The organism is Mycobacterium sp. NGS61 (assembly GCF_059812325.1).
On the sequence record NZ_JCALCL010000002.1, the window covers coordinates 115344 to 172377 of the forward strand.

Below are 57034 nucleotides of genomic sequence, written 5' to 3' on the forward strand. Positions count from 1 at the left end.
CCAACAACGAGGCGCAGGCCCTCGACCGGGCCGGGCTGCCGTCGTCGGCCGAAGACAAGGGCGGCCAGGCCGCGGCGGCAGCGCTGAGCACCGCACTGACCCTGCGCGACCTGCGCGCCCGATCGTGACGACGAAATCCGCCGCGGATGACTGGGACCTGGTCTGCCGCCCACGCCTGACACCGTTGTTTGCCTACGGGGCGGCGTTCATCCTGCTGGCGGCGCATATCGCCGGTGGACTGCTGCTCAAGATCGGGTCCAGCGGAGTGGTCTTCCAGACTGCCGACCAGATCGCGATGGCACTGTTGGGCGCGGTCCTGGCGGGTGCCGTGCTGTTGTTCGCACGGCCCCGGCTGCGCGTCGGCGCGGCCGGGTTGTCGGTACGAAATATGTTGGGTGACAAGTTGATTCCGTGGTCCGATGTGGTCGACGTGTCGTTTCCGGTCGGTGGCCGCTGGGCTCACGTCGACCTGCCCGACGACGAATACATCCCGGTGATGGCGATCCAGGCCGTGGACAGGGAACGCGCGGTCGCGGCGATGGATTCGGTGCGATCGCTCATGGCCCGCTATCGGCCGGACCTGCACGCGCGCTGATGGCGCGACCGAGGTGGCGTGGCCGCCGTGTCCACCGAAACCCGCCCGACCACTAACCTGGTTTGGTGCCAGATCCCGCCACCTACCGTCCGGCTCCCGGGTCTATCCCGGTCGAGCCGGGGGTGTACCGATTCCGGGATCCGCACGGGCGCGTCATCTACGTCGGCAAGGCCAAGAGCCTGCGCAGCCGGCTGACGTCGTATTTCCAGGACATCTCCGCCCTGCACCCGCGCACCCGGCAGATGGTGACCACCGCCGCCAAGGTCGAGTGGACGGTGGTGAACACCGAGGTCGAGGCGCTGCAGCTGGAATACAACTGGATCAAGGAGTTCGATCCGCGCTTCAACGTCCGCTACCGCGACGACAAGTCCTACCCGGTGCTGGCCGTCACCCTCAACGAAGAGTTCCCGCGGTTGATGGTGTACCGGGGGCCCCGGCGCAAGGGGGTGCGCTATTTCGGACCGTATTCGCATGCCTGGGCCATCCGCGAGACGCTGGACCTGCTCACCCGGGTCTTCCCGGCGCGGACCTGCTCGGGCGGAGTCTTCAAGCGACACAGCCAGATCGACCGGCCCTGCCTGCTCGGCTACATCGACAAATGTTCGGCGCCCTGCGTCGGCCGGGTGAGTGCCCAGCAGCACCGTCAGATCGTGCTCGATTTCTGCGACTTCCTGTCCGGCAAGACCGACCGCTACGCGCGCGAGCTGGAGCAGCAGATGCACGCCGCGTCCGAACAGCTGGATTTCGAACGGGCCGCGCGGCTGCGCGACGACCTCGGTGCGCTCAAGCGTGCGATGGAGAAGCAGGCCGTGGTACTCGGCGACGGCACCGACGCCGACGTGATGGCATTCGCCGACGACGACCTCGAGGCCGCGGTGCAGGTCTTCCACGTGCGCGGCGGGCGGGTCCGCGGCCAGCGCGGCTGGGTCGTGGAGAAATCCGCGGAAGCCGGGGATTCCGGCGCCGAGCAGCTGGTCGAGCAGTTCGTCACGCAGTTCTACGGCGATCAGGCCGAACTGGGTCTGGAAACCAGCCAAGCGGCCGACGAATCCGTCAACCCGGTGCCCCGCGAAGTGCTGGTGCCCTGCCTGCCGGCCAACCACGACGAGCTGGTCGCCTGGCTGTCCGGTCTGCGTGGTGCGAAGGTCGCACTGCGGGTGCCCCGGCGTGGTGACAAACGCGCGCTCGCCGACACCGTGGAACGCAACGCCAAAGATGCTCTACAGCAACACAAGCTGAAACGCGCCGGCGACTTCAACGCCAGATCCGCTGCGCTGCAGAACATTCAGGAGTCACTCGGGTTGGCGGACGCCCCGCTGCGCATCGAGTGCGTCGACATCAGCCACGTGCAGGGCACCGACGTCGTCGGCTCGCTGGTGGTCTTCGAGGACGGTCTGCCGCGCAAATCGGACTACCGGCACTTCGGGATTCGCGAGGCCGCGGGCGAGGGGCGGTCGGATGACGTCGCCTCCATCGCCGAGGTGACCCGGCGCCGGTTCCTGCGTCATCTCAGCGACCAGAGCGATCCGAATCTGCTTTCCCCGGAAGGTAAATCGCGCCGATTCGCCTACCCGCCCAACCTCTACGTCGTGGACGGCGGCGCGCCCCAGGTCAACGCGGCCAGTGCCGTGCTCGAGGAGCTCGGCATCACCGACGTCGCGGTGATCGGTCTGGCCAAACGGCTGGAAGAGATCTGGGTGCCGGCCGAACCGGACCCGATCATCATGCCGCGCAACAGCGAGGGACTGTATCTGCTGCAGCGGGTGCGCGACGAAGCGCACCGGTTCGCCATCGCCTACCATCGCAGCAAAAGATCCAAACGGATGACGGCGTCGGCGCTGGATTCCGTGCCCGGACTGGGTGAGCACCGACGCAAGGCGCTGGTCACCCACTTCGGATCGATAGCCCGCCTCAAGGAGGCCACCGTCGAGCAGATCACGGCCGTCCCCGGCATCGGAGTAGCCACGGCCACCGCCGTGCTGGACGCGCTGCGGCCCGAGTCGACGGGAGTCACCGAATGACCGGCAACGAGGTCCCCGCCGGCATCGACGTCGTGCTGGTGACCGGGCTCTCGGGCGCGGGACGGGGCACCGCCGCCAAGGTGCTCGAGGATCTCGGCTGGTATGTGGCCGACAACCTGCCGCCGCAGCTGATCACCCGCATGGTGGATTTCGGGTTGGCCGCCGGCTCGCGGATCACCCAGCTCGCGGTGGTGATGGACGTGCGGTCCCGCGGCTTCACCGGTGACCTGGACGAGGTGCGCAACGAGTTGGCCACCCGCGACATCACCCCGCGTGTGGTGTTCATGGAGGCTTCCGACGACATGCTGGTGCGCCGCTATGAGAACAATCGCCGCAGCCACCCGCTGCAGGGCGAGCAGACCCTGGCCGAAGGTATTGCCGCCGAACGCCGGATGCTGGCTTCGGTTCGGGCCACGGCGGACCTGATCATCGACACCTCGACGTTGTCGGTGCGCGGGCTGCGGGAGACCATCGAGCGCGCGTTCGGCAGCACCGCCGCCGCAACCACCAGCGTCACCGTGGAATCGTTCGGCTTCAAATACGGCCTGCCGATGGACGCCGACATGGTGATGGACGTTCGTTTCCTGCCGAACCCGCACTGGGTCGACGAGCTGCGTCCGCTCACCGGCCAGCACAGCGCGGTGCGCGACTACGTCCTGAGTCAGCCCGGCGCGGTGGATTTTCTGCAGACCTACCACCGGTTGCTGGCCCTGGTGGTCGACGGGTACCGGCGGGAAGGCAAGCGCTACATGACCGTCGCGGTCGGCTGCACCGGCGGTAAGCACCGCAGCGTCGCGATCGCAGAGACGTTGATGGAACTGCTGGGGTCGGATCCGCTGCTCACGGTGCGGGCGTTGCACCGGGATCTGGGCCGCGAATGAATTCCTCGGTGAGCCAGAGCATCGTCGCGATGGGCGGCGGGCACGGCCTGCATGCGACGCTGTCGGCCGCGCGCCGGCTGACGCCGTACGTCACCGCCATCGTGACCGTCGCCGACGACGGCGGCTCGTCGGGCCGGCTGCGCGGGGAACTCGACGTGGTGCCCCCCGGTGACCTGCGAATGGCGTTGGCGGCCTTGGCATCTGACAGTCCGCACGGGCGGCTCTGGGCGACCGTCATGCAGCACCGGTTCGGTGGCACGGGAGCGCTGGCCGGGCATCCGATCGGCAACCTGTTGCTGGCGGGCCTGTCTGAGGTGCTGGCCGATCCGGTCGCGGCACTCGACGAGGTAGGGCACATCCTGGGTGTCAAGGGGCGGGTGCTGCCGATGTGCCCGATCGCCCTGCAGATCGAGGCCGACGTGTCCGGGCTGGAGTCCGATCCGCGCATGTTCCGGTTGATCCGGGGGCAGGTCGCCGTCGCCACCACGCCGGGCACGGTGCGCCGGGTACGGTTGCTGCCCGCCGACCCGCCGGCCACCCGGCAGGCCGTCGACGCGATCATGGCCGCCGACCAGGTGGTGCTGGGGCCGGGCTCGTGGTTCACCAGTGTGATCCCGCATGTGCTGGTGCCCGGTCTGCGCACTGCGTTGCGGGCCACCACCGCGCGCAAGGCGCTGGTGCTCAATCTGGTGGCCGAGCCGGGGGAGACGGCCGGCTTCTCGGTGGAACGCCACCTTCATGTGTTGGTCCAGCACGCGCCGGACTTCACGGTGGACGACATCATCATCGACACCGACCGGGTGCCGAGCGATCGCGAACGCGACCAACTGCGCCGCACCGCAACGCTGCTGCAGGCGGAGGTCCACTTCGCCGACGTGGCCCGACCTGGTACACCTTTACATGACCCGGGCAAGCTGGCGGCGGTCCTGGACGGGGTGCGGCAACGTGGCAGTGCTCGTCCTGGGGGCTTAGGGGAGCCCGCGGTGACGGCTACCGAAGAGATACCGATCGACGGTGGCCGTCGGGAACGAACCAAGGGGTGACGACGCGTGGCGATGACGACCGAAGTCAAGGACGAACTGAGCCGTCTGGTGGTCAAGTCGGTCAGTGCGCGCCGCGCGGAGGTCACCTCGCTGCTCAGGTTTGCCGGCGGGTTGCAGATCGTGTCCGGGCGGGTGGTCGTCGAAGCCGAGGTGGATCTGAGCAGCATCGCGCGCCGGCTGCGCAAGGACATCTTCGACCTGTACGGCTACAACGCGGTGGTGCACGTGTTGTCGGCCAGTGGAATTCGCAAGAACACCCGCTATGTGCTGCGGGTCGCCAGTGACGGCGAGGCGCTGGCCCGCCAGACCGGCCTGCTCGACATGCGCGGGCGTCCGGTGCGCGGCCTGCCGGCGCAGGTCGTCGGCGGCAGCGTCGGCGACGCCGAAGCCGCTTGGCGGGGAGCTTTTTTGGCGCACGGCTCGCTGACCGAGCCGGGCCGGTCCTCGGCGCTGGAGGTCAGCTGCCCGGGCCCGGAGGCGGCGCTCGCGCTCGTCGGTGCGGCGCGCCGACTCGGGGTCAGCGCCAAGGCGCGCGAGGTGCGTGGCGCCGACCGGGTGGTGGTGCGCGACGGCGAGGCGATCGGCGCGCTGCTGACCCGGATGGGCGCCCAGGACAGCCGGCAGGTCTGGGAGGAGCGCAGGATGCGCCGCGAGGTCCGGGCCACGGCCAACCGGCTGGCCAACTTCGACGACGCGAACCTGCGCCGGTCGGCGCGCGCGGCGGTGGCTGCGGCGGCGCGGGTGGAACGGGCCCTGGAGATTCTCGCCGACACCGTGCCCGAACATCTGGCCACGGCGGGCCGGCTGCGGGTCGAGCACCGCCAGGCCTCGCTGGAGGAGTTGGGTCGGCTCGCCGACCCGCCGATGACCAAAGATGCTGTGGCAGGCCGTATTCGGCGGTTGCTGTCGATGGCCGATCGTAAGGCGAAGGTGGACGGCATTCCCGACACCGAGTCGGCGGTGACCCCCGATCTGCTGGAGGACGCGTAACACCGGGCTGTGAGATTCTCCGGGTTGCTGGCTTCGCTGGGTGGACGGACGCTACGGTCGGGGAATGCAACGGCTCTCTAGTGTTGATGCGGCGTTCTGGTCCGCGGAAACCGCAGGCTGGCACATGCACGTCGGTGCGCTGGCAATCTGCGACCCCACCGACGCGCCCGACTACAGCTTCCAGCGGCTGCGCGAACTGCTGATCGAGCGGTTGCCGGAGATTCCGCAGCTGCGCTGGAAGGTGACCGGCGCTCCGCTGGGCCTGGACCGCCCGTGGTTCGTCGAGGACGACGAACTCGATATCGATTTCCACGTGCGACGCATCGGCGTTCCCGCCCCCGGCGGGCGCAAAGAGGTCGACGAACTCGTCGGCCGGCTGATGTCCTACAAGCTGGACCGCTCGCGTCCGCTGTGGGAACTGTGGGTCATCGAGGGCGTCAAGGGTGGCCGCATCGCGACCCTGACCAAGATGCATCACGCCATCGTTGACGGGGTTTCCGGCGCCGGGCTCGGCGAGATCCTGCTGGACGTCACCCCCGAGCCGCGCCCCCCGCAGAAGGAAACAGTCGGTTTCGTCGGCTTCCAGATCCCCGGGCTGGAGCGGCGCGCGATCGGTGCGCTGATCAACGTGGCCGTCAAGACACCGTTTCGCATCACCAGACTGCTGGAACAGACGGTCCGCCAACAGATCGCGGCGCTCGGTGTCGCCGGCAAGCCGCCCCGCTATTTCGAGGCACCCAAGACCCGGTTCAATGCCCCCGTGTCGCCGCACCGGCGCATCACCGGCGCGCGCGTGGAGTTGAAGCGGGCCAAGGCCGTCAAGGATGCGTTCGGGGTCAAGCTCAACGATGTGGTGCTCGCGCTGGTCGCGGGGGCGGCGCGCGAGTACCTGCTCAAGCGCGACGAGTTGCCGTACAAGCCGCTGATCGCCCAGATCCCGGTGTCCACCCGCACCGACGAGTCCAAATCCAACATCGGCAACCAGATCAGTTCGATGACGGCGTCGCTGGCCACCGACATCGACGACCCGGGCGAGCGGCTGCTGGCGATCCACGAAAGTACCCGCAACGCAAAGGAAATGGCCAAAGCTCTGTCCGCGCACCAGATCATGGGGCTCACCGAGACCACGCCGCCCGGGCTGCTGCAGTTGGCCGCCCGCGCCTACACGGTCAGCGGGTTGTCGCGCAACTTCGCGCCGATCAACATGGTCGTCTCCAACGTCCCCGGCCCGTCGGTCCCGCTGTACATGGCCGGCGCCAAGTTGGAGTCGCTGGTTCCGCTCGGCCCACCGGTGATGGACGTGGCGCTCAACATCACCTGCTTCTCCTACGACCAGTGCCTCGACTTCGGTTTCGTGACCACACCGGAGGTCGCCAACGACATCGACGACATGGCCCGAGCCATCGAGCCGGCGCTCAAGGAGTTGGAGCGCGCCGCCGAAGCGCTGTAGTGCGCTATGTGCTCGGCGGGTTCGTCACGTAGACCCAGGACAGGAACCGGGCCACCGCGTCGGCCGACTTGTGTGCCCGCGGCGAGCCGAAGATGTCGAAAGCGTGCTGCGCGTTCGGTAATTCGGCGTAGGCGACCGGCGACTTCGACACCGCGCGCAGTTCGTCGACGAACTCGCGGGCCTCTTCCACCGGGATCAGCGAATCATCCTCGCCGTGCAGCACGAAGAACGGTGGCGCGTCGGGTCCCACGTAGCTGACCGGGGAGGCGTCGACGTAGATATCGCGGTGCGTGCTGAACTTCTTCTTGACCACCATTCGGGCCAGGATCTCGACGAATTCCGCGCGCCCCGGCGCCTCGGTGGAGAACCAGTCGTAGCGACCGTAGAACGGCACGGCGGCCACCACCGAGGTGTCGGCGTCTTCGAAACCCGGCTGGAACTTGGGGTCGTTGGGTGTCAGCGCAGCCAGCGCCGAGAGGTGACCGCCGGCCGAACCACCGCTGATCGCAACGAAATTCGGGTCCCCACCGTAGGCTGCGATGTTCTCCTTCACCCAGGCCAGCGCGCGTTTGACGTCGACGATGTGGTCCGGCCAGGTGTGCACCGGGGATACGCGGTAACCCATCGACACACACACCCAGCCGCGCGAAACCAGATGCGCCATCAGCGGATACGCCTGCGGACGGCGCATCCCGATCATCCAGGCGCCGCCCGGCACCTGCAGCAGCACCGGCGCTTTGCCGTCCCGGTCCAGATCGCGCCGACGCCAGATGTCGGCCCGGTTGGCGCGACCGTGCGGACCGTAGGACACGATGTTCTCTTTGTCGACGAAACGCCGGCGTGCCATCGTGGTGCGCAGCGGCGGGTTGCGCCGACCGGATTGCGTGGGCTGGGTGGGCAATTCCTGCAATTCTTCGGTGTAGTCGGGGCCGAGTTGATCGGTCAGCGCCGACTCCAGCACCGGGCCGGGGGTGACCAGGCCGCGGTAGCCGATTACCCCGAGCATCGCCCACGCCGCGCCGGTCAGCGCCAGCGCCACCTTGCCCTTGGGGCCGGCGAAGTCACCGCGCCGCCCGCGGCGCACCGCGTCCAGCACGGACACCCCCGCATACAGCGCCGGCACCTCGGAGGTGGGCCAGCCGAACCAGAACACCGTCGGGGCTGCCCACGAGTTGCGGGTGATCGGCCGTAATCCGTTGGCGGCGTTGACGAATTCCACCGCGGCACGGGTCAGCGGCCGCGGCCGGCGCAGCTGCCTGAGCAGTGGGCGCAGGTTCATGAGTCGCTCACCCGGGCCTTGAGTTCGTTGCGCAGGATCTTGCCGGTGCTGCCGCGCGGCAATTCATCGAGGACCGTGATCGCACGAGGCACCTTGTAATTGGCCAGGTTGTCCCGGACATGCTGTTTGAGGGTCTCGTCGGTGGCACGGGCGCCGGGTGTCAGGACCACGAAAGCCGCCAATCGCTGGCCGTACTGTTCGTCGTCCACGCCGATCACCGACGCTTCGGCGACTTCGGGATGGGATGCCAGCGTCTTCTCCACTTCGATCGGATAGATGTTCTCCCCGCCGGAGACGATCATCTCGTCGTCGCGGCCCACCACGAACAGCCGGCCGTTCTCGTCGAGGTAGCCGACGTCACCCGACGACATGTAGCCGGCGTGGAAATCCTTCTGCTTCGACCCCTCGGTGTAACCGTCGAACTGAGTGTCGTTGTGCACGTAGATGGTCCCGGTCTCACCGGTGGGCAATTCGTGAAAGTCCTTGTCCAGGATGCGGATCGAGGTACCACCCGCCGGCTTGCCCGCGGTGTCGGGGGCCGCGCGCAGGTCCTCGGGCGTCGCGGTGGCGATCATGCCGGCCTCAGTGGCGTTGTAGTTGTTGTAGATCACGTCGCCGAACTGGTCCATGAACGAGATCACGACGTCGGGACGCATCCGTGAACCCGAGGCCGCGGCGAACCGCAGCGATTTCCCGCTGTAGCGGTTGCGCACCTCGTCGGGCAGGTCCATGATCCGGTCGAACATCACCGGTACCACCGCCAGGCCGGTCGCCTGGTAGCGGTCGATCAGGTCCAGCGTCGCTTCCGGGTCGAATTTGCGCCGGGTGACGATGGTGCAGGCCATCGATGCGGCGAAAATCAGCTGCGAGAAACCCCAGGCGTGGAACATGGGCGCGACGATCACGATCGTTTCCTCGGCCCGCCACGGGGTGCGGTCCAGGATCGCCTTGAGCGTACCTATTCCGGCGTTGCCGCCAGACTGCTTGGCGCCCTTGGGTGTTCCGGTGGTACCGGAGGTGAGCAGGATGATGTTGCCCTTGGCCGCACCGCGCTGCGGCCGCTGGCCGGCGTGCGCGGTGATCAGTTCCTCGACCTTGTGCCGGCCCGGCTCAGCGGAGTCGGTCCAGGCCAGGATTCGGGTGGCATCGGGCCGGTCGGCCAGCGCGCGCTCGACGGTGTCGGTGAACTCCTCGTCGTAGATCACCGTGTCGACGTTCTCGCGGTTCACCACCTCGGCCAGGGCCGGACCGGCGAATGATGTGTTGAGCAACAGGATATCGGCACCGATCCGGTTGGCGCCCACCACCGCTTCGATGAAGCCGCGATGGTTGCGGCACATCACGCCGACCACTTTCGGCGCGCCGGAAGGCAACTGCTGCAGGGCAGCACCCAGGGCGTTGATCCGCTCGTCGAGCTCACGCCAGGTCAGCGTGCCCAGCTCGTCGATCAGGGCGGGACGGTCCGGGCAGCGCTGCGGTGCTCCGGCGAAACCTGTTGTCATGCCCATGCCTTCGCGGCGCATGGCCGCGATCATTTTCACGTAGCGGTCCGGGCGCAGCGGCGCGATCAAGCCGGCACGCCGCATGGTGCGGATGACTCCGAGAATGTCTTCGACGCGAGATGCCATGGCTCAGCCCAGGATCGGGAAGCGGCGCTTGGCGGCGAGTTCGTTCAGGCCGGCCTGCATCACCGAGCGGACGTGTTTGTCGACGGCATCGACGTCGGGGTCGGCACCGAATTCCGCGACGATGTCGATCGGTGCGAGCACCTGGGTGACGATCTTGGAAGGCAGCGGCAGATTCGGCGGAATCGGACTGGTCAGCCCGAACGGGAACCCGATGGACAGCGGCAGGATGTCGCTGCGCAGCAACCGTTTCAGGCCCAGCCGCTGTGCCAGCCAGGTGCCGCGGGTCAGGTAGAGCTGGGTTTCCTGGCCACCGATGGAGACCATGGGCACGATGGGTACGCCGGCTTCGATCGCGGTGCTGACGTAGCCTTTTCGGCCGTTGAAGTCGATGACGTTCTCCGCGGCCGTCGGCCGGTAGGCGTCGTAGTCGCCGCCGGGGAACACCACCACCACGCCGCCGGAGCGCAGGGCTTTGGCGGCGTTCTCCCGGTTGGCCCGGATGTAGCCGGTCTTTCGGAAGAAGTCCGCGGTCGGCCCCATGAACAAGATGTCGTGGCTCAGGGTCAGCACCGGCCGGTCATAGCCGAACTTGTCGTAGAAGTCGACGCTGAAGATCGGCACGTCCATGGGGAACTGACCACCCGAGTGGTTGGCGACCACCAGCGCGCCGCCCGGCGGGAACCCGTCCAGTCCGTGCACCTCGCTACGGAAGTACGTCTTCAACATCGGGCGCAGCACCGAGATCATCCGCTGGGTCATGCCGGGGTCGAATTTGCCGATGTCGTCTTCGCTCACTGAGGCTCCTTTGCCGACGAGTTCCTTGATCGTAGCGAGCAGCCTCGACCGTCGATCCGAACCCTCGACGCACTGCGGCGGGTGCCTACATATGCTGCAACGCGACAGAGCTCACCCGAAGGGACTCCCGATGGCCATCCTCGACAGCTTCCGACTCGACGACCGCGTCGCGATCGTCACCGGCGCGTCCAGTGGCCTGGGCGTCGGGTTCGCCGCCGCCCTGGCACAAGCGGGAGCCGACGTGGTGCTCGGCGCGCGGCGCGAGGAACGCATGGCCCGCACCCGGGAACTGGTGGAGGCGGCGGGCCGCCGGGCCGTCGCCGTGCGCACCGACGTGACCGACCCCGGCGATTGCCAGCACCTGGTCCGGGCGGCGGTGGAAAGTTTCGGGCGGGTCGACATCCTGGTCAACAACGCCGGCGTCGGAACCGCCGTCCCGGCGCTGCGCGAGACACCCGAGCAGTTCCGGTCGGTCATCGACCTGAACCTGAACGGTTGCTACTGGATGGCGCAGGCGTGTGCGCAGGTCATGCAACCCGGCAGTTCGATCGTGAACATCAGCAGCGTGTTGGGGCTCACCACCGGGGGCCTGCCGCAGGCCGCCTATGCGGCGTCGAAGGCCGGCGTCATCGGTCTGACGCGCGATCTCGCCCAGCAGTGGACCGGGCGCAGGGGCATTCGGGTCAACGCGCTGGCACCGGGGTTCTTCGAGTCGGAGATGACCGACGAATTGCCGGCCGGCTATCTGGAGAGCACCGTGGTCCCGCGTACCCTGGCCGGCCGCATCGGCCGGGTCGAAGAGCTCAGTGCTGCACTGATTTTCCTCGCCAGCGACGCCAGTAGCTATATCACCGGTGTCACGCTGCCGGTCGAAGGCGGCATGCTCGCCACCTGAGGGTGTTGCGGGACGGCTTCGCTCTGCGGAAGGATCCCAGAGGTGGCCCAGCCCGAAGCCGAGGCCCGCGGTCAGCTTGCGGTGATCGCCCGGCAGATGAGTGCCATTCGCGATGAATTCATCACCGAGGTGTTCGCGGCGATGAAGAAGGACATTCAGGGCCTCAACTACGACAGCCGGATGCTGTCGTTGTGGCGGAGCAGCCTCACCGAGCACGTGGTGGCGGGCATTCACTATCTGGAGCGGGATCCACCGGAACCGTTCCTGGAGGCCCCGGCCGCGGGATTGGCCTACGCACGGGCGGCGGCTCAGCGAGACATCCCGTTGTCGGCGCTGGTTCGGGCCCATCGGATCGGACATGCGCGATTCCTGCAGCAGGCAATGCCGTTCGTGTCGCTGTTGTCCGCCGCACAGCGGGTGCCGGCGATGATCGAGCTGGTGAGCCGCTGTTCGCGCTTTGTCGACGTGATCGGCGACCAGCTGATCATGGCCTACGAACAGGAACACGACCGCTGGGTCAGCCGGCGCAGCGGCCTGCAACAACAGTGGGTCACCGACCTGCTCGCCGGGGCGCCGATCGACGTCCAACGTGCCGAAACGGTGCTGGGCTATCAGCTGGACGGGCCGCACGTCGCCGCGGTGTTGTGGGCGGACGACACCACCTCCGCGCGTGACGTCGCGGCGCTGTTCGAGAAGACAGCGGCGCTGCTGGCGGGGGAGCTGCGGGCGGTGGGGCGGTCGCTGATGGTCCCGACCGACGAGCGCGAAGCGCGGCTGTGGTTTTCGCCGTCGGCCGGCCGGGACGCGACGGTCGTGGATCCGCAGCGGGTGCGCGCGGCCTGCACCTCGGCCGGATTGGACGCACGATTGGCGTTCGGCCGGGTCGAACAGGGGCTGGACGGCTTTCGTGCCTCGTTGAAACAGGCCGAACGCGCCAAGGCGGTAGCCCTTGCCGGTGGCGACCACCCCCGCCACCGGGTGGTGTTCTATGCCGATGTCGCGCCGGTTGCGCTGATGGCCGGCGACCCCGAGGAGCTGCGGCGGTTCGTCGCCGACACGCTGGGCGACCTCGATGTGCACGACGAGCGCAATCGCTGGCTGCGGGAGACGCTGCGGCAGTTCCTGGCCCGCAACCGCAGTTATGTCGCCACTGCCGAAGCAATGATGCTGCACCGCAACACTATTCAATATCGGGTGGTGCAGGCGATGGAACGTTGCGGGCAGAACTTCGACGATCCCGACGCGGTGTTCAAGGTACAGCTGGCGCTGGAGGTCCGCCGGTGGATGGGTCCGGTCGTGCCGCGCGCGGTCACGCCTACGGCCTGACGGTGTTCGTGCGCAGCGCACAAAGCCGGCGGTGAGCTTCGGCGCCGCGGCACATGGTATCGGCAAATTAGGAACGTTATCGTTCACCTATGGACGTCACCGCACTGCCCGGCATGCCGCTGTCACGGGCGGTCCCCGATCGCGGTGTCCGCCCCCGCCAACACCGGATGGGCAACGAGAAGCGTTATCCGAGAAGTAAATTCATGCAACCGAAACCGCCGACCGGTGCCGGTGTTCCCCGCTACGCCGCGAAGCCGTGGCCGGGGACCGCCGCCAGGCCGAATACTTCATGGCGCTGCTCAAGCTGAACCTGCAGCGCGTCGACCACCGGATCGAGAAGTGCCGGGCCGCGATCGCCTTTTCGCAGGCCGCCGGTGACATCGAGAACGTGATCGGCTTCCGCGACCTGCTGCGACTCGAGCAGCAGGAACGTCAGGCTGTCGAGGTGATGATCGCGAACCTGCGCCGTCGTTTCGCGCCGCCGGGGACCGAAAAGTCCTTCTGATCGGCCCGCGGGTGGCGCTCCGCTGCCAGGGCCCGGCCCGATACATTTGGTCTCGCTGGAGTCAGCAGCGGGAACGGGGGCCGTCATGGGGTTCATGTCACCAGACCTACCGGATGTCGATCGCGACACCTGGTCGAGTTTGCCGCGGGCCACGCGCCTGCAGGTCGTGACCCGGCACTGGGCGGAGAACGGCTTCGGCACACCGTACGCGGTGTACCTGATCTATCTGCTGAAAATCGCGCTCTACCTCGCCGCTCCCGCCGCAATCATCTCGTTGACCCCCGGCCTGGGTTCCCTCGGCGACATTTCGACCTGGTGGACGCAGCCGATCGTCTATCAGAAGCTGATCGTCTTCACGCTGCTGTTCGAAGTGCTCGGTTTGGGGTGCGGGTCGGGTCCGCTGACCGGTCGCTTCACCCCGCCGATCGGCGGGGTCCTGTACTGGTTGCGCCCCAAGACAATTCGGCTGCCGCCCTGGGGGGACAAGGTCCCCTTCACCCGGGGTGATTCTCGCAGCATCGTCGACGTCGCGCTCTACGCGGTGGTGTTGCTCAGCTGCGGGTGGGCGCTGTTGGCGCCCGGGGGCGGTCCGGTCACCTCCGCCGGCGACGTCGGCCTGCTCGATCCACTGCTGGTGGTCCCGATCATCGTGGCTCTGGCGCTGCTGGGCTTGCGTGACAAGACGGTGTTCCTGGCGGCCCGCGGCGAACACTATTGGCTCAAACTCTTCGTGTTCTTCTTCCCGTTCGCCGATCAGGTCGCGGCCTACAAGCTCATCATGTTGCTGCTGTGGTGGGGCGCGGCCACCTCCAAGCTCAATCATCACTTCCCCTATGTGGTTTCGGTGATGACGAGCAACAACGCGTTGCTGCGCAGCGCGTTGTTCACCCCGCTCAAACGCAAGATGTACCGCGACCACCTCGACGATCTGCGGCCCACCCTGATACCGAAGCTGATGGCCCACGTCGGGGGCACCACCGCGGAGTTCGTGGTGCCCACCATTCTGGTGTTCGTCGCCGGCGATCAGCCGTGGCGGTGGTTCCTGATCGGATTCATGGTCATCTTCCACCTCAACATCCTGTCCAACCTCCCGATGGGAGTTCCGTTGGAGTGGAACGTCTTTTTCATCTTTTCGCTGTTCTATCTGTTCGGGCACTACGGTTCGATCCGCGCGATCGACCTGCGGTCGCCGCTGCTGTTGGCCCTGGTGTTGGCGGCGGCCGCGGTCGCCGTCGCGGGAAACCTCTTCCCGGCGAAGATTTCGTTCCTGCCCGGCATGCGCTACTACGCGGGAAACTGGGCCACCAGCGTGTGGTGCTTCCGTTCCGGCGCCGAGGACAAGATCGAAACCGATGTGGTGAAAAGCTCTGCGCTGGTGATCAATCAGCTGGCCAAGCTGTACGACCCGGCTACCGCGGAGATCATGGCCGACAAGACCGCCGCGTTTCGTGCGATGCACACCCACGGCCGCGCGCTGAACGGATTGCTGCCCCGCGCCATCGAAGACGAAGCCGACTACAAGATCCGCGAGGGTGAGATCGTGGCCGGACCGCTGGTCGGGTGGAACTTCGGCGAAGGGCACCTGCACAACGAGCAACTGCTCGAGGCGGTGCAGCGCAGGTGCAACTTCGCCGAGGGTGATGTTCGGGTCATTGTCCTCGAAGGCCAGCCGATCCAGCATCAGAAGCAGTGGTACCGCATCTTCGACGCCAAAACCGGCCTCATCGAAGCCGGTTATGTCGACGTCGCGGAAATGCTGACCCGTCAGCCCTGGCCGGAGCCGGGCGACCACTTCCCGGTCCACGTGACCACCGCAGCCGGCGCATGACGACCGCGGTCGTCGTCGGCGCCGGGCCCAACGGATTGGCCGCCGCCATCCACCTCGCCCGCCAGGGCCTCGATGTGCACGTGCTGGAGGCCGACGACACCATCGGCGGGGGAGTCCGCTCGGGTGAGTTGACGGTGCCCGGCGTCATTCACGACCACTGCTCGGCGTTTCACCCGCTCGGCGTCGGATCACCGTTCTGGAAGGAGATCGGACTCGACAGCTACGGCCTGTCGTGGAAATGGCCGGAGATCGATTGCGCGCATCCCCTCGACGACGGCACCGCCGGCTTGTTGTATCAGTCGATCAGCAAGACCGCCAAAGGACTTGGGGCCGATCGCCGACGATGGCAGGCGGCGGTCGGCGGGCTGGCGAAGGGGTTCGACGACCTGGCCGAGGATCTGCTGCGACCGGTGCTGGCCCTTCCGCACCATCCGCTGCGGCTGGCGCTGTTCGGTCCGCGCGCGGTGCTGCCGGCCGCCGCGGTAGCGAGCTGGTTCCGCACCGACCAGGCCCGCGCCCTGTACGGCGGCGCGGCCGCCCATGCCTATACCCGGTTGGATCGGCCGCTGACCGCGTCGCTGGGGTTGATGATCCTGGCCAGTGGCCACCGATACGGGTGGCCGGTCGCCGAAGGCGGGTCCGGGTCGATCACCCGTGCGCTGGGTGCGGCGCTGCAGGCGCACGGTGGGCGCATCACCACCGGCGTCACCGTCACCAGCCGCCGCGACATCCCGACTGCCGACCTCGTCATGCTCAACCTGAGCCCCGCCCAGGTGCTCGAGCTCTACGGCGATGCGATGCCGACGCGGATCAGGCGGTCCTATCGGCGGTTCCGCGCGGGTTCGTCTGCGTTCAAGGTCGACTTCGCGATCGAGGGTGACATCCCCTGGACCAATCCCGACTGTGGGCGGGCGGGCACCGTGCACCTGGGTGGCAGTTTTGCGGAGATCGCTGACACCGAATTGCAACGGGCGCAAGGGAAGATGGCGCAGCGGCCGTTTGTGCTACTCGGGCAGCAGTACCTGGCCGACCCGTCCCGTTCAGCCGGCAACATCAACCCGATCTACGCCTACGCCCATGTCCCGTTCGGCTATACCGGCGACGCGACCGCCGCCATCGTCGACCAGATCGAACGGTTCGCACCCGGTTTCCGCGATCGCATCATCTCGACCGTTTCCACCAGCACCAGCGAGCTGCAGGCCCGCAACCCCAGCCTGATCGGCGGTGACATCATCGGTGGCGCGAACGACCGGTTGCAGATCCTGTTCCGGCCGCGGATCGCGGTGGATCCCTATGCGATCGGCGTGCCGGGTGTCTACCTGTGCTCGCAGTCCGCCCCGCCCGGCGCCGGGATACACGGGCTGTGTGGGTATCACGCCGCCGAAGCCGGGTTGCGCTGGCTGCGGCGCGGTTAGTTCGGCGGCCGGGTTGATGCTGCTATTGGTGTCAAGCGGCTTTGAGCCAGTTTCTGTATTGGTCGGCGAGGGTGTCGTCGCGTTGTAGACCCCGTTCGATGCGGGAGATGACGGTGGGCCAGACGCCGAAGTGGTTGGCCGCCGCAGTGACGGTGATGTTCTCGGGGCGCCGATACCAGCATCGCCTTGAGCTGATTGATCACCGCGGTGCGATGTTTGACCGCCGAGCGGCGGGCGATGTGCAGAGCTCGCAACCCACTGGTCGCATCGTCCTTCGGGATGGCGAGCCCGTCGCCGGCCAGCGCAGTGCGGGCGGCGCTGTAGGCATCTAGTGGACCAGACTTGCCTCTGAGCCGCCCGGGTGGACTTGACCGCGCGGGTGACCTCCACGACGTCAATACCGGCCGCACCCGGATCACTGGCCCGACCCCCCACCACACCACCACCGGATGTCCCACCCTGCCAAGGACCCCTCGGCGAACGCGCCGACTGGTGGTGGTACACACCCTTCCAACCTAAAGACGTGCCAGCTGGACGACTTTTCAGCAAGTCACGGAATAAGGTGTTGAGCGTTGTGAATAACGCCTGCCGGCAATGCATTATTTGGCAGGCGCACGGCAATATTCTGCGCGCTATTCAGCGCATGGAACATTGATATTCAGGTCACCCGAAATAGCGGATCACTGAAACGGTCCAGCCGTCTGGTTCACCCGGTCGGACCGGGTGCAAATGGCTGACCCGGTACTGGCCCACCGGTGGGAGCCGGACGCGACGGGTCGCCTTTCCCGGTCCGGGACATGTCGGTGATCGGCGCGGCCGGCAGCCCGGCACCTTCTGGCCCGAGCGCGATCAGCGGAGTACCCGCTGCGATGACCGGTGCTCCGACCGGAACCGGTGCGCCGATCGGGACGGGTGCGCCGATCGGGACGGGTGCGCCGATGGGCACGGGTGCGCCGATGGGCACGGGTGCGCCGATGGGCACGGGTGCGCCGATGGGCACGGGGGCTCCGATGGGTACGGGGGCTCCCACCGGGATGGGCGCCGCGACCGGGATCGGTGCGCCGATCGGCACCGGCCCAGGTACCACCACCGGGACACCGGCCATGTCAGTGACTGCCGCGCTGGCCGGGCCGCACATCGCTGGTGCTGCGGGTCCCCCGGCGGTCCCCGGCCCGCCCGGTGTCGACCCGCCCCCAGCACCCGCGCCGCCCGCGCCGCCGCCGCCGTACGCACAGCACGCAGGTGCGGCGCCGGCAGGTGCTGGTGCACCCTCGGGGCCGCCGGCAGCGCCTCCCGCACCGGTGGGGGCTGGCGCACCCGCGCCGCCCGCTCCGCCGTATGCACAGCATGCCGATAGGGCAGCCGCCCCCGCGGGTGCTCCCGCACCGTCGGCCATCCCCGACATGCCCTGAATGCACGCGTGGCCGCCACCGGTGATCAGCGGGACGGCAGCCGCGGCCGGACTCAGCGATACCGCGGCACCCAGCAACCCGGCACCGGCGACAAATGCCTTGAAGTTGAATCGATCAAAGATCGTCATCAACGTCAACTCCTTTAATCACGCTCATAAGTTTCTGTGGACGCAAGCAGGCCGCACGGCCAACCCGAGTCCTTCTTGTACACCGGCGCAATTGTTGGGTGCTGTTGTGTGGCGCATGACGCGCCGCACCGCGTCGTTTCCAAATGGTGACGTTCGCTAGGACTTACCTACTGAATGGAGACTGGTCCGTTATTTATCGGTAGGGATTCGCCCGGTCCGCCCCGGTGAGCGGCATCACAACAACGCGCCGCCGGCGGCCGGCACTCTTACCAGCCACAGCGATGCCGTCCGCACTGCTCTAGGCTGACGACGAGCGCTTATCAGCGGACACGAACCAAGACGAGGAGAGACACGTGACGGTCCGAGTAGGCATCAATGGGTTCGGTCGCATCGGACGCAACTTCTACCGCGCCCTGTTGACCCAGCGCGACCTTGGCAAGGCCGACATCGAGGTGGTGGCTGTCAACGATCTCACCGACAACGCCACGCTGGCTCACCTGCTGAAGTTCGACTCGATCCTGGGCCGCCTGCCCGCCGACGTCAGCCTCGACGGCGACGACACCATCGTCGTCGGCAAGGACGAGATCAAAGCCCTCGCGATCAAGGAAGGCCCGTCCGCGCTGCCCTGGGGAGACCTGGGTGTCGACGTCGTGGTCGAGTCCACCGGCATCTTCACCAACGCCGCCAAAGCCAAGGGCCACCTCGACGCCGGGGCCAAGAAGGTGATCATCTCCGCGCCGGCCACCGACGAGGACATCACCATCGTGTTGGGCGTCAACGACGACAAATACGACGGCAGCCAGAACATCATCTCCAACGCCTCCTGCACCACCAACTGCCTCGGGCCGCTGGCCAAGGTGCTCAACGACGAGTTCGGCATCGTCAAGGGCCTGATGACCACCATCCACGCCTACACCCAGGACCAGAACCTGCAAGACGGCCCGCACAAGGACCTGCGCCGGGCGCGGGCTGCCGCGCTCAACATCGTGCCCACGTCCACCGGCGCCGCCAAAGCCATCGGCCTGGTGCTCCCCGAACTCAAGGGCAAGCTCGACGGGTATGCCCTGCGGGTTCCGATCCCGACCGGATCGGTCACCGACCTCACCGCAGAGCTGAAGAAGTCGGCCACCGCCGACGAGATCAACGCTGCGTTCAAGGCCGCCGCCGACGGGCCGCTCAAAGGCATCCTGAAGTACTACGACGTGCCGATCGTGTCGTCCGACATCGTCACCGACCCGCACAGCTCGATCTATGACTCGGGCCTGGCGAAGGTCATCGACAATCAGGCCAAGGTGGTGTCCTGGTACGACAACGAATGGGGCTACTCCAACCGCCTCGTCGACCTGGTCGAACTCGTCGGCAAGTCGCTCTAACCATGAGCGTCCCGACACTCGAAGACCTTCTCGCCGAAGGTGTTTCGGGCCGCGGTGTGCTGGTCCGCTCCGACCTGAACGTCCCGCTCGACGATGACGGCACCATCACCGATCCCGGCCGGATCACCGCGTCGGTGCCGACGTTGAAGGCGCTACTCGACGCCGGCGCCAAAGTGGTGGTCACCGCTCATCTGGGGCGCCCGAAGGACGGACCCGACCCGAAGTACTCGCTGGCGCCGGTCGCCGAAGCGTTGGGCGAGCAACTGGGCCGGCACGTGCAGTTGGCCGGGGATGTCGTCGGCAGTGACGCACTGGCCCGGGCCGAGGGTCTCACCGACGGTGACATCCTGCTGCTGGAGAACATCCGTTTCGACAAGCGCGAGACCAGCAAGGACGATGACGAACGCCGCGCGCTGGCCAAGCAGCTCGCCGAACTGGTCTCGCCGGGAGGCGCTTTCGTCTCGGACGGCTTCGGAGTGGTGCACCGCAAGCAAGCCTCGGTGTACGACGTCGCCACGCTGCTGCCGCACTACGCGGGCAAACTGGTCGCCGACGAGATCGAGGTGCTCGAACAGTTGACCAGTTCCACAGAGCGGCCCTACGCGGTGGTGCTGGGCGGATCGAAGGTCTCGGACAAGCTCGGTGTCATCGAGTCGCTGGCGACCAAAGCCGACAGCATCGTCATCGGTGGCGGCATGTGCTTCACATTCCTTGCCGCACAAGGATATTCGGTGGGTAAGTCGCTGCTCGAAGAAGAGATGGTGGACACCTGCAAGAACCTGTTGGAGACCTACCACGACGTCCTGCGCCTGCCCGTCGACATCGTGGCGACCGAGAAGTTCGATGCCGACTCGCCGCCGCAGACCGTGGCGGCCGACGAGATTCCCGACGACCTGATCGGCCTGGACATCGGACCCGGTTCGGTGAAGAGGTTCACCACGCTGCTCTCCAATGCCAAGACCGTGTTCTGGAACGGTCCGATGGGCGTATTCGAGTTTCCCGCCTATGCCGAGGGCACCCGCGGGGTCGCCGAGGCCATCGTCACCGCGACCAAGAAAGGCGGTTTCAGCGTGGTCGGCGGGGGTGACTCCGCAGCGGCGGTGCGGGCGTTGAAGATTCCGGAGGACGCCTTCTCGCACATCTCCACCGGCGGCGGCGCGTCGCTGGAATACCTGGAAGGCAAGTCGCTTCCGGGCATCGAAGTGCTGACAAGTGAGCAACCAGGAGCAGACTCGTGAGCCGCAAGCCGCTGATCGCCGGCAACTGGAAGATGAACCTCAACCACTTCGAGGCGATCGCGCTGGTTCAGAAGATCGCATTCGCGTTGCCGGACAAGTACTTCGACAAGGTCGACGTAACCGTCATCCCACCGTTCACCGACCTGCGCAGCGTGCAGACCCTGGTCGACGGCGACAAGTTGCGGCTCACCTACGGTGCCCAGGACCTGTCGCAACACGACTCCGGCGCCTACACCGGGGAGATCAGCGGAGCCTTTCTGGCCAAGCTGGGTTGCAGCTTTGTCGTCGTCGGACACTCCGAGCGGCGCACCTACCACGACGAGGACGACGCACTGGTGGCCGCCAAGGCCGCTGCCGCGCTGAAGCACGAGCTCACCCCGATCGTCTGCATCGGCGAGCACCTCGAGGTTCGTGAGGCCGGAAATCACGTGTCGCACAACGTCGAACAGCTGCGCGGCTCGCTGGCCGGGTTGTCTGCCGAACAGATCGAAAAGGTCGTCATCGCCTACGAACCGGTGTGGGCGATCGGCACCGGGCGGGTCGCCAGTTCCGCCGATGCGCAAGAGGTGTGCGCGGCGATTCGCGTGGAGCTCGGCGAGCTGGCGTCTAAACAGATCGCCGAATCGGTGCGGGTGCTCTACGGCGGGTCGGTGAACGCCAAGAACGTCGGCGACCTGGTCGCGCAGCAGGACATCGACGGGGGACTGGTCGGCGGCGCGTCGCTGGACGGGGAACAGTTCGCCACGCTCGCAGCGATCGCCGCCGGGGGGCCATTGCCGTAGCTCGCCGGGGGTCCGCTGCCGTAGATCGGCACGTGCGGTGTGCCCGAAAAGTCGCGCCTGCGTGGGCAAGTCGCTATGAGGCGGGCACCGGGATCGCTATCCTTGGACGGTGACGGCTGGGGCTATTGTGGCCAAGCCGACGTATTTTCCGGCCCGGACGATCGCGTACGATCGCCACAATTGCCGCTCCATCGAGTCGAACACATGCGCCGCAATCGATTTGGCAAGCTGCAACTGCTCGGCGGACAACGGCGCCGGCGCGCTGATGTGGACACGATCGGCGGCCGGGGCGATCGGCGGGTCGTGCCGACCGGCCAGATAGTCCAGCCGGCCCCCGGTTTCGGCCTCCGCGGCCAGGGCGAGCGGCTTCGTCTGGGCGAAGAATTCTTCGCCGGTGGATTCCAGGGCCACCAACATCCACCACCGCAGCACCGGATCATCGTGCCGCAGTGCGATTTTGGCGAACTCGATCATGTTCTCCCGATGCAGATCCATGTCGGCATCGAAGAAGAGCCACTCCAGCGCCCGGCTACCGCTATGGTCCAGCACGTCGTCGAGGCCGAGCGCATCCCAGTCGGACAGGAATAACCCGCTGTGTTCGGAGAGCCGCGAGGCCCATGTGTTGACCGCTTCCTGTTCGGGGGTCGCCGGTTCGGGAAATGTCACGGCGTACTTGGTCAGGTCGCGGTAACCGAGGATGTCCATCACCCACATCGGGATGAACTGACGAAGTTTGTCCGCAGCGCTTCGATCGTCGCTGCGCAGCCATTCGTAGAAGGGGTGCGCGCGCAACCTGTCCTTGCGCTCCTCGAGATAGCGCAGCATCTCGCTGTCGTGATCGTCGTTCGGGTCGACCACCAGGGCGGGGGCCGTCCAATCGTCGCGCGCCACACTCTGCAGTGGCGGACGGCGCGGGACGGTGCCGGACTCCAGATAGGTGTTGGCGTAGTGCAGAAATCCGTCGAAGATGCGATCGAAAATGCCGAACATCCGCTGGCAGGCCTCGGCTGCGCGCTCGCGACGCGCCGGGTCGAGCTCGACGGTCTCGAATACGCCTTCGGTGTTGCCGACGTGACCGGATTCCAGGTCAAGGTGGTAGGGGCCGAAATAGCTGTATTCGAGCCCGGTCTGGCTGGATAGCCTGGCCGCGACGCGGGCGGTATTGCTGAGCATGACGTGGCCGGTGGCTTCACCGGCCTCCGAGTGACCGAACCGGATGAACGCGTCGTCACCGTCGTCGACAACAAGCCGGATGAAATCAATTCCGCTGCGGCGGAACGGTTCCTGGTCCGGGGACAGGAACAACCACCACAGGGTGTCACTGGTGCGCCAGCCCAGTCGGGCATCGAGATCGAGCTTGCGCCAGTCGTCCAGGAACATCTTGGAGTGCTTCTCGTCTTCGAGCGTGCCGAGATTGATCACCCATTCGTACTCGGTGTGTGGTTCGGGGAACCGCAATACCCAGCGGTTCATGTCGCGAAATTGCATGATGAACAGGGCGCCGGCCGGTCCGATGGCAAGCTGATCCTGCGCCGGCACTCTGTCGCTGGACAACCACGCGAAAAAGGGGTGCCGACGCACCGCCTCTTGTCGCGCATCCCGCAGTTGCATCACGTGTTTCATTGCAAGGCCATCCATTACTGATCGCGAAGGCGTTCTGGGTCCACGAGCCTTTCCGAAGTCGCGCTAATTATACGCTCGCCCAACACCCGTCAGCGTTCGCAACCCGATTCGGTCGACGGTCCCGGGGAATTACCTGCGCCCCGTGCGCCCTTTTTCGGTCCTTCCGTGCGAGAGTTAGCTGTCGCTGCTAACAGCTGTTGAATAGTAGTAGGTTGCGATCGGGATTTGTCCCGCCGCGGGGTCGGGTCGCGGTAGGGGTCGAGAGCCGAGCTTGGTCGTGATGGGGAGGGAGGGTCGCGACGACATGAGCGGAATGCGCGACGTGAGCGGCGTGCCGGCGGAGGCCGCTCAGGAGGCAACGGACGAGGACGGCGTGATTGCGTCGATGCTCGCCGGCGGCGCGAGTGGGCGGGACGCGGAATTGTTGCGCGCGGTATTCGCGCAGTCGGGCATCGGTGTCGGTCTTTCCGATATGTCCGGCAAGATCCTGGTGGTCAATGCCGCGTTCGCGCGCATGTTCGGCTACGAGGTCGAAGAATTCATCAAACTGCACATCACCGATCTCAACCACCCCGACGACACGTCGGAGGTGTGGGAGCAGTACGGCGCGCTGATGCGAGGTGACGTCGACCGGGTCAGTTTGGAGAAACCGCACCTGCACCGCGACGGACGCACCATCTGGAACAGTGTCAACGTCTCGCTGATCCGAGATGCGAATGGCGTACCCATTCACACCCTCGCGTTGTTCGAGGACGTGACCGATCGGCACGAGCTGGAACAGCAATTGCGTCATCAAGCCCTCTACGACCCGCTGACCGGACTGCCGAATCGGACGCAGTTCTTCGAGCGTCTCGACGCGGCATTCGAAGATCCGCAGTCGCGCGTCGGCATTTGCTACATCGACCTCGACTGCTTCAAAGACGTCAACGACACGCTCGGCCACGACATCGGTGACAAGGTCCTCGTCCGGGTGGCCGACCGGTTGGCGTTGTGCCTGCAGCGGCCCGACCAGATGGTCGCCCGGTTGGGTGGCGATGAGTTCGTCTTCTTCGTCCCGCAACCGGGCGGCGCCAACGAAGTCACCGACCTCGCCGACTCGGTGCTGCGTGTCCTCGAGTCGCCCTTCGACATCGACGGGCATTCGATCAGCATCTCGGCCAGCGTAGGCGTGATGGAACAAGAAGTCGCCGAGATGTCCCAGGTCGACCTGATGAAAGGGGCCGACATCACGTTGGCCCGCGCTAAGCAAGCCGGCCGCAACCGGTGGGCCCTCTACGATCGCGACCACGACAACACCCCGATCTCGAAGGCGCTGGAACGAGGCGAGTTCTTCGTCCTCTACCAGCCGATCGTGCGGCTCGCCGACAACTGCATCATCGGTGCCGAGGCGTTACTCCGCTGGGCGCACCCCACGCTGGGCACCCTGCTTCCAGAGCGCTTCATCAGCCTGGCCGAGCGCAACGGGATGATCGTTCCGCTCACCACTTTCGTGATCGAGCAGGCTTTCCGTGACCTGCAGGATTGGCGCCTGAACGCGACGGCCGACCCGCCGCCGTTCGTCGGCGTGAACGTCTCCGTCCGCAACATCTGCGACTCCGGTTTCATCTCGGTCATCAAGAACGGGTTGGCCGGGTCGGGTCTGCCGCCGCACTCGCTGCACCTGGAGCTCACTGAGAACGCGATCCTGGGCAAGGACGAGACGTCGATCACCAGGCTGCAGCAGCTGTCGGCGATGGGCGTCGCGATCGCGATCGACGATTTCGGCACCGGCTTCTCCAGCCTGGCCTACCTGCGCAATCTGCCGGTCGACATAGTCAAACTCGCGGGCGAGTTCATCAAGAATCTCGGGGGCAATATCCAGGGCCGGCTGGCCGACGAGCAGATCACCCGAGCAATGATCGATCTGGCCCATACTCTGGGCCTCAGCGTCACTGCCGAGCAGGTCGAGACCGCCAGTCAGGCGGCACGGCTGCGCGCCTTCGGCTGCGACGCAGCGCAGGGCTGGCATTTCGCGAAGCCGATGTCTGCCGCCGAACTGTTCAAGCAGTAGCCGTCTACCCGAGCGTCACTTGTATTTGATCAACAACGCCATACCGACGATGGACACCAGCCAGATACCGGTGATGAACAGCGTCAACCGGTCCAGGTTCTTCTCGACCACCGTGGACCCGGACAAGCTGGACTGCACACCCCCGCCGAACAGTGTCGACAGGCCGCCGCCCTTGGCGCGGTGCAGCAGCACCAGCAACACCACGAGCACGCTGGTGACCACCAGAGTGATCTGCAGGGCCAATTCCATACCGGGGAGCCTACCTAACCTGACCCGAAGACCCGGGACCGGCAGTCGCAAGGCTCAGTTCGGCGGACCGGCCGCCAGGGTGACGGGCACGGTGCGGGTGATCCGCTCTCGGTCGAGGTAAGTCACCATCACCACGTCATCGGGACGGTGCCGGTCGAGCACATCGGTGAGCACGGTCCCGTCCGGGACCCGCGTGCCGTCGATCGCGGTGATGACGTCGCCGCCCGCCAGCCCCGCCGCCTCGGCAGGCGAGCCGCGCAGGACACCCTGCACCGGGACACCTCCGGAGCCGCCGTCGTTGCTGACGCCGACGCCCAGGATGGCCGTCGGACCGACGTGCACCGAACCGCTCGGGGTGCCGGATCGGATGGCGTCCGCGATGGTCAACGCCCGATTCAGCGGGATGGCGAAGCCTCCGGTACTGACCATTCGGTAGGTCTCCGAAGCGGCGGTGACGATCCCGACGACGCGGCCGCTGTTGTCGACCAGCGGCCCACCCGAATTCCCGGGACGAACGTTGGCGCCGAACGCGATCAGATCGGACAGCTGCTCGGTGCTGCCGGTGCTCTGGTCGGTGGCGACAATGCTCTGGCCCAGCGCTTGGACAGCGCCGCCCGCGGGCGACAGTCCGCCGCCCTCGGGGAATCCGACGGCGGTCACCGGGTCGCCCACGCGCACACTCGCCGAGTCGGCGGTAGGGGCGACGGGTAAGTCCGCCGCGCCGCGGAGTTGCAGGACGGCGATGTCGCTCTTGCGGTCGTACCCGAGCACGTCAGCAGGGTAGGCCTGGCCGTTGCCGATATCGGTGACAGTGATGTCGGTGGCGCCGCGGATGACATGGTTGTTGGTCAGCACGATGCCGTCCGGACTCAGCACGATGCCCGTGCCGGTTCCCGTCGCACGTTCGAACGGGATGGCGGTGTCGATGCGCACCACACCTGGCTCCACCCGGGTGGTGTCGACGACCAGGCTCGGTGCCGTCTTCACCCCGTCGAGCAGTCCCGCCGATGCCTCCGGCGCGCCGACACCGAATCCGGCGAGGAACAGGACGAAGGCAAAGACCAGGAGGTGGCGGCGAATCCGCGACCCCGGCGACGCAGGCACGTGACAGCCATTCGGGAAAAACATGTGGAGTCCTTCGATAGGGGCTAGCGCAGTCAGGGGGCCGGTCAACTCAAGCCGTCCGCGACCGACGGCCGGGATGGCCTTCTTTACCCGGGCCCCGACTGCCTAAACGCTGCCAAATGGCCGTCAAGCCGGTCGGCACCGATACTGGGACGATGGTCGAGGCCTCTGACACCGCCCTGGAACCCATCGGCGACGTGCACCGCACGAAGGTGGGTCGCGACGCGACCGAGCCGATGCGCGCCGACATCAGGCTGCTGGGCGCCATCCTCGGCGACACCGTGCGCGAGCAGAACGGCGACGAGGTGTTCGATCTGGTAGAGCGGGCGCGGGTGGAATCCTTCCGGGTCCGGCGTTCGGAGATCGACCGCGCCGAGGTCTCGCGCATGTTCGACGGCATCGACATCCATCAGGCCATCCCGGTCATCCGCGCGTTCACCCATTTCGCACTGCTGGCCAACGTGGCCGAAGACATCCATCGCGAACGCCGGCGCAACGTCCACGTCGAGGCGGGCGAACCCCCGCAGGACAGCAGCCTGGCCGCCACCTACGCCAAGCTCGACGACGCTGACCTGGATTCGGCGACGGTGGCGCAGGCCCTGCAAGGCGCGCTGGTGGCCCCGGTGATCACCGCCCATCCCACCGAGACGCGGCGGCGCACGGTCTTCGTCACCCAGCACCGCATCACCGAGTTGATGAGGCTGCACTCCGAGGGGCACACCGAGACCGACAGCGGACGCAGCGTCGAACTCGAGTTGCGCCGCCAGATCCTCACCTTGTGGCAGACCGCGATCATCCGGTTGTCCCGGCTGCAGATCAGCGACGAGATCGCGGTCGGGCTGCGCTACTACGCGTCCGCCTTCTTCGAGGTGCTACCCAAGGTCAACGCCGAAGTGCGGGACGCGCTGCGGGCCCGCTGGCCCGACGCCGACCTGCTGTCGGGTCCGATCCTGCAGCCGGGCTCCTGGATCGGCGGCGACCGGGACGGCAACCCGAACGTGACCGCCGACGTGGTCCGGCTGGCCACCGGCAGCGCTGCCTACACCGCGCTGGCGCACTACCTCGCCGAACTCGACCACCTCGAGCAGGAGCTGTCGATGTCCTCGCGGCTGCTCGCGGTGACTCCCGAACTGGCCGAGCTGGCCCAGGGATGCCAGGACAAAGCGCGCGACGACGAGCCGTACCGCCGCGCGTTGCGAGTGATCCGGTCCCGGTTGACCGCGACCGCGACCGCGATCCTGGATCAGGAGCCGCTGCATCTGTTGGACCTGGGTCTGCCGGCCTACGCCACACCGGGGGAGTTGCGCGCGGACCTGGACACCATCGACGCGTCGTTGCGCACGCACGGCAGCGCGCTGCTGGCCGACGACCGCCTTGCGCTGCTGCGAGAAAGCGTGCACGTCTTCGGTTTTCACCTGAGCGGTCTGGATCTGCGCCAGAACTCCGACGTGCACGAGGAGGTGGTCGCCGAACTGCTGGCCTGGGCCGGTGTGCACCCGGACTACGCCTCGCTGCCCGAAGACGAGCGGGTCGAACTGCTGGTGGCCGAGTTGAGCACCCGCCGGCCACTGGTCGGCGACCGGGCCAGGTTGTCCGCGCTGGCGCGCAAGGAACTCGACATCGTCGGCGCCGCCACCCACGCGGTCCAAACCTACGGTCCCGCAGCGGTTCCCAACTACGTCATCTCGATGTGCCAGTCGGTGTCCGACATCCTGGAACCGGCCCTGCTGATGAAAGAGGTGGGCCTGCTCGACGCCTCCGGCGACGAATCCTACTGTCCGGTGGGGATATCGCCGCTGTTCGAAACGATCGACGACTTGCACAACGGCGCGGCCATTCTGCAGGCGATGCTGGAGCTTCCGCTGTACCGCGGCATGGTCGCCGCACGCGGTGACATGCAGGAAGTGATGCTGGGTTACTCCGACTCGAACAAGGACGGCGGATATCTGGCCGCCAACTGGGCGGTCTACCGCGCCGAGCTGGCCCTGGTGGACGCAGCCCGCAAAGGCGGAATCCGGTTGCGGCTGTTCCACGGTCGCGGCGGCACGGTGGGCCGCGGCGGCGGCCCGAGCTATCAGGCGATCCTGGCGCAGCCGCCCGGGGCGGTGAACGGTTCGCTGCGGCTGACCGAGCAGGGCGAGGTGATCGCGGCGAAGTACGCCGAACCGCAGATGGCCCGGCGCAACCTGGAGAGCCTGCTGGCCGCGACGCTGGAGTCCACGCTGCTCGACGTCGAAGGTCTCGGCGACGACGCGGAACCGGCCTACCGGGTGCTCGACGAGATCGCCGCCCTGGCCCAGCGGGCATACGCCGAATTGGTCCATCACACAGACGGTTTCGTGGAGTACTTCAAAGCCTCCACGCCGGTCAGTGAGATCGGGTCGCTCAACATCGGCAGCCGGCCGAGTTCACGCAAGCCGACGGAGTCCATCGCGGACCTGCGCGCCATCCCCTGGGTGCTGGCCTGGAGCCAGTCCCGGGTGATGTTGCCCGGCTGGTACGGCACCGGTGCGGCCTTCGAGCAGTGGATCGCCGCGGGCCCGGACAGCGAAGCGGACCGGCTTGCGGTGCTGCACGACTTGTATGAGCGGTGGCCGTTCTTCCGCAGCGTGCTGTCCAACATGGCGCAGGTGCTGGCCAAGAGCGATCTGGGCCTGGCGGCCCGCTACGCCGAGCTGGTCGACGACGAGGCCCTGCGCAACCGCGTTTTCGACAAGATCGTCGACGAACACAAGCGCACCATCACGATGTACAAACGCATCACCGGTGAGGAAGATCTGCTGGCCGACAACCCGTCGCTGGCGCGTTCGGTGTTCAACCGGTTCCCCTACCTCGAACCGCTGAACCACCTGCAGGTCGAACTGTTGCGCCGCTACCGCTCCGGGGAGGACGACGAACTGGTGCAGCGCGGCATTCTGCTCACGATGAACGGGCTGGCCAGCGCGTTACGCAACAGCGGATAACGGGCATCCCCGGTACCGAGGGGGTTCCATGTTCGAGAACGCACGGTCGGTCAGCGGGGTGCAGGTCGCGCAGAACGAGGTGTTCGAAAAGTTCGCGCGCGCCGGGTTCGTCGTCTCCGGCCTGCTGCATCTGATCGTCGGCTACCTGGCCATCCGGATCGCACTCGGCGACGGCGGTACCGCGGACCAGTCCGGGGCGCTCGCTACCCTGGCGGACCAGCCCGGCGGTCCGGCCGCGCTGTGGGTCGCCACCGGCCTGCTGTTGACGCTGGGCCTGTGGCGATTGATCGAGACGTTTCTCGGACGTGCGGTCGACCGCGAGTCGTCGGACTCGTCGCCGGGATTGCTGGACCGGGCCAAGGCTTTCGGGGTGGCGGCGGTGTATCTCGGATTCGCCTATTCCGCATGGGGTTTCGCGCGCGGTGCGGGCCGGGCCTCGAGCGAACAGAGCTCGACCATGAGTGCACGCCTGATGCAGTCCACGGCGGGCACCATCGCGCTGGTCGCCGCCGGGGTGGCGGTGGTCGCAATCGGGGGGTACCACATCTACAAAGGGGCGGCGCGCAAGTTCGTCGACGACCTCAACGGCACGTCGGGCAAGGTGGTCCGCCACCTCGGGGTGGCGGGCTACGTCGGCAAGGGTGTGGTGCTCGCGGCCGCGGGCCTGCTGGTGGTCGTAGCCGCGTGGCGCTCCGAGCCGAGCCGGGCCACCGGTCTCGACGGCGCCCTGCGCACGTTGGGGGCGCAACCCTTCGGTTCAGCCCTGCTGATCGCCGCCGGCCTCGGGATCATCACCTACGGTCTGTTCAGTTTCGTGCTGGCCCGATCGACCAAGATGTGAGGGCTGCGCACCGCTGTCGAAGATGTCGTCGAGCAGCGGGCCCGGAGCTGCCGCCGGGTCGACGAACCATTCGTAACTGAACACCGCGCCGAATACCTGCGGGGGCAACCGCATCAACACCCCGTACAGCCGGGCGGCCAGTCCGTCACCGAGCTGGGAACGGTGCGCGGCGAAGGCATCTCGCTTCTGCCGCGCGAACCGTCGCACATTGACCCGGTGGGTGATGGTGACCCGCGGCGCATAGGAGCTGTCGATGATCTCCGGCTCGTACGGCGCCGGCAGCCGCAACAGTCGGCACAGGTCGCTGACACGGCGCAGCAGTTCCCGGGGCATCGTCACCTCGAGTAGCCGTGGCGTACCGGCCAATTCAGCGGCGCGCTTGCCCACGTGGTGCACCTGCACATGGTCGCGGTGACCGTAGCCGCCGTTGGGCTGATAGCTGATCAGCAGCTGGGCGTCTTCGGCGCGCAGGATGTCGGCCAGCCGCGCCGCCGCCTCCTCGACGTCGGCGCGGCCGAACCGCACCCGCCCCGGCGGGTCCGGATAGAAGTCCGACCCGTACCCACTGTCGGCATAACCCAGGCATTCCACCCGGTGGACGCCCAGAGTCCTTGCACTCGAACGCAATTCGTCCAAGCGAGTGTCGTCGGCGTCGGAGCCCATCCGCCCGTCGGTGGCGCTGACCACGACCACGCGGTGTCCGGCGGCCGCGGCCTTGGCCAGGGTGCCGCCGGTCAGGATGACCTCGTCATCCGGATGTGCGTGAAACGCCACGACGGTGGACGCGGCGCTGGCGCGGGCGCCGTCCGGGCGGGTCACACGCTTCTGTTGCGGAGCTTGTCCAGCACGCCGCGCATCATGTGCTCGGTCACGTTGATCGGCGCCATCATCGTCTCGCCCCAGCTGACGATGTTGTCCATCCGCTCCAGAATGGCTTCCACCGGCTGCAGTACGCCGAGCAGCCGCTTGGCGAGGTCATCGAGGCTGGACAGGGTGCGGTCCAGATGGTTCAAAGCGTCTTCCATCCGTTCGACCGTGGCATTGAGCGCCTTCAACGACTTGTTCAGCTCCACCAGGGAAGTGCTCAAGCCGTCCAGCACATCCTCGACCTGCTCCACCGTCTTGTCGGCGTTCAGGGCCGCCTGGGTCAGCGTCTTCACTCTTTGCCGAGCCGGCTTCGGTCGGGTGCCGCTTGTGTCTGCCATGGAGGTCATTATTACTCCCGCAGGCGAAGCCACCTACCCCCGGGAAAGCTTGCTGGCCGCACCTTCGTCCAGGAACCACACCGTGGCCTCGCGGCCGACAGCACCGGCAGCCGGCAACGACACCGGCTCGGCGCCGTTGACCGCGGCGGCCACCGCGTCGGCCTTGCCTTCGCCGGACACCAGCAGCCAGACTTCCCGCGAACGCTGGATCGCGGGCAGTGTCAAGGTGATTCGCAGCGGCGGCGGCTTCGGGCAGTCCTCGACCGCGACCACGATGCGGCTGGTTTCGCGCACCGCCGGGGTGTCCGGGAACAGCGAGTTGACGTGGCCTTCCGGACCCATGCCCAGGAGGTGCACGTCGAAGCTGGGCGATGTGTCACCCGCTGCGGCGTTGGCGGCCAGCACCTGCTCGTAGGCGAGCGCGGCGGCGTCGATGTCGGAGCCGAACTCGCCGTCGTCGGCGGCCATCGGATGCACCTGGCTGGCCGGAATGTCGACGTGGTCGAGCAGCGCCTCGCGCGCCTGCTTCTCATTGCGCTCGTCGTCGTCTTCGGCGACGTAGCGTTCGTCGCCCCAGAAGATGTGCACTTTCGACCAGTCGATCTGATCCGCCCGGGTCGCCAGGTAGCGCAGCAACCCGATGCCATTGCCGCCGCCGGTCAACACGATCAGCGCCTGACCGCGCGCCTCGATCGAGTCCCGGACGGCACCGATCAGTCGCTGGCCGGCCGCCTCGGCCAGGGCGTCGCCGTCGGCGAACGTCTGGATCTCGGTGCTCATGCGTACTGCACTTTCTTGATCCCTTCCAGTGCGGACAGGTAGATCTCGTCAGCGTCGAGCCGGCGCAGATCTTCGGCCAGGCATTCACCGGTCACCCTGCGCGGCAACGGAACCCGGGCGTCGGGCTTCGCGGTGCGGCTCAGCGTGGCGGTGGTGCCGTCCTGGGGCCGACTCAGCGTGATGGTCTCGCTCGCGCGCACCAGCTCCACCTTCAGGTCGCCGACTTCGCGGCGTACCGGTCCGTCGATCCGGCTGGCCAGCCACCCGGCCAGCACGTCCAACGCGGGCTCGGTCCGCAACCCGGAGATCAGCGCCGATTCGATCGGCTCGTGGGGTGGCAGATCGACGGCCGAGGTCAGCAGCGCGCGCCAATAGGTGATGCGGCTCCAGGCCAGGTCGGTGTCGCCGGCGGTGTACCCGGCCAGCCTGCTCTTGATCGCCGACAGCGGGTCTTCGCCGTTGGTGGCGTCGGTGATGCGGCGAATTGCCAACTTGCCCAACGGATCCTGTGCCGGCACCTCGGGAGCGATGTCCGGCCACCAGGCCACCACCGGGATGTCGGGCAGCAGGAAGGGCACCACGACGCTGTCGGCATGCCCGGACAGCGCGCCGGACAGGCGCAGAATCAGCACCTCGCCGGCGCCGGCGTCGCGCCCGACCCGGATCTCGGCGTCCAGCTTGGGCTTGTCCGCGTACGGGTCGCCGCGCATCGCCACGATGATGCGGCTGGGGTGTTCGTGGCTGGCGTCGTTGGCGGCCTGGACCGACTCTTCCAGCACGGCGTCGCTGTCCGGTGCGATGATCAGCGTCAGCACCCGGCCCATCGTCACGATGCCGGCCTCTTCGCGCAGTTCGTCGAGTTTCTTGTTGACCGCGGTGGTGGTGGTTTCCGGTACTTCGACGATCATCCGCGCCGCCCCTCCTCGCCGGCGATCATGGCCGCCGCCATTCCCGGCCGGTGCGGCGCAGCATCTCGAACGCCGACTCCGGACCCCAGGTGCCGGCCGCATAGGGCTCCGGCTTGCCGTGCGCCGCCCAGTTGTCGAGCACGGGATCGAGTATCTGCCAGGCCAATTCGACCTCTTCGTTGCCCGGGAACAGCGACGGCTCACCGAGCAGCACGTCGAGGATCAGCCGCTCGTAGGCCTCCGGCGATTCCTCGGCGAACGCCGAGCCGTAGGAGAAGTCCATGTTGACGTCCCGGACCTCCATCGCGGTGTCGGGAACTTTGGAGCCGAACCGCAACGTGATGCCCTCGTCCGGCTGCACCCGGATCACCATGGCGTTGGCGCCGAGTTCATCGGTCATGGTGGCGTCGAACGGCAGATGCGGGGCGCGCTTGAACACCAGCGCGATCTCGGTGACCCTGCGGCCCAACCGTTTTCCGGTCCGCAGATAGAACGGCACGCCCGCCCAGCGACGAGTGTCGACCTCCAGGGTGATGGCCGCGAATGTCTCGGTGGTGGAATCCGTCGCGAAGCCCTCCTCCTCGAGCAAGCCGACCACCCGTTCCCCGCCCTGCCACCCGGCCGTGTACTGGCCGCGGCTGGTGGTCTCGTCCAGCGGCTCGGCGAGCCTGATCGCGGAGAGGACCTTGATCTTCTCCGACTCTAACGACTTCGGGGTGAAGCTGACCGGCTCTTCCATCGCGGTCAGCGCCAGCAGTTGCATCAGATGATTCTGGATCACATCCCGGGCCGCGCCGATGCCGTCGTAATAGCCTGCGCGACCGCCCAATCCGATGTCCTCGGCCATGGTGATCTGCACGTGGTCGACGTAGTGGGAATTCCAGATCGGGTCGAACAGCTGATTGGCGAACCGCAGCGCCATGATGTTCTGCACTGTCTCTTTGCCCAGGTAGTGGTCGATGCGGAAGACCGCGTCCTCGGGAAAGACCGCGTTGACGGATTTGTTGAGTTCCTCAGCGCTGTGCAGGTCGTGGCCGAAGGGCTTCTCGATCACCACCCGGCTCCACCGGTCGTCCTGCGGGCGGGCCAGTCCGGACTTGTGCAGCTGGTCGCACACCACTGGAAACGACTTCGGCGGAATCGCCAGGTAGAACGCGTGATTGCCGCCGGTGCCCCGTTCGGCATCGAGCTTCTCCAGCGTCTCGGCGAGCCGACCGAATGCGTCGTCGTCGTCGAAAGAGCCTGGCACGAAACGAAATCCCTCGGCCAGCCGGTCCCAGTTCTCCTGGCGGAACGGAGTTCGGCAGTGCTCCTTGACGGCCTGGTACACCACGTCACCGAAGTCCTGTGAGCTCCAGTCCCGGCGCGCGAACCCCACCAGGGAGAAGGTCGGCGGCAGCAGACCGCGGTTGGCCAGGTCGTAGATCGCCGGCATCACCTTCTTGCGGGCCAGATCGCCGGTGACACCGAAAATCACCATGCCGCACGGGCCGGCGATGCGGGGGAGTCGTTTGTCGCGCTTGTCGCGCAGCGGGTTCTGCCAGGACTCCTGACTCATTTGTCGGCGGAGTCGAGCTGCGCCTGAGTTTCCTCGAGCAGTTCCTTCCAGGAGTCCTCGAACTTCTCCACGCCTTCTTTCTCCAGCGCGATGAACACGTCGTCTAGATCGATGCCGATGGAGTCGAGCTTGTCGAACACCTGCTGGGCCTCCGCGGCGGTGCCGGTGACCGTGTCGCCGCTGATCTGACCGTGGTCGGCGACGGCGTTCAGCGTCTTCTCCGGCATGGTGTTCACCGTGTTGGGGGCCACCAGTTCGGTGACGTACAGGGTGTCGGAATAGTCCTCGTTCTTGACCCCGGTGGACGCCCACAGCGGCCGCTGCGCCCGGGCTCCGTCGGCCTTGAGCGCCTCGAAACGCTCACCGCCCTCGAAGACCTCTTGGTACGCGGCATAAGCCAGGCGGGCATTGGCGACCGCGGCCTGCCCGAGCAGCGCTCGCGCGTCCTCGGAGTCGATCTTCTCCAGCCGCTTGTCGACCTCGGTGTCCACCCGGGACACGAAAAACGAAGCCACCGAGTGGATCTTGGACAAATCGTGGCCGGCCTCTTTGGCCTTCTCCAGCCCCTCCAGGTAGGCGTCCATCACCGCGCGGTAGCGCTCGACGGAGAAGATCAACGTGACGTTGACCGAAATGCCTTCTGCCAGAGTCGAAGTGATGGCAGGGATGCCCTTTTCAGTGGCCGGGATCTTGATGAACAGGTTGGGCCGGTCCACGATCTTCCACAGCTCGATCGCCTGCTGCGCGGTCTTGTCCGCGTCGTGCGCCAGCCGCGGGTCCACCTCGATCGACACCCGGCCATCCACGCCGTCGGAGGATTCCCACTGCGGCCGCAACACATCACACGCGTCGCGCACGTCATCGGTGGTCACCGTACGAATGGTGGCGTCCACGTCGGCGCCACGCTCGGCCAGCTCAGCGATCTGGTCGTCGTAGGTGTCGCTGTCGGCCAACGCCTTCTGGAAGATGGACGGGTTGGTGGTGACTCCCACGACACTCTTGGTGTCAATCAGCTCCTGCAGATTGCCGGACCGGATTCGGTCGCGGGACAAGTCGTCCAGCCATACCGATACCCCCGCCTCGCTCAGTGCAGCCAGATTCGGGTTCTGGGTCATCTTGAATCACCTTTTCTCAGTTATCGAGTGCTTCTTCCGCCGCGTCGGCGACGGCTTCCGCGGTGAAGCCGTACTCCTTGAACAGCGTCTTGTAGTCGGCGGATTCGCCGTAGTGCTCGATGGACACGATCTTGCCGGTATCGCCGACGAGCTTGTGCCAGGACTGGGCGACACCGGCTTCGACGGCCACCCGCGCCGACACCGACGGCGGCAGCACCTTGTCGCGGTAGTCGGCCGGCTGCGACTCGAACCACTCCACGCACGGCATCGAAATCACCCGCGCGATAATGTCCTTGTCCGCCAACAACTTCTGCGCCTCGACGGCGAGCTGGACCTCGGAGCCGGTGGCAATCAGCACCACGTCGGGCTCGTCGCCGCCGTCGTCGCCGAGGATGTAGCCGCCGCGCGCCACCCCGTCGGCGTCGGTGCCGGCCAGGATGGGAACGTTCTGGCGGGTCAGGATCAGCCCCACCGGGCCGCTGCCATTGCCCCGGGCCAACACGGTGCGCCACGCGTACGCGGTCTCGTTGGCGTCGGCCGGTCGCACCACCGACAGGTTCGGTATCGCGCGCAGCGCCGAGAGGTGCTCGATCGGCTGGTGCGTCGGACCGTCCTCGCCGAGTCCGACCGAGTCGTGCGTCCACACGTAGATGGTGTCGATGTCCATCAGCGACGCCAACCGCACCGCCGGACGCATGTAGTCGGAGAACTGCAGGAACGTGCCGCCGTACGCGCGGGTGGGTCCGTGCAGCACGATGCCGGACAGGATCGCGCCCATCGCGTGCTCGCGCACACCGAAGTGCAGGGTGCGGCCGTACCAGTCGGCCTGGTAGTCCTTGGTGGAGATCGACGGCGGACCGAAGGATTTGGCGCCGTCGATGGTGGTGTTGTTGCTGCCCGCCAGGTCGGCCGATCCGCCCCACAGCTCCGGCAGCTTCGGTCCCACCGCATCCAGCACCTTGTTGGAGGCTTTGCGGGTGGCGATCTCGTCCTCGCCCGGCTCCCAGCTCGGCAGGTCGGCGTCCCAGCCGTCGGGCAACTCCTGCGCGGTCAGGCGGTCCAGCAACGCCTTGCGCTCGGGTTCGCGCTCGGCCCACGCGTCGAAGTCGGTCTGCCACTTCTCGTGAGCAGCCTTACCGCGCTCGACCAGCTTGCGGGTGTGCGCGATCACGTCGTCGCGCACCTCGAACGTCTTGTCGGGGTCGAACCCGAGGATCTTCTTGGTCTCGGCCACCTCGTCGTCGCCCAGGGCCGCGCCGTGCGCCTTGCCGGTGTTCATCAGGTTGGGCGCGGGGAAGCCGATGATGGTGCGCAACGAGATGAACGACGGCCGGCCGGTCTCGGCCTTGGCGTTGGCGATCGCTTCTTCGATGCCGACGACGTTCTCGCCGCCCTCGACTTCTTGCACATGCCATCCGTAGGCGCGGTAGCGCGCCGCGGTGTCCTCGCACAGGGCGATGTTGGTGTCGTCCTCGATCGAGATCTGGTTGCGGTCGTAGAACACGATGAGGTTGCCCAGTTGCTGCACCGCGGCCAGCGACGACGCCTCGGACGTCACGCCCTCCTCGATGTCGCCGTCGGAGGCGATCACGTAGATGTGGTGGTCGAACGGGCTGCTGCCCGGTTCGGCGTCGGGGTCGAACAGACCGCGCTCATAGCGCGCCGCCATCGCCATCCCGACCGCCGAGGCCAATCCCTGGCCCAACGGGCCGGTGGTGATCTCGACGCCCTCAGTGTGCCGGAACTCCGGGTGCCCGGGGGTCTTGGAGCCGAAGGTGCGCAGCGATTCGATGTCGGAGAGCTCCAGACCGAACCCGCCCAGGTAGAGCTGCAGGTACAACGTCAGGCTGCTGTGCCCGGCCGACAGCACGAACCGGTCGCGGCCCAGCCAGTGGACATCGCTGGGATCGTGGCGCATGGCCCGCTGGAACAGCGTGTAGGCCAGCGGGGCCAGGCTCATGGCGGTTCCGGGATGGCCGTTGCCGACCTTCTGCACGGCGTCGGCGGCCAGAACCCGGATGGTGTCGACCGCAGCCGAATCGATCTCGGTCCAGTCGTCGGGGTGGTGCGCTTGAGTGAGCTCGGAGATCTCTTCGGCAGTGGTCACTAATTCAGTCCTCAGTCCAGTCCACAGTCGGGGGTCATAAAACTGATCAATTTCACCCTAGTGCCGGTTGGCGGCCGGTAGCAGGTCCAGAATGGGGTGTACCCAATGAAGCCGGTGTGAAAATATTTCGTTGGGGTTCAGCACCGCGAAACCGCCGAATCGACCCCTGCGGGTCCGCGGGCGCGCTCGCGCCGTCTACCATCGTGCGTAGTAGAAGCTGCGCGCGGCTGCGATTTCACCGAGGAGTTAATGCGTGAGCGTTCGCGGGCGCCCAGATATCGTGGCGCCGGGCCGGACCGAAGGCCTGTTGCAGGGCCGGGTCGTCGGCAAGGTGCTGGCCTATGTGGCGTTGACCAAGCCACGGGTGATCGAGCTGCTGTTGGTCACCGCGATTCCGGCGATGCTGCTGGCGCACCGTGGCGCCGTCGAGCCGTTGCTCATCCTGAACACGCTGCTGGGCGGCATCATGGCGGCGGGCGGCGCCAACACGCTGAACTGCGTGGCCGACGCCGACATCGACAAGGTGATGAAGCGGACCGCGCGCCGGCCGCTGGCCAGGGCGGCGGTGCCCAGGCGTAACGCGCTGATCTTCGGCCTGGTGCTCAGCGCGGGCTCGTTCGGCTGGCTGTGGTGGACCACCAACCTGCTCTCCGGCCTGCTGGCCGTGGCCACCATCGCGTTCTACGTGTTCGTCTACACATTGCTGCTCAAGCGGCGCACCTCGCAGAACGTGGTGTGGGGCGGGGCGGCCGGTTGCATGCCGGTGATGATCGGCTGGTCGGCGGTCACCGGCACCATCGGGTGGCCGGCGCTGGCAATGTTCGCGGTGATCTTCTTCTGGACGCCGCCGCACACTTGGGCGCTGGCGATGCGGTACAAAGAAGACTACAAAGTGGCCGGCGTGCCGATGCTGCCCGCGGTGGCGACCGAGCGTCAGGTCACCAAGCAGATCCTGATCTACACCTGGCTGACGGTGCTGTCGACGCTGGCGCTCGCGCTGGCCGCCGGGTGGCTGTATGCGGCGGTCGCGGTGGTGGCCGGGGTCTGGTTCCTGGCGATGGCCCACCAGCTGTACGCAGGCGTGCGCGCCGGCGAGGAGATCAAGCCGCTGCGGCTGTTTCTGCAGTCCAACAATTACTTGGCGCTGGTGTTCTGCGCGCTGGCCATCGACTCGGTGATCGCGCTGCCGACGTTGTTCTGACCCTCGACTCTCTGCGCCGAGCGTCCCGAAATGTACGTCGACACGCCGTGCGGCACCGGCATTTTGAGGACGCTGGACCTAGGGCAGCAGCACGATCGAGCCGGACGTCTTCCGCCCCTGCAGATCGATGTGCGCACGCGCGGCGTCGGCCAGCGGATAGCTGTGGCCGACCTCGACCCGCACCGCCCCGCTCTCGATCACCTCGAACAATGCGGCTGCGCGCGAACTGAATTCGGGTCCAGTGCGGATGAAGTGGGCCAGTGAGGGCCGGGTCAGGTACACCGAACCGGCGTGGTTGAGCCGCTGCGGGTCCACGGGCGCGACGGGTCCGCTGGCAGCGCCGAACAGGGCCAGCGTGCCGCGCACCGAGAGGCTGGCCAGGCTCGCGTCGAAGGTGGTCGCCCCCACGCCGTCGTACACCGCAGCCACCCCCGCACCGTCGGTGAGCGCGCGGATTCGCTGACCGAACTGACCGGCGTCGTCGGGGTAGGGGAGCACCTCGGCGGCCCCGGCCTGCCGCGACAGCGCCTCTTTCTCCGGCGTCGACACCGTCGTGATCACCCGCGCTCCCAGTGCGGTGGCCCACTGCGTCAGGATCAGGCCCACCCCACCGGCGCCGGCGTGGATCAGGATGCTCTCGCCGCTCTGCACCGCATACACCGACTTGAGCAGATACTGCGCGGTCAGGCCTTTCAGCAGTGCCGACGCGGCGACCTCGGAGCTGACTGCGTCGGGCACCTTGGCGGTCAAATATGCTGGGGCAGTGCAGAATTCGGCGTACCCGCCGTTGGCTGACGGGCTCACCACCCGGTCGCCGACGGCAATGTCGTCGCCCGCTTCGGGGCCGGCCGCGACCACCGTTCCGCACACCTCGGAGCCCAGCACGAAGGGCAGCGGGCGCGGGTACTGGCCGGAACGGAAGTAGGTGTCGATGTAGTTGACGCCGATGGCCTCCGCCTTGATCAGCAGCTCGCCGGGGCCGGGCTCGGGCTGGGCCACCTCGGTGTAGTTCAGGACCTCGGGACCGCCGGTTTCGCTGACTTCGATCGCACGCATGGGGGATATCATGCCCGGGCATGAAACTAGCCCGACCGGACGTCTTCCATCCGCGCATCGTGCTGGCGGGCAGTCCTCAGCGTCCCGCCGGCGACGGCGACGACGCGGGGCTGGTGGCCGCGCTGCGACACCGGGGTCTGCAGGCCCGATGGTTGTCCTGGGACGACCCGGAGGTCGCCGCGGCACACCTGGTGATCCTGCGGGCCACCCACGATTACGCCACCCGGCTCGACGAGTTCCTGACCTGGGCGCACGGTGCGCAGCAGGTGCTCAACCCGCCCGCCGTCGTCGCCTGGAACGCCGATCGGCGCTACCTGGACGATCTGGCGGCTCGGGGGGTGCCGACGATGCCGGGCTCGACGTGCGCGCCCGGCGAGCGGGCCCGGTTGCCGCGCGAGGGCCACATCTTCGTCGGACCCGTCGTCGGCACCGGGACGCGGCGATTCAGCGTTCCGGCAGCGGCCCGCACTGAAGTCGACGAGCAACACCGCGCCGGCCGGACCGTGTTCGTCCAGGCGGGCTCTGGCCCGGAAACGGTGCTGGTATTTCTCGGTGGCAGGCCGTCGCACGCGTTCGTCCCGCGGGGCGACACCCTGCATCAGGGGGAGGTGGACTTCGAACTCTGGGACGTCGGCGCCGCCGCGCTGGCCGCCGCACCGGGGGAGCTGCTGTATGCACGGGTTCATCTGGTCGGTCACCGGGTGCTCGAACTGCAGCTGATCGACCCGGCGCTGGGCTGGCTGCGCCTGGACACCCAGACCCGTGAGCAGGCTCAGCGGCAGTTCGCGCTGGCCGTGGAGTCAGCCTGCGAAGGTCTCGGGCTCGGCCCGTTCTCGCATCGACGCCCATAACGCCGCGGTAGCCGCGGTGCACGCCGCCGCGCCGGCCACGTGGAGGGCGACCAACACCGCGGGGACCCCGGTGTAGAACTGGGCGGTGCCGACGGCGGCCTGGGCGGTCACCAGCGCGAGCAGGACGCCGAGCCGCCGCAGGGTGTCCCGGCAAGAGTGCACCGCCACCAGCCCGAAGCACAGGCCCACCAGCAGCGCGAAATAGGACACCAGCAGCGACGAGTGGGCGTGCACCAGGGTGGTGACCTCGACCTTGAGCCGCGGGACCGTGCGGCTGGGGCTCTTGTCGCCGGCATGCGGGCCGGCCGCGGTCACCAGCGTGCCGGTCACCAGAACCGCGGCCAGATTCAGAGCGCTGAGCACGGTGAGCAGGCGCAGCGGCCGGGGCACCCGAACCCGGACCACACCGTCATCCGGCTCGCCGACCTTGACGTAGAGCAGCACCGACAGCCACACCATCGTCATCGACGCCAGCAAGTGGATCGCGACGGTCCACCACAGCAACCCGGTGCGTACGGTGATGCCGCCGATGACCGCCTGCACCACGGTCGAGGCCGGCATCAGCCACGCGTAGACCAGCACCTCGCGGCGGCGTCGCGCCCGGGTGACCGCCAGTACGGCCAGCGCGGCGGTGACGACGACCGCGAAGGTGATCATCCGGTTGCCGAACTCGACGGCCTGGTGGATGCGCGGCACTTCGGCGTGGGCGACGGGGGTGAAGCTGCCCGGAAAGCACTGCGGCCAGGTCGGGCAGCCCAGGCCCGAGGCGGTGACGCGGACGATCGCGCCGGTGACCGCGATGCCGCCCTGGGTGAGGATGACGGCGGCGGCGATCCAGCGTTGGATGCGCAGGCTGGGGTCGGGGAGCCGGTCCACCAGCCGCATCAACGCCCCTCCGACCGTCACCGAACGATCGTATCGACGACTACGTCGTGTAGTAGAGCAGCCCCCGGCCGTTGACACTGCGCTGAGGGCGCGCGCTACTCGAACTTTCCCGCCCCGGGCGCAGAGCCAACGCCCCCGGACGGCTCAGACGAAGCGGAACCACCGCCGCGCCGCCAGCGCCGCCACCGCACCCCACACGGTCAGCACGGCGATCCCGAACCAGTCCACCCGCAAGCTCATGGCCTGCGACAGCGCCTCGGTCAGCGCTCCCGACGGCGTCACCCGCGCCGCCCACTTGATCGCCGTCGGGACCAGGTCCGTCTCGAGTGTCAGGGCACCGAAACCGGCGAAGACGAACCACAACAGGTTGGCCAGCGCCAACACGATCTCGGCGCGCAGCGTCCCGCCGAGCAGCAGACCCAGCGCGGCGAACGCCCAGGTGCCCAGCCCGATCACCACCGCGCCCAGGGCCAGCGCAGCCGGCGCCGGCCGCCAGCCGACCGCAATTCCGATGCCGCCCAAGATGATTGACTGCAGGAACACAGTGAACATCACAGCCAGTGACTTGCCGACGATGATGCCCCAGACCGGCAGCGGGGTGGCCCCCAGCCGCTTCAGGGCGCCGTAGCGGCGGTCGAAGGCCACCGCGATCGCCTGGCCGGTGAACGCGGTGGAGATCACGGCCAGCGCCATGATGGCGGGGGTGAACACCGCGGCACGCGGCTCGCGGAACGACCCGAACGGCAGCAGGCTCAAGCCCACCAGCAGCGTGATCGGGATGAACATGGTCAGCAGCAACTGCTCGCCATTGCGCAGCAGCAGCTTGGCTTCCAGACCGAATTGCGCGGCCAGCATCCGGGATACCGCGCTGGGGCGCGGGTCCGGGGTGAAGGTTCCTGCCGGAAAGCTCATGACCGCAACTTTCTGCCGGTCAGGTCGAGGAACACGTCTTCGAGGCTGCGTTGTTCGACCCGCATGTCGGTGGCCAGCACGTCGATCTGAGCGCACCACGCCGTGATGGTGGCCAGCACCTGCGGACCGACCGGTCCCTCGACCAGGTACTCGCCCGGGGACAACTCGCTGGCCTGGTAGTCCTCCGGCAGCGCCGAGCTCAACAGCGACAGGTCAAGGCGCGGCGGCGCGCTGAACCGCAGCTGGTCTTTGGCGCCGCTGCGCATCAGCTCGGCAGGCGTGCCGGACGCGACCATCGTCCCGTGGTCGATGATCACCAGCCGGTCGGCGAGCTCTTCGGCCTCTTTGAGCTGGTGCGTGGTCAACACCACAGTGACGCCGTCGCGGCGCAGCGCGTCGATCAGTTCCCACACCAGCAGCCGCGCGTGGGCGTCCATCCCGGCGGTGGGCTCGTCGAGGAAGACCAGTTCGGGACGGCCGACCAGGGCGCAGGCCAGCGCGAGCCGCTGCTGCTGGCCGCCGGAGAGCCGCTTGTAGGTGGTGCGGGCCGCTTCGGTCAGGCCCAGGATGTCCAGCAGCCACGTCGGGTCCAGCGGGTCGGCGGCATAGGAGGCCACCAGATCCAGCATTTCCCCGGCGCGCGCCGCCGGGTAGCCGCCGCCGCCCTGCAACATCACGCCGATCCGGGGCCGCAGGCGCGCGTTGTCGGCGATCGGGTCCAATCCGAGGACCTCGATGCTGCCGGCGTCCGGTCGCACGAAGCCCTCGCACATCTCGACGGTGGTGGTCTTACCGGCGCCGTTGGGACCCAGCAGGGCGAAGACTTCGGCGGCATGCACGTCCAGATCGAGGCCGGACACGGCCTGGACGGACCCGTACTGTTTGCGCACCCCGCGCAGCCGCACCACGCATTCGCGGTCGAGGGGGACTGAGCTCACGTGGAATCAGCGTAGGCGTCGGGAGTGGTGGCCGTCGCCGAGGGCTGGATCTCGGTCGCCGGCTCGGCAGGTGCCGGTTCCGGGTTCTCCTCGTCCAGGGGTCGCCACGGCAGCCGGTGATAGGTCAGCGAAATGAGCACCACCACGATGAACGCGCTGGCCAGCGTGGCGTCGACGATCTGGAACAGGGCGAACCGGTCCCCGTTGGCGGTGGGACCGAAGATGCCCACGATCAACGTGATCACGATAGCCGCGGCGCGGAATCCGGTGCGGGTCGCCCATGCGGCCAGCGGAATGATGGCCCAGAGCAGGTACCAGGGTTGCACCACCGGGAACAGCAGCACGGTCAGCCCCAGCGCCACGCCCAGTCCGCCGATCGGGTGTAGCCGGCCGCGGAAGACGGCCAGCAACAGCCAGCAGACCATCACCATGATGATCAGCACGCCGATGGCACGGGTCAGCGACAGTATCGCGGTGGTGTGATCGCCCAGGCCCAGCAGAATGCCCACCTGCCCGGTCCCCAGCGCCAGCAGCGTGGGCGGTGACATCCAGCTGCGCACCACGTTGGCGGTGCCCAGGGTGTAGATCCAGCCGAAACCCAGCCCGCTGGCCGATCCGACGATGCCCATCACCGTCAACGCCAACCCCGCCATGCCGAGGCCGGAGAGCAGCAACGCCTTGATGCTGCCGCCGCAACGGTAGGCCAGCGCGCCGGTGACGAAGCCCAGCGCCAGCAGCGAGGGCAGTTTCACCTGTGACGACAGCACGATCAGGACCGATCCGAACACCAGCATCCCCAGCGGGCGCCAGTCCGGGCCGATCCGCCACGAATGCGGCAGCAGGCGGTCCGAGCCGGTCGAGTCCAGGCCCCGCAACGCGAATTCAGCGCCGGTGAGCATCAGTCCCAGCATCAGCGCCTCGTTGTGGATGCCGGCCACCAGATGCATGAACAGCAGCGGGTTCGCCGCGCCCAGCCAGAGCGCGCTGACTTCGGCCACCCCGCACCGCCGGGCCAGCCGCGGCGTGGCCCACACGATCAGGGCCACCCCCAGCAGCACCACCAGCCGGTGGAACAACACCGCGGCGACGATGTTCTCGCCCGTGATCGAGGAGATGCCGCGCCCGATCCACAGGAACAGCGGACCGTAGGGCGCCGGGGTCTCGCGCCACAGGCTGGGCACCGACAGGGTGAACACGTGGCCCAGGCCTAGGCCGGACGCCGGACCCACCCGGTAGGGGTCCAGGCCGTCCAGCGAGATCTGGCTCTGGGCCAGATACGAGTAGACGTCTTTGCTGTACATCGGGGGAGCGATCAGCAGCGGCAGCATCCACAGCACCAGGGTGCGGTCCAGGTCGCCGCGCGACATCCGCCGCTTGCCCGACGCGAACCGGCCCAGCATCAGCCAGGCCAGTGCCATCATCACCGCGCCGGTGGTGGTCATCGTCAGCGCGACGGTCTGGATGCGCGACGGCAGGTTGAGCAACCGGACGCCGAAGGTCGGGTCCTGCACGACGGGCCGGGCGCCGTCGCCCAGGGCGCCGATCGCCATCAGCACGGTGCCGGTGGCGCCGAAGAGCCGGGTGCGCTTGAGTGCCGCGAATTCGGTGGCGTTGAGTGGCTTTCCCACCGTCTGCTCGTCGCCGTGCAGGGCGGCGATCGACGAGCTCAAGGTGCGGTGGCGGGCTGCCATCTGAGCAGCGTAACGGCAGCTGCTGTTGCTCTCGTCACGTAAGGGCACCCTTGCTGGACCGCCGGCGGGAATTGCGACACACTGGTGTTGTGAAAATCCAATCCGAGCTGGGCGCCGCTGTGTCTGCGGCCGCCCCTGCCGGGGTGCCCGCGGTCAGCGCTGCCGGGTCGGAGGGTCACACCAGGCGCGCGATCGTGCGACTGCTGCTGGAATCCGGGTCCATCACCGCCACCGAGATCAGCGAGCGACTGGGCTTGTCGGCCGCCGGAGTGCGCCGCCACCTCGACGCGCTCATCGACGCCGGCGAGGCCGAGTCCGTGGCCGCCGCGTCCTGGCAGCAGGTGGGTCGGGGGCGGCCGGCCAAGCGTTACCGCCTGACCGCAGCGGGACGCGCCAAGCTCGACCATTCCTATGACGACCTGGCTTCCGCGGCGATTCGGCAGCTCCGCGAAATCGGCGGCGACGCTGCGGTGCAGAAGTTCGCGCGCCGCCGTATCGACGCGCTGTTGTCCGATGTGGCGCCGGCCGACGGCGCCGACGATTCCGCTGTCGAAGCTGCCGCGTCGCGCATTGCGCAGGCGCTGACGCAGGCCGGTTACGTCGCCACCACCACCCGGGTGGGTGGGCCGGTGCAGGGTGTGCAAATCTGCCAGCATCACTGCCCGGTGTCCCACGTGGCCGAGGAATTCCCGGAGTTGTGCGAAGCCGAGCAGCAGGCGATGTCTGAGGTGCTCGGCACCCACGTGCAGTTGTTGGCGACGATCGTCAACGGTGACTGTGCCTGCACCACCCACGTGCCACTCAAACTGGCGCCCAGCCCGCGCCCGACCACCAGCAATGAAGGAGCGTCCTGATGACCCTCGAAGCAGCTAGAGAGCCGCTGACCCAGGAGCAGACGATCGACTCGCTGGGCCGCTACGGCTACGGCTGGGCCGACTCCGACGTCGCCGGCGCCAGTGCGCAGCGCGGCTTGTCCGAGGCGGTGGTGCGCGACATCTCTGCCAAGAAAAGCGAGCCGGAGTGGATGCTGGACATCCGACTGAAGGCGCTGGGAATCTTCGACAAGAAGCCGATGCCGAACTGGGGATCCAACCTTGAAGGCATTGACTTCGACAACATCAAGTACTTTGTGCGCTCCAGCGAGAAGCAGGCCGCGACCTGGGATGATCTGCCCGCCGACATCAAGAACACCTACGACAAGCTGGGCATCCCGGAGGCCGAGAAGCAGCGGCTGGTCTCCGGTGTCGCCGCCCAGTACGAGTCAGAAGTTGTTTACCACTCCATTCGCGAGGACCTCGAAAAGCAGGGCGTCATCTTCCTGGACACCGACACCGCGTTGCGAGAGCACCCGGAGATCTTCAAGAAGTACTTCGGCACGGTGATTCCCGCCGGGGACAACAAGTTCTCCGCGCTGAACACCGCGGTGTGGTCGGGCGGCAGCTTCATCTACGTGCCGCCGGGCGTGCACGTCGACATCCCGCTGCAGGCCTACTTCCGGATCAACACCGAGAACATGGGCCAGTTCGAGCGGACGCTGATCATCGTCGACGAGAACGCTTATGTGCACTACATCGAGGGCTGCACCGCGCCGATCTACAAGTCGGACTCGCTGCACTCCGCGGTGGTGGAAATCATCGTAAAGCCCGGTGGCCGTTGCCGTTACACCACCATCCAGAACTGGTCGAACAACGTCTACAACCTGGTCACCAAGCGCGCCCGCGCCGAAGCCGGCGCCACCATGGAATGGGTCGACGGCAACATCGGATCCAAGGTCACCATGAAGTACCCGGCGGTCTGGATGACCGGTGAGCACGCCAAGGGTGAGGTGCTCTCGATCGCGTTCGCCGGCGAGGACCAGCACCAGGACACCGGCGCCAAGATGCTGCACCTGGCGCCCAACACGTCGAGCAACATCGTGTCCAAGTCGGTGGCCCGCGGCGGCGGTCGTACCTCCTACCGCGGTCTGGTTCAGGTCAACAAGGGTGCGCACGGGTCGCGCTCGTCGGTGAAATGCGATGCGCTGCTGGTGGATACGATCAGCCGCAGCGACACCTACCCCTACGTCGACATCCGTGAAGACGACGTCACGATGGGCCATGAGGCCACCGTCTCCAAGGTCAGCGAGAACCAGCTGTTCTACCTGATGAGCCGCGGCATGACCGAGGACGAGGCGATGGCGATGGTGGTGCGCGGGTTCGTCGAGCCGATCGCCAAGGAACTGCCGATGGAGTACGCGCTGGAGCTCAACCGGCTGATCGAGCTGCAGATGGAGGGTGCGGTCGGATGACGGCCGGCACCGCAGCAGCTGCCCTGAACAAGGGGGAGCTGTTCTCCTCCTTTGATGTCGACGCCTTCGAGGTGCCGCACGGTCGCGACGAGTTGTGGCGGTTCACCCCGCTCAAGCGGCTGCGCGGCCTGCACGACGGCTCCGCGCAAGCCACCGGCAGCGCGCAACTTGCCGTCACCGAACACGACGGCGTGACCACCGAGAAAGTGCGCCGCGGCGACGAACGCCTCGGTCAGGGCGGTGTCCCCGCTGACCGGGTTGCGGCGCAGGCGTTTTCGTCGTTTAACTCCGCCACGCTGGTCACCGTCGGCCGTGACCGACAGATCGCCGAACCGATCAACATCACCGTCGCGGGTCCCGGTGCGGGCGCCACCGCCTATGGGCACCTGCAAATCCGTGTCGAGGAACTCGGCGAGGCCGTCGTCGTCATCGATCACCGGGGCAGCGGAACCTACGCCGACAACGTGGAATTCGTCGTCGCGGACGCCGCCCGGCTCACCGTCATCTGGATCGCCGACTGGGCCGACGACGTGGTGCACCTCAGCGCCCACCACGGCAGGCTCGGCAAGGACGCGGTGCTCAAACACGCCACCGTCACGCTGGGCGGTGAGGTGGTGCGGATGTCGGCCACTGTGCGTTTCGCCGCTCCCGGTGGCGACGCGGACCTGTTGGGTCTGTACTTCGCCGACGACGGTCAGCACCTCGAGTCGCGGCTGCTGGTCGACCACGCTCAGCCCGACTGCAAGTCCAACGTGCTGTACAAGGGTGCGCTGCAAGGAGATCCGTCGTCCAAGCGACCCGACGCGCGCACCGTCTGGATCGGCGACGTGCTGATCCGCGCCGAGGCCACCGGCACCAACACCTTCGAGATGAACCGCAACCTGGTGCTCACCGACGGCGCCCGCGCGGACTCGGTACCCAACCTGGAGATCGAGACCGGTGAGATCGCTGGGGCCGGACACGCCAGCGCCACTGGACGTTTCGACGACGAGCAACTGTTCTACCTGCGCTCCCGCGGCATCCCCGAGGAGCAGGCCCGCCGGTTGGTGATCCGCGGATTCTTCGGTGAGATCATCGCCAAGATCGCGGTGCCCGAGCTACGGGAACGCCTCACCGCAGCCATCGAACACGAACTGGAAATCACGGAGAAGAACACAGCCTCATGACCACTCTGGAGATCAAAGACCTGCACGTCAGCGTCGAAAACAAAGATGCCGCGGCTGGGGAGCGCGAGATCCCCATCCTCAAGGGCGTCGATCTGACCGTGCAGTCCGGTGAGACACATGCGCTGATGGGCCCCAACGGCTCCGGTAAGTCGACGCTGTCCTACGCCATCGCCGGCCACCCCAAATACCTTGTCACGTCCGGATCCATCACCCTGGACGGCGCGGACGTGCTGGCGATGAGCGTCGACGAACGTGCGCGGGCCGGGCTGTTCCTGGCGATGCAGTACCCGGTCGAGGTGCCCGGTGTCTCGGTGTCGAACTTCCTGCGTACGGCCGCCACCGCCATCCGCGGCGAGGCGCCCAAGCTGCGGCACTGGGTCAAAGAGGTCAAAACCGCGATGGCCGCCCTGGAGGTTGACCCGGCCTTCGCCGAGCGCAGCGTCAACGAGGGTTTCTCCGGCGGCGAGAAGAAGCGCCACGAGATCCTGCAGCTCGAGCTGCTCAAGCCCAAGATCGCCATCCTGGACGAGACCGACTCCGGCCTGGACGTCGACGCGCTGCGGGTGGTGAGCGACGGCGTGAACCGCTACGCGCAGGCCGAGCACGGCGGCGTCCTGCTGATCACGCACTACACCCGCATCCTGCGCTACATCCGGCCGGAATATGTGCACGTGTTCGTCGGCGGTCGCATCGCGGAATCGGGCGGGCCGGAGCTGGCCGACGAACTCGAGCAGAACGGTTACGAGCGCTTTCAGCAAGCAGCACCCACCGGGGCCTAACATGCTGGACCTGACGGCCATCCGCGCCGATTTCCCCATCCTCAAGCGCATCATGCGCGGCGGAAATCAGTTGGCGTACCTGGATTCCGGCGCTACCTCGCAGCGGCCGTTGCAAGTCCTCGACGCCGAGCGCGAGTTTCTGCTGACCGCCAACGGCGGCGTGCACCGGGGTGCGCATCAGTTGATGGAAGAGGCCACCGACGCCTACGAGCAGGGTCGGGCCGACATTGCGGGCTTCGTCGGTGCCGACCCCGACGAACTGGTGTTCACCAAGAACGCCACCGAATCGCTCAACCTGGTGTCATATGTGCTGGGGGACAGCCGGTTCGAGCGTGCGGTAGGGCCGGGCGACGTGATCGTCACCACCGAACTCGAACACCACGCCAACCTGATCCCCTGGCAGGAGTTGGCCCGCCGGACCGGAGCCACGCTCAAGTGGTACGGCGTGACCAACGACGGCCGCATCGACCTGGACTCGTTGCAGCTCGACGAACGCGTCAAAGTCGTTGCCTTCAGCCATCATTCCAACGTCACCGGTGCCTTGGCGCCGGTCGCCGAACTGGTCGCCCGCGCCGGCGCGGTGGGCGCGCTGACCGTCCTGGACGCCTGCCAGTCGGTACCGCACCAGCCGGTCGACTTCCACGCGGACGGCGTCGACTTCGCCGCCTTCTCCGGACATAAGATGCTGGGGCCCAACGGAATCGGCGTGCTGTACGGCCGGCGTGAACTGCTGGCCGCCATGCCCCCGTTCCTCACCGGCGGTTCGATGATCGAGTCGGTCACCATGACGGCCTCCAGCTACGCGCCCGCCCCGCAGCGCTTCGAGGCGGGCACACCGATGACCTCACAGGTGGTCGGCTTGGCCGCGGCCGCACGCTATCTCCAGGCCATCGGGATGGACGCTGTCGAGTCCCACGAACGCGAACTGGTTGCCCAGGCCATCGACGGCCTGTCCCGCATCGACGGCGTCCGCATCGTCGGTCCGACATCCATGCAGGACCGCGGGTCGCCGGTCTCGTTCGTCGTCGACGGCGTGCACGCCCACGACGTGGGTCAGGTGCTTGACGACGACGGTGTGGCGGTCCGGGTCGGACACCACTGCGCGCTGCCGTTGCACCGCAGGTTCGGTCTGGCCGCCACCGCCCGCGCATCGTTCGCCGTGTACAACACCGCCGAGGAGGTCGACCGGCTGGTAGCGGGCGTGCGACGGTCCGTGGATTTCTTTGGGAGAGACTGACTTTGCGTCTCGAGCAGATGTACCAGGACGTGATCCTGGACCACTACAAGCATCCGCACCACCGCGGACTGCGCGAACCGTTCGGCGCCGAGGTGTTCCACGTCAACCCGGTGTGCGGCGACGAGGTGACGCTGCGGGTGGCGCTGTCCGAGGACGGCGAGACCGTCGCCGACATCTCCTATGACGGGCAGGGCTGTTCGATCAGCCAGGCGGCGACCTCGGTGCTGACCGATCAGGTGATCGGGCAGAGCGTGCCGCAGGCGCTGCAGACCGTCGACGCGTTCAGCGCGATGGTGTCGTCGCGGGGCAATGTGCAGGGCGATGAGGATGTGCTGGGCGACGGAGTAGCGTTTGCAGGGGTGGCCAAGTATCCGGCGCGGGTCAAATGCGCGTTGCTCGGCTGGATGGCGTTCAAAGATGCGCTCGCGCAGGCCCACGCAGCTTTCGAGGAGGTCGACAGATGAGCGAAACCGCACTGCCCGGTAGCGAGAACAGCGCACCCGACGAGGAACTGCTCGCCGAGATGGAAGAGGCGATGCGCGACGTCGTCGACCCGGAGCTGGGCATCAACGTCGTCGACCTGGGCTTGGTATACGGCCTCAACCTGGAAGAGGGCGAAGAAGGCACGATCGCTCTGGTCGACATGACGCTGACGTCGGCGGCCTGCCCGCTGACCGATGTGATCGAGGACCAGTCGCGCTCGGCGTTGATCGGCAGCGGGTTGGTCGACGAGTTGCGCATTAACTGGGTCTGGAATCCGCCGTGGGGTCCGGACAAGATCACCGAAGACGGCCGCGAGCAACTCCGGGCGCTGGGTTTCACCGTCTGATTCAGCGGCGGTGTGGTTGGCCGCCCTCCGGGCGGACAGCCGCACGGTGTCGTGTCATTGGCCAGCCGGAACCCCGAGGGCCAGCAGGGCGACGTCGTCTTCGACGCCACGGCCGAGGTCGGTCAGCAATCCTTGCAATGCGGCCAAGAGGTCCGCGGCCGTCGACGGAGCGTGCGCTTGCGCGAACCGCAGCAACGCGCCGTCGTCGTCGTACCGTTCACGGCCCCGTCCGGTGCGGGCCTCGGTCAGCCCGTCGGAGTAGAGCAGCAACGTGTCGCCGGCGACCAGACGTAGCCGGGTGGCCACGAAGTCCGGTCTGGCCAGGATGCCCACGGGTTGGCCGCCCGCGGTGGAGACTTCCCGGACCTCGCCGGCCGAACCGAGCAACAGGGCAGGTGGATGCCCACCGCTGGCCAGATGAACGTCAATGCCGGACGGGGAGGGGCGAAGGGTCCCGACGATGACGGTGGCGAAGGTGTGTGCATCGCGGGGAGCGCGCTGTTTGAGAACCTTGTCCACGGTGTGCAGCACCGACACCGGGTCGGCGGTGGACATCACCGCCGCAGCCCGCAGGGTGTACCGGGTCAGCGAGGTCACCGCGGCCGCTGCCGCACCCTTGCCGGCGACGTCGCCCAGGAAAAACCCCCAGGTGTCGCCCGCCAGGGGGAACAGGTCATAGAAGTCGCCGCCGACCTCGCCGGTAGCGGCGTGATAGTGGGCGATGGCCTGCACGGACGGCGGCGGGGACAAAGACGGCGGGAGCAGCGACCGCTGCAAGGTGGCGGCCAGCAGTTCCGCGCGGGCCTGCTCGGCCTCCGCGCGGCGCCGTTCGTCCAGCAGTTCGCGTTCATAGGAGCGCCGCTTGCGCGCATCGTGGATCGCCATCCGGATGAGTTGCGGCGATCCTTTGGCGTTTGCTGTGATCAACACCGGCAGCCGGGTCGCGTCGGCTCGCACCAGGTCGATCGCCATCTCGGCGACGCTGAGATTGACCTGGAGCAGCGGTGCGAAATGGGTCTCGTAATGGATGCGGGCGCCGGCGCTGAACAGCTCGGTGAACTGCCGGCCGACCAGCTCGTTCGGCGAGTACCCGAGCCAGTCGGCCAGCACGGCATTGACCGCGGTGATGCGCCGGTCGGTGGTCGCGCACAGCAGACCGCAGGGCGCGTTGTCGAAGAAGTCTTCGGGTTGGAAATCTGTCACTGAGCAAACGCTGCGATTTGGGCGGCGGTGGCCTCGGGTGCGCTCAGCTGCGGGCAGTGCCCGGTCGTGTCCAGGGTGACCAGGGTGCTGCCGGCAATGTGTTCAGCGACGTACGCGCCGACACCGGTGGGGGCGATGGCGTCCTCGGCGCATTCCAGCACCAGCGTAGGTAGTGACACCCGGGACAGGTCCGCGCGGTTGTCGGAAAGAAAAGTCGTGCGCGCGAACACTTTTGCGCACGCAGGGTCGGTGCGGCAGAAGGTCTCGGCGAGTTCCTCGGACAGTTCGGGGCGGTCCGGGTTGCCCACGATGGTCGGGGCGATCGCGTGCGACCAGCCCAGGTAGTTGCTGTCCAGCGAGTCGAGCAGATCGTCGATGTCGGCGCGGGTGAATCCGCCGCGGTAGTCGGCGTCGTCGATGTAGCAGGGTGACGGCGTCACCAGCACCAGCTTGGCAAACGCGTCGGGACGCTCGGCGGCGGCCAGCACACCCATCATCGCGGCAACCGAGTGGCCGACGAAGACCGGATCGCGCAACTGCAGCTGGTCGACGAGCTCGAGGATATCCGTCGCGTAACCGTCCAGGCTGGCGTAACGCTGCGGATCCCACGCCGAAGGGTCAGCACCGCCCGAGCCGACGTGGTCGAACAGCACGACGCGGAAATGCCGGCTCAACGGCGCGGTGACGCGGCGCCACATCTCCTGGTCGCAGCCGAATCCGTGCGCCAGCATGAGCGTCGGCGCCTCCTCGGGGCCGAGGAAGTGCACATTGTTCCGGACACGGACATCCATGCCGTAATAATCGCACGTCCGCCCGCGGTCGGTCCGTGCGTCAGAACGCCTCTTCGGGCATCCGCATGATGTCGTCGTCGGTGTTCTCGATGACGCTGCGCAACCCGGCCAGTTTGGGCAGCACGTTCTTGGCGAAGAAGCCCGAAACCGCGACTTTGCCCTGATAGAAGGCCTGGTCGCCGGGTGACGGATCGCCGGCCAATGCCGCCTGGGCCACGCCGGCCTGGACCAGCAGCCGCCAGCCGATCAGCAGGTCACCGACGGCGAGCAGGTAGCGCACCGATCCCAGGCCGACCTTGTAGATGTCGGTGGGGTGCTGGGCGGCCGACATCAGGTATCCCATCAACGCGGTCGTCATGCCGGTGACGTCGTCCAGCGCGGCCTGCAGCAGTTCGGCCTGATCTTTGAGCGACTCGTCGATGTTCTCGATGGTTGTGTTGATCTGGTTCGTCAGGTGGGTCAGCGACTGGCCGTGGTCGCGAACGATCTTGCGGAAGAAGAAATCCATCGCCTGGATCGCCGTGGTGCCCTCGTAGAGTGAGTCGATCTTGGAGTCCCGGATGTACTGCTCGATGGGGTAGTCCTGCAGGAATCCCGAACCGCCCAGTGTCTGCAGGGATTCCGTCAAGATCTCGTATGCCCGCTCGGAGCCCACACCCTTGACGATCGGCAGCAGCAAGTCGTCGACGCGATGCGCCATGTCGTGATCTGCTCCCGAAACATGTTGTGCGACATCGTCATCCTGATGTGCAGCGGCATAGAGGTACAGCGCGCGCAGCCCTTCGGCGTAAGCCTTCTGGGTCATCAGGCTGCGCCGCACGTCGGGGTGGTGCATGATCGTGACCCGCGGCGCGGTCTTGTCGGTCATCTGGGTGAGGTCGGCGCCCTGCACCCGTTCCTTGGCGTAGGCCAGCGCGTTGAGGTAGCCCGTGGACAAGGTGCCGGAAGACTTGACGCCGATCGTCATTCGGGCGTGCTCGATCACAGTGAACATCTGCGCGATGCCGTTGTGCACGCCGCCGACCAGGTAGCCGACCGCGGGGACGTCGGTGGCGCCGAACGTCAGCTCGCAGGTCGGCGAGGTCTTGAGCCCCATCTTGTGCTCGAGGTTGGTGACGTACACGCCGTTGCGTTCGCCGAGTTCACCGGTCTCCGAGTCGAACAGATAGTTGGGGACGTAGAACAGGCTCAACCCTTTGGTGCCGGGGCCGGCGCCCTCGGGCCGGGCGAGCACCAGATGGAAGATGTTCTCCGTGGTGGCGCCGACGTCGCCGCCGGAGATGAACCGCTTGACGCCCTCGATGTGCCAGGTGCCGTCGGGCTGCTCGACGGCCTTGGTGCGCCCCGCGCCTACATCGGAGCCGGCGTCAGGCTCGGTGAGCACCATGGTGGCCTGCCAGCCGCGCTCGATTCCCAGTGCGGCCCAATGCTTTTGCTCCTCGTTGCCTTCTAGGAAGAGGGGTTGGGACAACACCGGGCCGAAGTTCAGGAAGGACACCGACGGGTTCGCGCAGTAGATCATCTCGTTGACGGCCCAGGTCAGCGGCGGAGGTGCGGCCATGCCGCCGATCTCCTCGGCCAGGCCGAGCCGCCACCACTCGGCGTCTTTGATGGCCTGCAACGTCTTGACCACCTCGGGCGGGATGCTGATGCTGTGCGTGGCCGGGTCGAACACCGGGGGGTTGCGGTCGGCGAACGCGAAGGTTTCGGCGAGCGGCCCCTCGGCCAGGCGTGCCGCCTCGGCCAGGATGGTGTGCGCGGTGTCGAGGTCGAGATCGGCGTACCGCCCGGCACCGAGCACCGCCCCGATGTCGAGAACCTCGAACAGGTTGAACTCGAGATCCCGAACGTTGGCGATGTAGTGCCCCACTGCGGTTCCTTCCACTCAGACCGGTGGGTCTCAAGTGTGTCCGACGTCGGAAAACGTACGCAACCGTAAGTACGGGGTACTAACCGTTGGCGCCGTTCTGGCCGAAGAGCAGGCCGCGGGTGCCGCCCAGGCCGTCAGTGGAACCGACGGCCGTGCCGGTACCGCCGGCGCCACCGTTGCCGAACAGCAGCGCGTTTCCTCCGTTGCCGCCGTTGCCGGGCGGGAATGCCCCGCCGTCGCCACCCTCGCCGCCGTTACCGATCAAGCCGGACTGGCCGCCGGGGCCGCCGCTGGCGTTGGACACGAGCCCGCCGCCGCTGCCGCCGCCGCCACCGTTGCCGATGAAGAATCCGCCGGCACCGCCGGCGCCACCGATTCCCGCGGAGGTGGCTGTCCCGCCGACCCCACCATCGCCGAACAGCCAGGCGCGACCGCCGGCGCCACCACCGAAGAATCCGGTACCTCCGGCGCCGCCCCCGCCGTAAAGCAGTCCACCGTTTCCGCCGGCGCCGCCGACCGCGGCCGTACCACTGGCGCCGCCGGCACCCCCGAACCCGAGCAACCCGGCGGATCCCCCTCTGCCGCCGGCTTGTCCCGGGGCGACACCGGCACCGCCGGCACCGCCGTTCCCGAAGAAGATCCCACCGTCCTCACCGGCCATGCCGGCTGCGCCGGTGCGGCCGTCGCCGAAGAACGGCCGGTTGAACAGCGCGCGGCTGGGCGCGTTGATCAGGTCGAGCACCGGCTGCAACGGCCCGAGGTTGGTGGCTTCGGCGGTGGCGTACGCACCCGCGTTGCGGGCCAGGGTTTGCACGAACTGTGCGTGAAATGCGCTGGCCTGCGCGCTGATTGACTGATAGGTCTGGGCGTGCGACCCGAAGACCGCCGCCACCGCCCGAGACACCTCGTCGGCCCCGGCAGCCAGCGCGTTCGAGGTTCGTGCTGCCGCCGCCGCGTTGGCGTCGTTGAGTAGCGAGCCGACCCGGGCCAGATCGCCCGCCGCCTGCGAAACGAACTCGGTGTTAGCGACCACGTACGACATTTCGCACCTCCACATTGAGACAGCGACCTACGAAGCTTAACGCTGTTCGGCACCGATGGATCCAACTTTTTCCGGATCGAATTCAGCGGGACCTGCGCGGGTCACCGGACTTCATCACACCGTCGTTTTCATTTGTGGCAGAAGCCAATTCATTGACATACCGCAACGGAACCGAGACCTGGGCGGAT

At 67.3% G+C, this 57034-nt stretch carries 48 protein-coding genes and 6 pseudogenes (1 of these 54 running past the window's edge); 30 read left to right on the forward strand and 24 right to left on the reverse strand.

The window, feature by feature from the left end; translation table 11 throughout:
* The 7 genes and pseudogenes from ribH to AC5Y3Z_RS05370 all read left to right on the forward strand — a co-directional run.
* On the forward strand, positions 1-128 hold the end of the coding sequence (gene ribH / locus AC5Y3Z_RS05340) for a 6,7-dimethyl-8-ribityllumazine synthase (protein WP_463825040.1). Its footprint begins 355 nt before the window's first position; the window shows 128 of its 483 coding nt (coding positions 356-483); the start codon falls outside the window, past its left edge; the stop codon is at positions 126-128.
* On the forward strand, positions 125-595 hold the full coding sequence (locus tag AC5Y3Z_RS05345) for a PH domain-containing protein (RefSeq protein WP_473139570.1): 471 nt from the start codon (positions 125-127) through the stop codon (positions 593-595). Before ribH ends, AC5Y3Z_RS05345 begins: the two co-directional genes overlap by 4 nt.
* A gap of 65 nt (positions 596-660) precedes the next feature.
* Positions 661-2616, forward strand: coding sequence for an excinuclease ABC subunit UvrC (gene uvrC / locus AC5Y3Z_RS05350; protein ID WP_473139571.1), 1956 nt, complete (start codon positions 661-663; stop codon positions 2614-2616).
* Positions 2613-3497, forward strand: a complete 885-nt coding sequence (gene rapZ / locus AC5Y3Z_RS05355) for an RNase adapter RapZ (RefSeq protein WP_473139572.1) — start codon at positions 2613-2615, stop codon at positions 3495-3497. Before uvrC ends, rapZ begins: the two co-directional genes overlap by 4 nt.
* 8 nt (positions 3498-3505) lie before the next feature.
* Positions 3506-4556 (forward strand): annotated as a pseudogene (yvcK, locus tag AC5Y3Z_RS05360) (uridine diphosphate-N-acetylglucosamine-binding protein YvcK).
* Complete coding sequence (gene whiA / locus AC5Y3Z_RS05365) at positions 4553-5530, forward strand: DNA-binding protein WhiA (RefSeq protein ID WP_463825044.1); 978 nt, start codon at positions 4553-4555, stop codon at positions 5528-5530. Before yvcK ends, whiA begins: the two are co-directional and overlap by 4 nt.
* A gap of 64 nt (positions 5531-5594) precedes the next feature.
* Entirely contained in the window at positions 5595-6980 is a 1386-nt protein-coding gene (locus AC5Y3Z_RS05370) for a WS/DGAT/MGAT family O-acyltransferase (RefSeq protein ID WP_463825045.1), read from the forward strand.
* A gap of 4 nt (positions 6981-6984) precedes the next feature.
* On the opposite strand, the gene AC5Y3Z_RS05375 is transcribed toward AC5Y3Z_RS05370, so the two are convergent.
* From AC5Y3Z_RS05375 to AC5Y3Z_RS05385, 3 genes are read right to left on the reverse strand one after another with little or no spacing between them, the layout of a single operon-like run.
* Entirely contained in the window at positions 6985-8259 is a 1275-nt protein-coding gene (locus tag AC5Y3Z_RS05375; protein ID WP_473139573.1) for an alpha/beta hydrolase fold domain-containing protein, read from the reverse strand.
* A complete protein-coding gene (fadD12, locus tag AC5Y3Z_RS05380) occupies positions 8256-9887 on the reverse strand; it encodes an acyl-CoA ligase FadD12 (protein WP_473139574.1) in 1632 nt (543 codons plus the stop codon). The genes AC5Y3Z_RS05375 and fadD12 overlap by 4 nt, the downstream gene beginning before the upstream one ends.
* 3 nt (positions 9888-9890) lie before the next feature.
* The gene (locus AC5Y3Z_RS05385; protein ID WP_473139668.1) at positions 9891-10646 is read right to left on the reverse strand and encodes a 1-acyl-sn-glycerol-3-phosphate acyltransferase; all 756 of its coding nucleotides are present in this window, start codon (positions 10644-10646) and stop codon (positions 9891-9893) included.
* Between the two features lie 166 nt (positions 10647-10812).
* On the opposite strand from AC5Y3Z_RS05385, the gene AC5Y3Z_RS05390 reads away from it, so the two are divergent.
* The 7 genes and pseudogenes from AC5Y3Z_RS05390 to AC5Y3Z_RS05420 all read left to right on the forward strand — a co-directional run.
* Positions 10813-11577, forward strand: coding sequence for an SDR family NAD(P)-dependent oxidoreductase (locus AC5Y3Z_RS05390; RefSeq protein ID WP_463825048.1), 765 nt, complete (start codon positions 10813-10815; stop codon positions 11575-11577).
* 96 nt (positions 11578-11673) lie between these two features.
* The gene (locus AC5Y3Z_RS05395) at positions 11674-12903 is read left to right on the forward strand and encodes a PucR family transcriptional regulator (protein WP_463825445.1); all 1230 of its coding nucleotides are present in this window, start codon (positions 11674-11676) and stop codon (positions 12901-12903) included.
* Between the two features lie 256 nt (positions 12904-13159).
* Positions 13160-13408: a hypothetical protein gene (locus tag AC5Y3Z_RS05400; RefSeq protein ID WP_500001801.1), complete on the forward strand. Its 249-nt coding sequence runs from the start codon at positions 13160-13162 to the stop codon at positions 13406-13408.
* Between the two features lie 85 nt (positions 13409-13493).
* On the forward strand, positions 13494-15236 hold the full coding sequence (locus tag AC5Y3Z_RS05405) for a DUF3556 domain-containing protein (protein WP_473139576.1): 1743 nt from the start codon (positions 13494-13496) through the stop codon (positions 15234-15236).
* Entirely contained in the window at positions 15233-16651 is a 1419-nt protein-coding gene (locus AC5Y3Z_RS05410) for a phytoene desaturase family protein (protein WP_473139577.1), read from the forward strand. Before AC5Y3Z_RS05405 ends, AC5Y3Z_RS05410 begins: the two co-directional genes overlap by 4 nt.
* A gap of 98 nt (positions 16652-16749) precedes the next feature.
* Positions 16750-16983 (forward strand): hypothetical protein, encoded by a 234-nt coding sequence (locus tag AC5Y3Z_RS05415; protein WP_473139578.1) that lies wholly within the window; start codon positions 16750-16752, stop codon positions 16981-16983.
* A gap of 74 nt (positions 16984-17057) precedes the next feature.
* A pseudogene (locus AC5Y3Z_RS05420) lies at positions 17058-17180 on the forward strand (hypothetical protein); the annotation flags it as partial.
* 177 nt (positions 17181-17357) lie between these two features.
* Here AC5Y3Z_RS05420 and AC5Y3Z_RS05425 read toward each other — a convergent pair.
* Both AC5Y3Z_RS05425 and AC5Y3Z_RS05430 read right to left on the reverse strand, forming a co-directional pair.
* A pseudogene (locus tag AC5Y3Z_RS05425) lies at positions 17358-17873 on the reverse strand (beta-xylosidase); the annotation flags it as partial.
* 174 nt (positions 17874-18047) lie between these two features.
* Positions 18048-18191, reverse strand: a pseudogene (locus AC5Y3Z_RS05430) (hypothetical protein); the annotation flags it as partial.
* 353 nt (positions 18192-18544) lie between these two features.
* Between AC5Y3Z_RS05430 and gap the strand changes: the two are divergent.
* The 3 genes from gap to tpiA are packed head-to-tail and all read left to right on the forward strand — an operon-like array spanning position 18545 to position 21584.
* Entirely contained in the window at positions 18545-19564 is a 1020-nt protein-coding gene (gene gap, locus AC5Y3Z_RS05435; RefSeq protein ID WP_473139579.1) for a type I glyceraldehyde-3-phosphate dehydrogenase, read from the forward strand.
* Positions 19565-19566: 2 nt separating this feature from the next.
* Positions 19567-20802, forward strand: coding sequence for a phosphoglycerate kinase (locus AC5Y3Z_RS05440; RefSeq protein WP_473139580.1), 1236 nt, complete (start codon positions 19567-19569; stop codon positions 20800-20802).
* Complete coding sequence (gene tpiA, locus AC5Y3Z_RS05445; RefSeq protein WP_463825056.1) at positions 20799-21584, forward strand: triose-phosphate isomerase; 786 nt, start codon at positions 20799-20801, stop codon at positions 21582-21584. The genes AC5Y3Z_RS05440 and tpiA overlap by 4 nt, the downstream gene beginning before the upstream one ends.
* A 96-nt stretch (positions 21585-21680) precedes the next feature.
* Here the strand turns inward: tpiA and AC5Y3Z_RS05450 are convergent, their stop codons facing one another.
* Positions 21681-23207: a hypothetical protein gene (locus AC5Y3Z_RS05450; protein WP_473139581.1), complete on the reverse strand. Its 1527-nt coding sequence runs from the start codon at positions 23205-23207 to the stop codon at positions 21681-21683.
* 385 nt (positions 23208-23592) lie between these two features.
* On the opposite strand from AC5Y3Z_RS05450, the pseudogene AC5Y3Z_RS05455 reads away from it, so the two are divergent.
* Together AC5Y3Z_RS05455 and AC5Y3Z_RS05460 are read left to right on the forward strand one after the other, a co-directional pair.
* A pseudogene (locus AC5Y3Z_RS05455) lies at positions 23593-23982 on the forward strand (PAS domain-containing protein); the annotation flags it as partial.
* Positions 23962-25257, forward strand: coding sequence for a putative bifunctional diguanylate cyclase/phosphodiesterase (locus AC5Y3Z_RS05460; protein ID WP_463825446.1), 1296 nt, complete (start codon positions 23962-23964; stop codon positions 25255-25257). The pseudogene AC5Y3Z_RS05455 and the gene AC5Y3Z_RS05460, both read left to right, overlap by 21 nt.
* Positions 25258-25272: 15 nt before the next feature.
* Here the strand turns inward: AC5Y3Z_RS05460 and secG are convergent, their stop codons facing one another.
* Positions 25273-25506, reverse strand: coding sequence for a preprotein translocase subunit SecG (secG, locus tag AC5Y3Z_RS05465; RefSeq protein ID WP_085252171.1), 234 nt, complete (start codon positions 25504-25506; stop codon positions 25273-25275).
* 54 nt (positions 25507-25560) lie between these two features.
* Positions 25561-26634, reverse strand: coding sequence for a S1C family serine protease (locus tag AC5Y3Z_RS05470; RefSeq protein WP_473139582.1), 1074 nt, complete (start codon positions 26632-26634; stop codon positions 25561-25563).
* A gap of 152 nt (positions 26635-26786) precedes the next feature.
* Between AC5Y3Z_RS05470 and ppc the strand changes: the two genes are divergently transcribed.
* The gene (gene ppc / locus AC5Y3Z_RS05475) at positions 26787-29594 is read left to right on the forward strand and encodes a phosphoenolpyruvate carboxylase (RefSeq protein ID WP_473139670.1); all 2808 of its coding nucleotides are present in this window, start codon (positions 26787-26789) and stop codon (positions 29592-29594) included.
* A gap of 28 nt (positions 29595-29622) precedes the next feature.
* The gene (locus AC5Y3Z_RS05480; RefSeq protein WP_463825059.1) at positions 29623-30435 is read left to right on the forward strand and encodes a DUF1206 domain-containing protein; all 813 of its coding nucleotides are present in this window, start codon (positions 29623-29625) and stop codon (positions 30433-30435) included.
* On the opposite strand, the gene AC5Y3Z_RS05485 is transcribed toward AC5Y3Z_RS05480, so the two are convergent.
* From AC5Y3Z_RS05485 to tkt, 7 genes are read right to left on the reverse strand one after another with little or no spacing between them, the layout of a single operon-like run.
* Positions 30352-31254, reverse strand: coding sequence for a PIG-L deacetylase family protein (locus AC5Y3Z_RS05485; RefSeq protein WP_473139583.1), 903 nt, complete (start codon positions 31252-31254; stop codon positions 30352-30354). The genes AC5Y3Z_RS05480 and AC5Y3Z_RS05485 overlap by 84 nt on opposite strands.
* Positions 31251-31649 (reverse strand): magnesium transporter CorA family protein, encoded by a 399-nt coding sequence (locus tag AC5Y3Z_RS05490; protein ID WP_463825060.1) that lies wholly within the window; start codon positions 31647-31649, stop codon positions 31251-31253. The genes AC5Y3Z_RS05485 and AC5Y3Z_RS05490 overlap by 4 nt, the downstream gene beginning before the upstream one ends.
* Positions 31650-31673: 24 nt before the next feature.
* Positions 31674-32420, reverse strand: coding sequence for a 6-phosphogluconolactonase (gene pgl / locus AC5Y3Z_RS05495; protein ID WP_473139584.1), 747 nt, complete (start codon positions 32418-32420; stop codon positions 31674-31676).
* Positions 32417-33328 (reverse strand): glucose-6-phosphate dehydrogenase assembly protein OpcA, encoded by a 912-nt coding sequence (gene opcA / locus AC5Y3Z_RS05500; protein WP_463825062.1) that lies wholly within the window; start codon positions 33326-33328, stop codon positions 32417-32419. Before opcA ends, pgl begins: the two co-directional genes overlap by 4 nt.
* A 25-nt stretch (positions 33329-33353) precedes the next feature.
* Positions 33354-34886, reverse strand: coding sequence for a glucose-6-phosphate dehydrogenase (gene zwf / locus AC5Y3Z_RS05505; protein ID WP_463825063.1), 1533 nt, complete (start codon positions 34884-34886; stop codon positions 33354-33356).
* Positions 34883-36001: a transaldolase gene (gene tal, locus AC5Y3Z_RS05510; RefSeq protein ID WP_473139585.1), complete on the reverse strand. Its 1119-nt coding sequence runs from the start codon at positions 35999-36001 to the stop codon at positions 34883-34885. Before tal ends, zwf begins: the two co-directional genes overlap by 4 nt.
* Positions 36002-36017: 16 nt before the next feature.
* The gene (gene tkt / locus AC5Y3Z_RS05515) at positions 36018-38108 is read right to left on the reverse strand and encodes a transketolase (protein ID WP_463825065.1); all 2091 of its coding nucleotides are present in this window, start codon (positions 38106-38108) and stop codon (positions 36018-36020) included.
* Positions 38109-38361: 253 nt separating this feature from the next.
* On the opposite strand from tkt, the gene AC5Y3Z_RS05520 reads away from it, so the two are divergent.
* On the forward strand, positions 38362-39309 hold the full coding sequence (locus tag AC5Y3Z_RS05520) for a heme o synthase (protein WP_473139586.1): 948 nt from the start codon (positions 38362-38364) through the stop codon (positions 39307-39309).
* A gap of 78 nt (positions 39310-39387) precedes the next feature.
* On the opposite strand, the gene AC5Y3Z_RS05525 is transcribed toward AC5Y3Z_RS05520, so the two are convergent.
* Complete coding sequence (locus AC5Y3Z_RS05525; RefSeq protein ID WP_473139587.1) at positions 39388-40365, reverse strand: quinone oxidoreductase family protein; 978 nt, start codon at positions 40363-40365, stop codon at positions 39388-39390.
* Positions 40366-40385: 20 nt separating this feature from the next.
* On the opposite strand from AC5Y3Z_RS05525, the gene AC5Y3Z_RS05530 reads away from it, so the two are divergent.
* A complete protein-coding gene (locus tag AC5Y3Z_RS05530) occupies positions 40386-41216 on the forward strand; it encodes a DcsG N-terminal domain-containing protein (RefSeq protein WP_473139588.1) in 831 nt (276 codons plus the stop codon).
* Here the strand turns inward: AC5Y3Z_RS05530 and AC5Y3Z_RS05535 are convergent.
* The 4 genes from AC5Y3Z_RS05535 to mptB all read right to left on the reverse strand — a co-directional run bounded on the left by AC5Y3Z_RS05535 (position 41166) and on the right by mptB (position 45642).
* Complete coding sequence (locus AC5Y3Z_RS05535; RefSeq protein WP_473139671.1) at positions 41166-42101, reverse strand: COX15/CtaA family protein; 936 nt, start codon at positions 42099-42101, stop codon at positions 41166-41168. The two genes, AC5Y3Z_RS05530 and AC5Y3Z_RS05535, sit on opposite strands and share 51 nt — an antisense overlap.
* Positions 42102-42245: 144 nt before the next feature.
* The gene (locus AC5Y3Z_RS05540) at positions 42246-43013 is read right to left on the reverse strand and encodes an ABC transporter permease (RefSeq protein ID WP_463825069.1); all 768 of its coding nucleotides are present in this window, start codon (positions 43011-43013) and stop codon (positions 42246-42248) included.
* Positions 43010-43951, reverse strand: coding sequence for an ABC transporter ATP-binding protein (locus tag AC5Y3Z_RS05545; protein ID WP_463825070.1), 942 nt, complete (start codon positions 43949-43951; stop codon positions 43010-43012). The genes AC5Y3Z_RS05540 and AC5Y3Z_RS05545 overlap by 4 nt, the downstream gene beginning before the upstream one ends.
* Positions 43948-45642, reverse strand: a complete 1695-nt coding sequence (mptB, locus tag AC5Y3Z_RS05550; RefSeq protein ID WP_473139589.1) for a polyprenol phosphomannose-dependent alpha 1,6 mannosyltransferase MptB — start codon at positions 45640-45642, stop codon at positions 43948-43950. The genes AC5Y3Z_RS05545 and mptB overlap by 4 nt, the downstream gene beginning before the upstream one ends.
* On the opposite strand from mptB, the gene AC5Y3Z_RS05555 reads away from it, so the two are divergent.
* The 7 genes and pseudogenes from AC5Y3Z_RS05555 to AC5Y3Z_RS05585 all read left to right on the forward strand — a co-directional run bounded on the left by AC5Y3Z_RS05555 (position 45636) and on the right by AC5Y3Z_RS05585 (position 51940).
* Entirely contained in the window at positions 45636-46496 is an 861-nt protein-coding gene (locus tag AC5Y3Z_RS05555) for a helix-turn-helix transcriptional regulator (RefSeq protein ID WP_473139672.1), read from the forward strand. The two genes, mptB and AC5Y3Z_RS05555, sit on opposite strands and share 7 nt — an antisense overlap.
* A complete protein-coding gene (gene sufB, locus AC5Y3Z_RS05560; protein WP_463825072.1) occupies positions 46496-47929 on the forward strand; it encodes a Fe-S cluster assembly protein SufB in 1434 nt (477 codons plus the stop codon). The genes AC5Y3Z_RS05555 and sufB overlap by 1 nt, the downstream gene beginning before the upstream one ends.
* Positions 47926-49095 carry a Fe-S cluster assembly protein SufD gene (gene sufD, locus AC5Y3Z_RS05565; protein WP_473139590.1) on the forward strand — a complete coding sequence of 390 codons (1170 nt, stop codon included), beginning with the start codon at positions 47926-47928 and terminating at the stop codon, positions 49093-49095. Before sufB ends, sufD begins: the two co-directional genes overlap by 4 nt.
* The gene (gene sufC / locus AC5Y3Z_RS05570; RefSeq protein ID WP_463825074.1) at positions 49092-49874 is read left to right on the forward strand and encodes a Fe-S cluster assembly ATPase SufC; all 783 of its coding nucleotides are present in this window, start codon (positions 49092-49094) and stop codon (positions 49872-49874) included. The genes sufD and sufC overlap by 4 nt, the downstream gene beginning before the upstream one ends.
* Position 49875: 1 nt before the next feature.
* Positions 49876-51111, forward strand: coding sequence for a cysteine desulfurase (locus AC5Y3Z_RS05575; RefSeq protein WP_463825075.1), 1236 nt, complete (start codon positions 49876-49878; stop codon positions 51109-51111).
* Positions 51108-51597 (forward strand): annotated as a pseudogene (gene sufU, locus AC5Y3Z_RS05580) (Fe-S cluster assembly sulfur transfer protein SufU). Before AC5Y3Z_RS05575 ends, sufU begins: the two are co-directional and overlap by 4 nt.
* Positions 51572-51940, forward strand: a complete 369-nt coding sequence (locus AC5Y3Z_RS05585; protein ID WP_463825076.1) for a metal-sulfur cluster assembly factor — start codon at positions 51572-51574, stop codon at positions 51938-51940. Before sufU ends, AC5Y3Z_RS05585 begins: the two are co-directional and overlap by 26 nt.
* Before the next feature lie 54 nt (positions 51941-51994).
* On the opposite strand, the gene AC5Y3Z_RS05590 is transcribed toward AC5Y3Z_RS05585, so the two are convergent.
* The 4 genes from AC5Y3Z_RS05590 to AC5Y3Z_RS05605 form a co-directional block, all read right to left on the reverse strand.
* Entirely contained in the window at positions 51995-53143 is a 1149-nt protein-coding gene (locus tag AC5Y3Z_RS05590) for a PP2C family protein-serine/threonine phosphatase (RefSeq protein WP_473139591.1), read from the reverse strand.
* Positions 53140-53934 carry an alpha/beta fold hydrolase gene (locus tag AC5Y3Z_RS05595; RefSeq protein WP_463825078.1) on the reverse strand — a complete coding sequence of 265 codons (795 nt, stop codon included), beginning with the start codon at positions 53932-53934 and terminating at the stop codon, positions 53140-53142. The genes AC5Y3Z_RS05590 and AC5Y3Z_RS05595 overlap by 4 nt, the downstream gene beginning before the upstream one ends.
* Positions 53935-53974: 40 nt before the next feature.
* Positions 53975-55804 (reverse strand): acyl-CoA dehydrogenase, encoded by a 1830-nt coding sequence (locus tag AC5Y3Z_RS05600; RefSeq protein WP_473139592.1) that lies wholly within the window; start codon positions 55802-55804, stop codon positions 53975-53977.
* Positions 55805-55883: 79 nt separating this feature from the next.
* Positions 55884-56846, reverse strand: coding sequence for a PE family protein (locus AC5Y3Z_RS05605; protein ID WP_473139593.1), 963 nt, complete (start codon positions 56844-56846; stop codon positions 55884-55886).
* Between the last annotated feature and the right edge of the window lie 188 nt (positions 56847-57034).

Excerpts from the sequence above, each read along its gene's own strand:
- rapZ (WP_473139572.1), top strand. The coding sequence starts at position 2,613 with ATGACCGGCAACGAGGTCCCCGCCGGCATCGACGTCGTGCTGGTGACC.
- whiA (WP_463825044.1), top strand. The coding sequence starts at position 4,553 with ATGACGACCGAAGTCAAGGACGAACTGAGCCGTCTGGTGGTCAAGTCG.
- AC5Y3Z_RS05370 (WP_463825045.1), top strand. The coding sequence starts at position 5,595 with ATGCAACGGCTCTCTAGTGTTGATGCGGCGTTCTGGTCCGCGGAAACC.
- AC5Y3Z_RS05375 (WP_473139573.1), bottom strand. The coding sequence starts at position 8,259 with ATGAACCTGCGCCCACTGCTCAGGCAGCTGCGCCGGCCGCGGCCGCTG.
- fadD12 (WP_473139574.1), bottom strand. The coding sequence starts at position 9,887 with ATGGCATCTCGCGTCGAAGACATTCTCGGAGTCATCCGCACCATGCGG.
- AC5Y3Z_RS05385 (WP_473139668.1), bottom strand. The coding sequence starts at position 10,646 with ATGACCCAGCGGATGATCTCGGTGCTGCGCCCGATGTTGAAGACGTAC.
- AC5Y3Z_RS05390 (WP_463825048.1), top strand. The coding sequence starts at position 10,813 with ATGGCCATCCTCGACAGCTTCCGACTCGACGACCGCGTCGCGATCGTC.
- AC5Y3Z_RS05395 (WP_463825445.1), top strand. The coding sequence starts at position 11,674 with ATGAGTGCCATTCGCGATGAATTCATCACCGAGGTGTTCGCGGCGATG.
- AC5Y3Z_RS05405 (WP_473139576.1), top strand. The coding sequence starts at position 13,494 with ATGGGGTTCATGTCACCAGACCTACCGGATGTCGATCGCGACACCTGG.
- AC5Y3Z_RS05410 (WP_473139577.1), top strand. The coding sequence starts at position 15,233 with ATGACGACCGCGGTCGTCGTCGGCGCCGGGCCCAACGGATTGGCCGCC.
- AC5Y3Z_RS05415 (WP_473139578.1), top strand. The coding sequence starts at position 16,750 with ATGCGGGAGATGACGGTGGGCCAGACGCCGAAGTGGTTGGCCGCCGCA.
- AC5Y3Z_RS05440 (WP_473139580.1), top strand. The coding sequence starts at position 19,567 with ATGAGCGTCCCGACACTCGAAGACCTTCTCGCCGAAGGTGTTTCGGGC.
- AC5Y3Z_RS05450 (WP_473139581.1), bottom strand. The coding sequence starts at position 23,207 with ATGAAACACGTGATGCAACTGCGGGATGCGCGACAAGAGGCGGTGCGT.
- secG (WP_085252171.1), bottom strand. The coding sequence starts at position 25,506 with ATGGAATTGGCCCTGCAGATCACTCTGGTGGTCACCAGCGTGCTCGTG.
- AC5Y3Z_RS05470 (WP_473139582.1), bottom strand. The coding sequence starts at position 26,634 with ATGTTTTTCCCGAATGGCTGTCACGTGCCTGCGTCGCCGGGGTCGCGG.
- ppc (WP_473139670.1), top strand. The coding sequence starts at position 26,787 with ATGGTCGAGGCCTCTGACACCGCCCTGGAACCCATCGGCGACGTGCAC.
- AC5Y3Z_RS05480 (WP_463825059.1), top strand. The coding sequence starts at position 29,623 with ATGTTCGAGAACGCACGGTCGGTCAGCGGGGTGCAGGTCGCGCAGAAC.
- AC5Y3Z_RS05490 (WP_463825060.1), bottom strand. The coding sequence starts at position 31,649 with ATGACCTCCATGGCAGACACAAGCGGCACCCGACCGAAGCCGGCTCGG.
- pgl (WP_473139584.1), bottom strand. The coding sequence starts at position 32,420 with ATGAGCACCGAGATCCAGACGTTCGCCGACGGCGACGCCCTGGCCGAG.
- opcA (WP_463825062.1), bottom strand. The coding sequence starts at position 33,328 with ATGATCGTCGAAGTACCGGAAACCACCACCACCGCGGTCAACAAGAAA.
- zwf (WP_463825063.1), bottom strand. The coding sequence starts at position 34,886 with ATGAGTCAGGAGTCCTGGCAGAACCCGCTGCGCGACAAGCGCGACAAA.
- tal (WP_473139585.1), bottom strand. The coding sequence starts at position 36,001 with ATGACCCAGAACCCGAATCTGGCTGCACTGAGCGAGGCGGGGGTATCG.
- AC5Y3Z_RS05525 (WP_473139587.1), bottom strand. The coding sequence starts at position 40,365 with ATGCGTGCGATCGAAGTCAGCGAAACCGGCGGTCCCGAGGTCCTGAAC.
- AC5Y3Z_RS05530 (WP_473139588.1), top strand. The coding sequence starts at position 40,386 with ATGAAACTAGCCCGACCGGACGTCTTCCATCCGCGCATCGTGCTGGCG.
- AC5Y3Z_RS05535 (WP_473139671.1), bottom strand. The coding sequence starts at position 42,101 with ATGCGGCTGGTGGACCGGCTCCCCGACCCCAGCCTGCGCATCCAACGC.
- AC5Y3Z_RS05540 (WP_463825069.1), bottom strand. The coding sequence starts at position 43,013 with ATGAGCTTTCCGGCAGGAACCTTCACCCCGGACCCGCGCCCCAGCGCG.
- mptB (WP_473139589.1), bottom strand. The coding sequence starts at position 45,642 with ATGGCAGCCCGCCACCGCACCTTGAGCTCGTCGATCGCCGCCCTGCAC.
- sufB (WP_463825072.1), top strand. The coding sequence starts at position 46,496 with ATGACCCTCGAAGCAGCTAGAGAGCCGCTGACCCAGGAGCAGACGATC.
- sufD (WP_473139590.1), top strand. The coding sequence starts at position 47,926 with ATGACGGCCGGCACCGCAGCAGCTGCCCTGAACAAGGGGGAGCTGTTC.
- sufC (WP_463825074.1), top strand. The coding sequence starts at position 49,092 with ATGACCACTCTGGAGATCAAAGACCTGCACGTCAGCGTCGAAAACAAA.
- AC5Y3Z_RS05575 (WP_463825075.1), top strand. The coding sequence starts at position 49,876 with ATGCTGGACCTGACGGCCATCCGCGCCGATTTCCCCATCCTCAAGCGC.
- AC5Y3Z_RS05585 (WP_463825076.1), top strand. The coding sequence starts at position 51,572 with ATGAGCGAAACCGCACTGCCCGGTAGCGAGAACAGCGCACCCGACGAG.
- AC5Y3Z_RS05595 (WP_463825078.1), bottom strand. The coding sequence starts at position 53,934 with ATGGATGTCCGTGTCCGGAACAATGTGCACTTCCTCGGCCCCGAGGAG.
- AC5Y3Z_RS05605 (WP_473139593.1), bottom strand. The coding sequence starts at position 56,846 with ATGTCGTACGTGGTCGCTAACACCGAGTTCGTTTCGCAGGCGGCGGGC.